The 46713-nt window shown below is 68.9% G+C and carries 44 protein-coding genes and 1 pseudogene; 16 read left to right on the forward strand and 29 right to left on the reverse strand.

The features are described from left to right. From BV908_RS17775 to BV908_RS17810, 8 genes are all read right to left on the reverse strand, one after another. Nucleotides 1-825, reverse strand: an 825-nt coding sequence (locus BV908_RS17775; protein ID WP_103737058.1) for an IS630 family transposase, incomplete at its 3' end; no start/stop codon positions are given. A gap of 129 nt (nucleotides 826-954) precedes the next feature. Next, complete coding sequence (locus BV908_RS17780; protein ID WP_103738787.1) at nucleotides 955-1995, reverse strand: serine/threonine protein kinase; 1041 nt, start codon at nucleotides 1993-1995, stop codon at nucleotides 955-957. Between the two features lie 35 nt (nucleotides 1996-2030). Continuing rightward, nucleotides 2031-3470 (reverse strand): bifunctional serine/threonine-protein kinase/universal stress protein, encoded by a 1440-nt coding sequence (locus BV908_RS17785; RefSeq protein ID WP_103738788.1) that lies wholly within the window; start codon nucleotides 3468-3470, stop codon nucleotides 2031-2033. A 43-nt stretch (nucleotides 3471-3513) separates the two neighbouring features. Next, nucleotides 3514-4272, reverse strand: coding sequence for a metallophosphoesterase family protein (locus BV908_RS17790; protein WP_103738789.1), 759 nt, complete (start codon nucleotides 4270-4272; stop codon nucleotides 3514-3516). A 130-nt stretch (nucleotides 4273-4402) separates the two neighbouring features. After that, nucleotides 4403-4819: an organic hydroperoxide resistance protein gene (locus BV908_RS17795; RefSeq protein ID WP_011803942.1), complete on the reverse strand. Its 417-nt coding sequence runs from the start codon at nucleotides 4817-4819 to the stop codon at nucleotides 4403-4405. Between the two features lie 61 nt (nucleotides 4820-4880). Next, nucleotides 4881-5348, reverse strand: coding sequence for a MarR family transcriptional regulator (locus BV908_RS17800; RefSeq protein WP_103738790.1), 468 nt, complete (start codon nucleotides 5346-5348; stop codon nucleotides 4881-4883). 308 nt (nucleotides 5349-5656) lie between these two features. After that, on the reverse strand, nucleotides 5657-6466 hold the full coding sequence (locus BV908_RS17805; protein WP_103738791.1) for an HpcH/HpaI aldolase/citrate lyase family protein: 810 nt from the start codon (nucleotides 6464-6466) through the stop codon (nucleotides 5657-5659). A 20-nt stretch (nucleotides 6467-6486) separates the two neighbouring features. Beyond that, nucleotides 6487-7335 (reverse strand): 3-hydroxybutyryl-CoA dehydrogenase, encoded by an 849-nt coding sequence (locus BV908_RS17810; RefSeq protein ID WP_103738792.1) that lies wholly within the window; start codon nucleotides 7333-7335, stop codon nucleotides 6487-6489. 112 nt (nucleotides 7336-7447) lie between these two features. On the opposite strand from BV908_RS17810, the gene BV908_RS17815 reads away from it, so the two are divergent. The 3 genes from BV908_RS17815 (at nucleotide 7448) to BV908_RS17825 (ending at nucleotide 10366) form a co-directional block, all read left to right on the forward strand. Continuing rightward, nucleotides 7448-9043, forward strand: coding sequence for a choline dehydrogenase (locus tag BV908_RS17815; protein ID WP_103738793.1), 1596 nt, complete (start codon nucleotides 7448-7450; stop codon nucleotides 9041-9043). Nucleotides 9044-9218: 175 nt separating this feature from the next. Beyond that, entirely contained in the window at nucleotides 9219-9938 is a 720-nt protein-coding gene (locus BV908_RS17820; RefSeq protein ID WP_011806808.1) for a hypothetical protein, read from the forward strand. After that, nucleotides 9935-10366 carry a hypothetical protein gene (locus BV908_RS17825; RefSeq protein WP_011806807.1) on the forward strand — a complete coding sequence of 144 codons (432 nt, stop codon included), beginning with the start codon at nucleotides 9935-9937 and terminating at the stop codon, nucleotides 10364-10366. The genes BV908_RS17820 and BV908_RS17825 overlap by 4 nt, the downstream gene beginning before the upstream one ends. Before the next feature lie 20 nt (nucleotides 10367-10386). On the opposite strand, the gene BV908_RS17830 is transcribed toward BV908_RS17825, so the two are convergent. The 4 genes from BV908_RS17830 to BV908_RS17845 form a co-directional block, all read right to left on the reverse strand. After that, nucleotides 10387-11733 (reverse strand): pyridoxamine 5'-phosphate oxidase family protein, encoded by a 1347-nt coding sequence (locus BV908_RS17830; protein WP_103738794.1) that lies wholly within the window; start codon nucleotides 11731-11733, stop codon nucleotides 10387-10389. Continuing rightward, complete coding sequence (locus BV908_RS22850) at nucleotides 11730-11999, reverse strand: hypothetical protein (RefSeq protein WP_246867541.1); 270 nt, start codon at nucleotides 11997-11999, stop codon at nucleotides 11730-11732. Before BV908_RS22850 ends, BV908_RS17830 begins: the two co-directional genes overlap by 4 nt. A gap of 227 nt (nucleotides 12000-12226) precedes the next feature. Then, on the reverse strand, nucleotides 12227-13036 hold the full coding sequence (locus BV908_RS17840; protein WP_011806805.1) for an ABC transporter permease: 810 nt from the start codon (nucleotides 13034-13036) through the stop codon (nucleotides 12227-12229). A gap of 1 nt (nucleotide 13037) precedes the next feature. After that, nucleotides 13038-13979, reverse strand: a complete 942-nt coding sequence (locus tag BV908_RS17845) for an ATP-binding cassette domain-containing protein (RefSeq protein ID WP_103738795.1) — start codon at nucleotides 13977-13979, stop codon at nucleotides 13038-13040. Nucleotides 13980-14157: 178 nt separating this feature from the next. Here BV908_RS17845 and BV908_RS17850 point away from each other — a divergent pair, with 178 nt between their 5' ends. Then, complete coding sequence (locus BV908_RS17850) at nucleotides 14158-15408, forward strand: DUF4010 domain-containing protein (protein ID WP_228403604.1); 1251 nt, start codon at nucleotides 14158-14160, stop codon at nucleotides 15406-15408. Between the two features lie 72 nt (nucleotides 15409-15480). Here the strand turns inward: BV908_RS17850 and BV908_RS17855 are convergent, their stop codons facing one another. Both BV908_RS17855 and BV908_RS17860 read right to left on the reverse strand, forming a co-directional pair. Beyond that, entirely contained in the window at nucleotides 15481-16962 is a 1482-nt protein-coding gene (locus tag BV908_RS17855; RefSeq protein WP_012655520.1) for an AMP nucleosidase, read from the reverse strand. A 77-nt stretch (nucleotides 16963-17039) separates the two neighbouring features. Continuing rightward, the gene (locus tag BV908_RS17860; RefSeq protein ID WP_103738797.1) at nucleotides 17040-19142 is read right to left on the reverse strand and encodes an EAL domain-containing protein; all 2103 of its coding nucleotides are present in this window, start codon (nucleotides 19140-19142) and stop codon (nucleotides 17040-17042) included. Nucleotides 19143-19273: 131 nt separating this feature from the next. Between BV908_RS17860 and BV908_RS17865 the strand changes: the two genes are divergently transcribed. The 3 genes from BV908_RS17865 to dbpA are packed head-to-tail and all read left to right on the forward strand — an operon-like array spanning nucleotide 19274 to nucleotide 22113. Continuing rightward, a complete protein-coding gene (locus BV908_RS17865; protein ID WP_103738798.1) occupies nucleotides 19274-20233 on the forward strand; it encodes a cation diffusion facilitator family transporter in 960 nt (319 codons plus the stop codon). Beyond that, nucleotides 20230-20694: a D-aminoacyl-tRNA deacylase gene (dtd, locus tag BV908_RS17870; RefSeq protein WP_103738799.1), complete on the forward strand. Its 465-nt coding sequence runs from the start codon at nucleotides 20230-20232 to the stop codon at nucleotides 20692-20694. Before BV908_RS17865 ends, dtd begins: the two co-directional genes overlap by 4 nt. Nucleotides 20695-20703: 9 nt before the next feature. Then, complete coding sequence (dbpA, locus tag BV908_RS17875) at nucleotides 20704-22113, forward strand: ATP-dependent RNA helicase DbpA (protein ID WP_088887732.1); 1410 nt, start codon at nucleotides 20704-20706, stop codon at nucleotides 22111-22113. Between the two features lie 26 nt (nucleotides 22114-22139). Here the strand turns inward: dbpA and BV908_RS17880 are convergent, their stop codons facing one another. From BV908_RS17880 to BV908_RS17890, 3 genes are all read right to left on the reverse strand, one after another. Then, nucleotides 22140-22916: a sulfite exporter TauE/SafE family protein gene (locus BV908_RS17880; protein ID WP_103738800.1), complete on the reverse strand. Its 777-nt coding sequence runs from the start codon at nucleotides 22914-22916 to the stop codon at nucleotides 22140-22142. Between the two features lie 158 nt (nucleotides 22917-23074). Next, nucleotides 23075-23533 (reverse strand): rRNA maturation RNase YbeY, encoded by a 459-nt coding sequence (ybeY, locus tag BV908_RS17885; protein ID WP_011806796.1) that lies wholly within the window; start codon nucleotides 23531-23533, stop codon nucleotides 23075-23077. Nucleotides 23534-23598: 65 nt separating this feature from the next. Further along, a complete protein-coding gene (locus tag BV908_RS17890; RefSeq protein ID WP_041838940.1) occupies nucleotides 23599-24552 on the reverse strand; it encodes a PhoH family protein in 954 nt (317 codons plus the stop codon). A gap of 56 nt (nucleotides 24553-24608) precedes the next feature. On the opposite strand from BV908_RS17890, the gene ruvA reads away from it, so the two are divergent. Both ruvA and BV908_RS17900 read left to right on the forward strand, forming a co-directional pair. Next, complete coding sequence (ruvA, locus tag BV908_RS17895; RefSeq protein WP_011806794.1) at nucleotides 24609-25181, forward strand: Holliday junction branch migration protein RuvA; 573 nt, start codon at nucleotides 24609-24611, stop codon at nucleotides 25179-25181. Between the two features lie 38 nt (nucleotides 25182-25219). Then, entirely contained in the window at nucleotides 25220-26671 is a 1452-nt protein-coding gene (locus tag BV908_RS17900) for an endoproteinase ArgC (protein ID WP_103738801.1), read from the forward strand. Nucleotides 26672-26839: 168 nt separating this feature from the next. Here the strand turns inward: BV908_RS17900 and BV908_RS17905 are convergent, their stop codons facing one another. Genes BV908_RS17905 through BV908_RS17920 form a run of 4 tightly spaced genes read right to left on the reverse strand, consistent with a single transcriptional unit; the run spans nucleotide 26840 to nucleotide 32861 of the window. After that, the gene (locus BV908_RS17905) at nucleotides 26840-29695 is read right to left on the reverse strand and encodes an Hsp70 family protein (RefSeq protein ID WP_103738802.1); all 2856 of its coding nucleotides are present in this window, start codon (nucleotides 29693-29695) and stop codon (nucleotides 26840-26842) included. Between the two features lie 4 nt (nucleotides 29696-29699). After that, the gene (locus tag BV908_RS17910) at nucleotides 29700-30293 is read right to left on the reverse strand and encodes an NAD(P)H-dependent oxidoreductase (RefSeq protein ID WP_103738803.1); all 594 of its coding nucleotides are present in this window, start codon (nucleotides 30291-30293) and stop codon (nucleotides 29700-29702) included. 10 nt (nucleotides 30294-30303) lie between these two features. Then, complete coding sequence (locus tag BV908_RS17915; protein WP_103738804.1) at nucleotides 30304-32214, reverse strand: Hsp70 family protein; 1911 nt, start codon at nucleotides 32212-32214, stop codon at nucleotides 30304-30306. An 8-nt stretch (nucleotides 32215-32222) separates the two neighbouring features. After that, nucleotides 32223-32861, reverse strand: a complete 639-nt coding sequence (locus BV908_RS17920; RefSeq protein ID WP_012655531.1) for a DUF2760 domain-containing protein — start codon at nucleotides 32859-32861, stop codon at nucleotides 32223-32225. Nucleotides 32862-33085: 224 nt separating this feature from the next. Here BV908_RS17920 and ruvB point away from each other — a divergent pair, with 224 nt between their 5' ends. After that, complete coding sequence (ruvB, locus tag BV908_RS17925) at nucleotides 33086-34156, forward strand: Holliday junction branch migration DNA helicase RuvB (protein WP_011806788.1); 1071 nt, start codon at nucleotides 33086-33088, stop codon at nucleotides 34154-34156. A gap of 4 nt (nucleotides 34157-34160) precedes the next feature. On the opposite strand, the gene BV908_RS17930 is transcribed toward ruvB, so the two are convergent. From BV908_RS17930 to BV908_RS17965, 8 genes are all read right to left on the reverse strand, one after another. Then, on the reverse strand, nucleotides 34161-35954 hold the full coding sequence (locus BV908_RS17930; protein ID WP_103738805.1) for a lysoplasmalogenase family protein: 1794 nt from the start codon (nucleotides 35952-35954) through the stop codon (nucleotides 34161-34163). A 180-nt stretch (nucleotides 35955-36134) separates the two neighbouring features. Then, nucleotides 36135-37316 carry a DSD1 family PLP-dependent enzyme gene (locus tag BV908_RS17935; protein ID WP_103738806.1) on the reverse strand — a complete coding sequence of 394 codons (1182 nt, stop codon included), beginning with the start codon at nucleotides 37314-37316 and terminating at the stop codon, nucleotides 36135-36137. Then, entirely contained in the window at nucleotides 37300-37944 is a 645-nt protein-coding gene (locus tag BV908_RS17940; protein WP_011803951.1) for a histidine phosphatase family protein, read from the reverse strand. Before BV908_RS17940 ends, BV908_RS17935 begins: the two co-directional genes overlap by 17 nt. A 22-nt stretch (nucleotides 37945-37966) precedes the next feature. Next, a complete protein-coding gene (locus tag BV908_RS17945) occupies nucleotides 37967-38431 on the reverse strand; it encodes a DUF2501 domain-containing protein (protein ID WP_047350058.1) in 465 nt (154 codons plus the stop codon). A gap of 26 nt (nucleotides 38432-38457) precedes the next feature. Then, nucleotides 38458-39072, reverse strand: coding sequence for a DUF4136 domain-containing protein (locus BV908_RS17950; RefSeq protein WP_103738807.1), 615 nt, complete (start codon nucleotides 39070-39072; stop codon nucleotides 38458-38460). Nucleotides 39073-39137: 65 nt separating this feature from the next. Next, entirely contained in the window at nucleotides 39138-40091 is a 954-nt protein-coding gene (ttcA, locus tag BV908_RS17955; RefSeq protein ID WP_011803954.1) for a tRNA 2-thiocytidine(32) synthetase TtcA, read from the reverse strand. Nucleotides 40092-40095: 4 nt separating this feature from the next. Beyond that, entirely contained in the window at nucleotides 40096-40467 is a 372-nt protein-coding gene (locus BV908_RS17960) for a dihydroneopterin aldolase (protein ID WP_011803955.1), read from the reverse strand. Between the two features lie 16 nt (nucleotides 40468-40483). Next, entirely contained in the window at nucleotides 40484-41269 is a 786-nt protein-coding gene (locus BV908_RS17965; protein WP_011803956.1) for an SDR family oxidoreductase, read from the reverse strand. Nucleotides 41270-41279: 10 nt separating this feature from the next. Between BV908_RS17965 and BV908_RS17970 the strand changes: the two genes are divergently transcribed. The 6 genes and pseudogenes from BV908_RS17970 to BV908_RS17995 all read left to right on the forward strand — a co-directional run. Beyond that, nucleotides 41280-42389 (forward strand): SAM-dependent methyltransferase, encoded by a 1110-nt coding sequence (locus tag BV908_RS17970; RefSeq protein WP_103738811.1) that lies wholly within the window; start codon nucleotides 41280-41282, stop codon nucleotides 42387-42389. A 115-nt stretch (nucleotides 42390-42504) separates the two neighbouring features. Next, nucleotides 42505-43404, forward strand: a complete 900-nt coding sequence (locus BV908_RS17975; RefSeq protein WP_103738808.1) for a TauD/TfdA family dioxygenase — start codon at nucleotides 42505-42507, stop codon at nucleotides 43402-43404. 95 nt (nucleotides 43405-43499) lie between these two features. Beyond that, nucleotides 43500-44600 carry an ABC transporter substrate-binding protein gene (locus BV908_RS17980; protein WP_246867542.1) on the forward strand — a complete coding sequence of 367 codons (1101 nt, stop codon included), beginning with the start codon at nucleotides 43500-43502 and terminating at the stop codon, nucleotides 44598-44600. Then, nucleotides 44600-45541, forward strand: coding sequence for an ABC transporter ATP-binding protein (locus tag BV908_RS17985; protein ID WP_103738809.1), 942 nt, complete (start codon nucleotides 44600-44602; stop codon nucleotides 45539-45541). The genes BV908_RS17980 and BV908_RS17985 overlap by 1 nt, the downstream gene beginning before the upstream one ends. A gap of 9 nt (nucleotides 45542-45550) precedes the next feature. Beyond that, nucleotides 45551-46453: an ABC transporter permease gene (locus tag BV908_RS17990; protein ID WP_103738810.1), complete on the forward strand. Its 903-nt coding sequence runs from the start codon at nucleotides 45551-45553 to the stop codon at nucleotides 46451-46453. Between the two features lie 82 nt (nucleotides 46454-46535). Next, a pseudogene (locus BV908_RS17995) lies at nucleotides 46536-46713 on the forward strand (IS5/IS1182 family transposase); the annotation flags it as partial.

Below are 46713 nucleotides of genomic sequence, written 5' to 3' on the forward strand. Positions count from 1 at the left end.
GGCGAACCATGCCCTGATTGAGGCGGTCTTGTGCGTGCCGTAGTTGTCCATCACCAGATGCACGTCCAGCCCCGCAGGCACGTTGGCTTCGATGGTACGCAGAAATTGCAGGAACTCCGCGCTGCGATGGCGCCGATGCAACTCCCCGATCACTTCGCCCGTGGCAATGTCCAGCGCCGCAAACAGCGTCGTCGTGCCGTGGCGCATGTAATCGTGGGTGCGCCGCTCGGCAATGCCCGGTGCCAGCGGTAGTATCGGCTGTGTGCGGTCCAGCGCCTGGATCTGGCTCTTCTCATCCACGCACAACACCATCGCCTTGAGCGGCGGATCCAGGTACAGGCCGACAATGTCGCGCACCTTCTCGACGAACAGCGGATCACTGGAGAGTTTGAATGTTTCCTGGCGGTGCGGCTGCAAGCCAAAAGCCCGCCAGATTCGGCTCACAGCCGTCTGTGACACATCCATGGCGCGCGCCATGCTGCGCGTGCTCCAGTGCGTGGCACCGGCGGGCACACACTCCAGCGTCTTGGCAATGACGGCATCGACTCGGGCATCGTCAATCGTACGCGGCGCACCCGGGCGCGGCGCATCAAACAGACCGTCCAGGCGCAGCTGGACAAACCGACCGCGCCACTTCGATACCGTTTGCTGAGTGACCCGTTGACGCGCTGCCACCACCTTGTTTTCCAGGCCCTCGGCACAGGCCAGCACAATGCGTGCTCGCAAGGCCAGGGCCTGCGCTGTCTTGCGACGCTTGGTCAGCGCGATCAGTTGTTCGCGCTCCGTCGCGCTCAACACCAATGGAGTCTTTGGTCTTCCGCTCATGGGCACCTCGTCGTGCAACACACTACACGACTGACTGCATTGGCAGAAAATAATTCAATGAATTTTTAACTCACGACACTAGGAGGCCGTTCCTGCGGTCCCGCCCGCAGCGCTGAGGCGGGCGCCGCCTCATGCGGCCAGCGGCTCCTCCTGCATGGCCTCGATCTGCTCATGCAGCATGTCCACCTGGCCGCGCCAGTAGTCGCTGCTGCCGAACCAGGGAAAGTTGATCGGAAAGATCGGATCGCTCCAGCGCCGCGCCAGCCACGCGCTGTAGTGGATCAGGCGCAGTGTGCGCAGCGGCTCGATGAGCGCGAGCTCGCGCCGGTCGAAGGGACGCAGCTGCTCGTAGCCGTCCAGCAGTGCCGATAGCTGTACTGTGCGCTGGCGGCGCTCGCCCGACAACAGCATCCACAGATCCTGCACGGCCGGGCCCATGCGCGCGTCGTCCAGGTCCACGAAATGCGGGCCGCCGTGGCCGGCGTCGTCCACGGGCGTCCACAGCACGTTGCCGGGGTGGCAGTCACCGTGCAGGCGGATGTTGCTCGCGTATTTCAAGCCAAATTGGCCTGTAGCGCCCGATAGACAAGCGCCAGCAGCTATTAATTCGAGAGCTTGTTCGCAGGCATCGCGCCATGCCGTCTGTTGGTCCAGGGGAATGATCTGTGCGCCCAGCAGCCAGTCGTGCGGCTCTTGGCCTAACGTCTGCAGGTCCAGCGCCGGGCGCTGCGCGAAGGGCCGGGCTGCGCCCACGTTGTGGATGCGTGCGAGGTAGCGGCCCAGCCACTCCAGCACCTCGAAGTCGTCGAGCTCGGGCGTGCGCCCGCCGCGCCAGGGACTGACGGCAAAGTCGAAGCCCGCATGCCGGTGCAGGCTGCGGCCGTGCAGCAGCAGGGGCGCGACCACGGGCACCTCGGCATCGGCCAGCTCCTGGGCGAAGGCGTGTTCCTCCAGGATCTGCGCCTCGCTCCAGCGCCCCGGGCGGTAGAACTTGGCCACCACGCGACTGCCGTCTTCCAGCGTGGCCTGGTACACGCGGTTCTCGTAGGAGCCCAGGGCCATCAGCCGGCCGTCGCCATACAAGCCGACGCTGGCCAGCGCGTCCAGCACCAGGTCGGGCGTGAGGCTGGCGTAGGGGTGAAGCGTGTCATCGGTGTGGGGCGCGGTCATGGCGTGATTGTCACGCTTGCGGCAGCCCCGCGGGGTCACTGGCCCAGCGCGTCGAAAGGCAGTTGCTGCTTGACCAGGATGACGGTGCAGGGGGCATCCCGCGCCACGCGGATGGGCACGGTGTCGATGAAGCGCTGCAACTGCAGCCCGTGCGTCGCCGCCCCCAGGATCATCATGCTCACGCGGTTGCCCTCGGCATAGCGGACCAGGGCCTGGGCCACGTCGCTGGCCTCCAGCACGTGGTAGCTGGCGCTGTGGCGCGACAGGTCCAGCCCCGCTGCCCACTGCTTGAGCCGCGCCAGGTGCGTGCGGTGCAGCATGGTCTCGCTGCGCGTGCTGTCGGACGTGCTGCTGGCCGAGGGCGAGATCACCGTCACGCAGGCCAGCCGCGCGCCGGGGCGTATGCCCAGCGAACGGGCAACCGCTTCGCGCAAGGAGTACAGCGTGGCGTCCGTCACGTCGTCGTGCGGCACGGCCACCATGAGGATGGGCACCTCGGCGATCTGGCGCGCGGGCAGCGGGCTGGGCTGGTAGTGCATGCCCGCAGCCTTGATCCAACGCTTGAAGTGCGCGCCCACGCCGGGCCCGCGCAGGCGCCGGCCGCGCTCGGTGATGGGCACCTGATCGGGGTTGGCCAGGTCAAAGGCCAAGTGCGCGGCCGAAGGGTAGCGCTGCGCGGCTTCGGGTTCCAGACAGCGCAGGATCACCTCCTGCAGCCACTCGGGCAGGTCGGGGCGGTACTGGCGCGGCGGCGCAGGTGTCATCCACAGGCGCTGGCGCATGCCGCCCTGTGTGGTGGGCGAGCCGAAAGGTAGTTCGCCCGTGGCCATCTCGTAGAGCATGACGCCGATCGCGAAGATGTCGCTGCGCAGGTCGCCGCGCACGCCCACCACCTGCTCGGGCGCGATCCAGGTGGGCGAACCCACGGCCTGGCGCATTTCCTCGGCCAGCAGGTCGGGGTAGTGCGCGTGGCAGGACAGGCCGAAGTCCAGCAGCACCACGCTGCCGTCGGGGCGCAGCAGCACGTTGGCGGGCTTCAGGTCCAGGTGGCAGACGTTCTGCTGGTGGATGCTGTGCGCGGCCAGCGCCATGGCGCCGCCGATGCGGGCGATGGTCTCCGCACTGCGCGCAGCGGTGTCGCCCGGCGGGCGATCGTCCAGCCAATGCTGCAGCGTATCGCCCTGCACGTATTCCATGACCAGGTAGGGCAGCCGCATCAGGTCACCCGCCGCCACGAAGCGCGGCGCGTGGTGGCCCGACAGCGTGGGCAGGATGGTCAGCTCGACCTCGAAACCCACGATGTTCTCGGCCCCGTCGCCTGCCGTCATGCGCGGGATCTTCATGGCCATGGGAAATCCCGGGTCACGCGACGCATTGGCATAGCCCACGCGGTAGATGTGCGCCATGCCGCCGGCGTGGATGCACTCATGCACCACGAAGCCGTCGATCTTGGTGCCGGGCGTGAGCAGCTTCATGGGGCGGTGGTGCGTCTGGTCCTGAAGGGTGGAAAAGGCGGGCTCAGCGCCCGCGCTCCAGCCGGTCGGCAAAGAACGTGGGCAGACCGCTGGCGCGCACGGCGGCCGCGGCGGCGGCATGGTTGTAGGCCACGCGCTGGAAGGTGATGGTGGCGGCGTCCGGGTCGAACAGGGCATACATGGCGCGCGTGTCGCCATCGCGCGGCTGGCCGCACGAGCCGGCGATGGCCAGCCACTGGCGGTGCGGCGGCACGGGCACGGGCACGCCCGGCTGGGGCGAAAAGCGCATCAGCTTGGCCGTGGGCGTGAGGAAGTACAGCGCCTGCTCATGCACGTGGCCGCAGAAGACGTAGCGGATGGCCGGGTCGATGCGCGTGGCGGCGGTCATGCAGCGCTCGGCGGCGTTGCTGTCGGTGATGTAGTGCCAGCGCTCGGGGCCGTCGGCGCTGGCGTGCACCAGCAGCGCGTCGGGCCCCAGGCGCTCGGTCAGCGGCAGGCCGGCCAGGAAGCCACGCTGGCGCTCGTCCAGGTGCGGATGGGTCCACTGCGCGCTCTGGTCGCCCAGGTTTTGGGCGACGGCGGGCGGGGCGAGGGCGGCCGCGTCATGGTTGCCGCGCACGCACAGTGCGCCCGCGGCGGCCAGCTGCATGGCCCGGTCGAGCACCGGGCCGGGGTCCGCGCCATAGCCCACCAGGTCACCCAGCAGCGCGAACTGCTGTGCACTGTGCGCTCGCGCATGCTCCAGGCAAGCGTCGAAGGCGGGCAGGTTGGCGTGGATGTCGGACAGCAGGGCGATCTTCATGGCGCGGGCAATGCAGGCGAAGCGGGGGACAGACCGCGCATGATGAACCCGGAAGCTGAGCGCTCGCTTGCAATGGGTATCCCGCCAGACTAGGGAAAACGCGGAGAACTGCGCCGCCCGCTACGGTGCCTCAGGCCAGGGTCAGCGTCACGTCGATGTTGCCGCGTGTGGCGTTGGAGTAGGGGCAGACCTGGTGCGCGTCGTTGACCAACTGCTGCGCCTGGGCGCGGTCCATGCCGGGCAGGTGCACCTTCAGGCGTGCGGCGATGCCGTAGGCATTGGGGATCGTGCCCAGGTCCACCTCGGCGTCGATGGCCAAGTCCTGGGGCAGGGTCAGCTTTTGCTTCGCGGCGACGGCCTTGATGGCGCCGATGAAGCAGGCCGAGTAGCCGGCGGCGAAAAGCTGCTCGGGGTTGGTGCCCGTGCCGCTGCCGCCGGGCGAGGACAGCTGGACCTGCAGCCGTCCGTCATCGCTGCGCGATGCGCCGTCGCGCCCGCCGGTGGTGTGGGCGCGGGCGGTGTAGAGAACCTTGTCGAGCGTGGTCATGGGTGCATCCTTTCAGAGTGGAACAAAGGCCCCGCCAACGGGGGCATGAGGGAAAACGGTGTCAGGCCTGCGGCTGCACGAGCCGGTCGCGCAGCGCATGGAGCTGCGCGGTCAGGGCGCCAATGTCGGTGGGTGTGCACTGCGTGCGGGCCAGCACGCAGTGCGGGATGGGCTGGGCGCCATCACGCAGCGCACGCCCCTGGCCGGTGAGCGTGATGCGCACGCGGCGCTCGTCCTGCACGTCGCGCAGCCTCGCCAGCAAACCTGCGGATTCCAGGCGCTTGAGCAGCGGTGTGAGCGTGCCCGAGTCGAGGAACAGGCGCTCGCCCAGCTCGGAGACGGTGAGCCCGTCACGCTCCCACAGCGCCAGCATCACCAGGTACTGCGGATAGGTCAGGCCCAGGGCGTCAAGCAGCGGCTTGTAGAGCTTGGTCATGGCCAACGACGCGGAATACAGCGCGAAGCACAGTTGGTTGTCCAGCAGTAGCTCGGGCGGGCTGGGTGGAGTGACGGTGTTGGGGGAGGGCATGGGCTCTATTATTGCCAGCAATTAAATTGATCGCAATTTAATTGCTGATTCCATGGAAAAGAGAAGGGACATCGCACGTCATACCAGCAGGGATGTGATGGTGAAGGTCAGCCCATGGAATGGTGCTCTACCCACAGGACCATCGTGCGCAGTTCCAGATGAGCTGGGCTTGCAGTCGCTCTATCTTGTGTGGGCTGCTTTCAGGGGATTTCCCAGGGGCCGTGTGGGACGGGGAGGTCTTGCACACATCCAGACCCGGAGGCTTGGACGCGAGGGAGCCCGCTCCGTCTGGAGAGGGGTGGCGGGACTTAGTAGCTTGTGGTCACGGGTCCGCGTTCATCCGGCCGGAAGCGCGCGGCCAGCCCGTCCGCGGCCTGGCGCAGCAGGAGCATGTCCATGCCCACGGCCACGAACTGCGCGCCCAGGGCCAGGCATTCGCGCGCCCGGGCTTCGTCCACCACGAGGATGCCGGGTGCCTTGCCGGCCGCGCGGATGCGGCGGATCGCGTCGTCGATCGCGGCGCGCACCGTGGGGTGGTTGGCATCACCCGGGAAGCCCATGCTGGCGGACAGATCGGCCGGGCCGATGAAGATTCCGTCCACGCCCTCCACCGCGGCGATGGCCTCAATCTGCTCCAGCGCCTCGGCCGTCTCCACCTGCACCAGCAGGCAGAGCTCGTTCTCCGCATCGCGTACATAGGCCGCGTCGCGGCCGAAGTCCGAGGCGCGCATGGAGCCGCCCATGCCGCGGATGCCGCGGATGCCGCGCGGCGCGTAGCGCATGGCGGCCACGGCGGCGCGCGCCTCGTCCGCGTTCTGCACGAAGGGCAGCAGCAGCGTTTGCGCGCCGATGTCCAGGTAGCGCTTGATCAGCACCGGGTCGTTCCAGGCCGGGCGCACCACGCCGTGCGTGTGGCCACGGCAGCCGGCGGCCACGGCCTGCAGCTGCTGCACCATGAGCGGTACGTCGCTGGGCGTGTGTTCCGTGTCCAGCAGCACCCAGTCAAAGCCCGATCCCGCGATCAGCTCGGTGACCAGGGGTGATGGCAGGGTGGACCAGATGCCGATCTGCGCCTGACCGGCGGCCAGTGCGTGCTTGAAGGGGTTGCGAACGGGCATGGCAGGTGGTCTGGGTCAGGTCAGTACTGGTACACGCCGCGGCCGGTCTTGCGGCCCAGGCGGCCGGCGGCCACCATCTCCTTGAGCAGCGGGCAGGGGCGGTACTTGCTGTCGCCGAACTCGGTCAGGTACACGTCCATCACGGCCAGGCACACGTCCAGACCGATCATGTCGGCCAGCGCCAGCGGGCCGATGGGCTGGTTGCAGCCGAGCTTCATGCCGGCGTCGATGTCCTCGGGCGTTGCCAGGCCCTCTGCCAGCACGAAGAAGGCCTCGTTGATCATGGGCACCAGGATGCGGTTGACCACGAAGCCGGGGGCGTTCTTCACGGTGATGGGCGACTTGCCCAGGCGCTCGGAGAGCTGCTTCACCGTGTCGTGCGTGGCGTCGGAAGTCTGCAGGCCGCGAATGATCTCCACCAGCGCCATCATCGGCACGGGGTTGAAGAAATGCATGCCGATGAACCGGTCGGCGCGCGACGTGGCGGCGGCCAGCTTGGTGATGGAGATCGAAGAGGTGTTGGACGCAATGATCACTTCGGGTGCCACCAGCGCGTCCACCTGCTTGAGGATCTTGAGCTTGAGTTCGTAGTTCTCGGTGGCAGCCTCGATCACGATCTGGGTGGCCTTCAGGTCTTCGTAGCTGGTGGAGGTTTTGATGCGCGCGAGGGCGGCGCTCTTGTCGGCTTCGGTGATCTTTTCTTTCTTGATCAGGCGGTCCAGGCTGCCCGCCACGGTGGCCACGCCCTTTTGCACGGCGGCGTCGGAGATGTCCACCATCACCACATTGATGCCCGACACAGCGCATGCCTGGGCAATGCCGTTGCCCATGGTGCCCGCGCCGATGATGCCAACGGTCGAAATCGTCATATAAATGTCCCTTGAAAGTGTAGTAGTGAGAAAAAAACGATGCCGTGATGGTATCGGCAATCGCGCGTCTGCTGCTGCGTTGCAGCATCGCCATACAACGAGGGGACACTGCATGCGTGAGTTCGACTATGTCGTGATCGGGGGCGGCTCGGCGGGCTGCGTGCTGGCGGGGCGGCTGAGCGAGGACCCCACGGTGCGCGTGTGCCTGCTGGAGGCGGGCGGCAGCGATGCCAGTGTGCTCATCCATTGCCCGGCGGGGCTGGCCGCCATGGCGCGCAGCGGCGCCTTCAACTGGGGGCTGCACACCACGCCGCAGGCGGGCCTGGGCGGGCGTCGGGGCTACCAGCCGCGCGGCAAGGTGCTGGGTGGCTCCAGCTCGGTCAACGCCATGATCTACGCGCGCGGCCACGCCAGCGACTACGACCACTGGGCTGCGGCCGGCAATGCAGGCTGGGGCTGGAACGACGTGCTGCCGTACTTCCTTCGGGCCGAGCGCAACGAGCGCGGCGCAAGCGCCTGGCACGGCACGGACGGGCCGCTGAATGTGGCGGACCTGCAGTCGCCGCAGCGTGCCAGCCGCGCCTTCGTCGAAGCCGGCGTGCAGGCTGGTCATCCACGCAATGACGACTTCAACGGCGCGCAACTGGAGGGCGTGGGTCTCTACCAGGTCACGCACCGGGCGGGCGAACGCTTCAGCGTGGCCAAGGCCTACCTCACGCCCCACCTGGGCCGGACCAATCTGCAGGTCGTGACCGGCGCGCAGGCCACGCGCATCCTGTTTGAGGGCCGGCGCGCCACGGGCGTGGAATACCGCCGAGGCGGCCAGACGCAGCAGGTGCGCGCCACGCGTGAGATGCTGCTGTCGGCGGGGGCGCTGCTGTCGCCGCAATTGCTCATGCTCTCGGGTGTGGGGCCGGGCGCGCAGTTGCAGAGCCACGGCATTGGCGTGGTGCACGATCTGCCGGGCGTGGGCGCGCATCTGCACGACCATCCCGACGTGGTGCAGGTGATGGACGCACCGCGGTTGACGGACCTCTTCGGCCTGTCGCTGCCCGGGGCGCTGAACGTGTTGCGCGGCGTGCGGGAGTGGCGTGCGCACCGCAGCGGCATGCTGACCACCAACTTCGCCGAGGCTGGAGGCTTTATCAAGAGTCGCCCCGAGGAGCCATTGCCCGACCTGCAGCTGCACTTTGTGGTCGGCAAGCTGCTGGACCACGGCCGGCAGGCCACATGGGGCCATGGCTATTCCTGCCATGTATGCCTGCTGCAGCCCCGAAGCCGCGGCCGGGTGACGCTGGCCAGCGCCGACCCGGCGGCCGCTCCGCTGGTGGACCCGGCATTCTTCAGTGATCCCGACGACATGCAGCGCCTGGTGCGCGGCGTGCGGCGCATGCGCGAGATCCTGGCGCAGCCCGCCCTGGCCAGCCTGGGCGCGCGTGAGCTGTCCCATTCGTCCCGTGCGCAAAGCGATGCACAGATCGAGCAGTTCATCCGCGACTGGGCCGACACCATCTACCACCCCGTGGGCACGTGCCGCATGGGCTGCGGTCCGCTGGACGTGGTGGATGCCCAACTGCGTGTGCATGGCCTGCAGGCTCTGCGTGTGGTGGACGCATCCATCATGCCGCGCATTGTGAGCGGCAACACGAATGCACCCACAGTGATGATTGCCGAGCGCGCGGTGGACCTGCTGCGCCAGGCTGCATGACGCGCTCCGGTTCGGCAGTGCGCGCTTAAGAAATTTTGAGGGTTCGCATAAGCGTTTTTTAGCAGCACGCGCGCTGCACCGTTCCTAGACTGCACAGCACCTGTGAGACACACGATGTGCCGCATGGGAAGGCGAGGCTCCCAAGCCGCAACACCCACAAGAACCGGAACCGACGATGCAATTCAACCCTCAGGAAATCACCGCGCTCGCGCAGGCCGACGCCGCCGCACCGCGCATGGACCTCTATGCCTTCATCCACAAGGCCTTGCGCGCCTATATGGTCGACACACTCGTGGGCCTGGGTCGTGTGGACGCCGAGGACGACCTCGAACTGTCCCAGGCCGGCGCACGCGTGCTGCAGCTGCTGAGCTTTTGCCGCGCGCACCTGTACCACGAGAACACCTACGTGCATCCCGCCATGGAGCGCCATGCACCTGGCAGCGCCGCCGCGGTTGAGCAGGAACATGATGGTCATGGACAGGCGATTGCGGCGCTGGCGGATGCGGCGCAGCAGCTCATGCAATGCCCGCGCGAGCGGCGAGCGCGCGTGGCTCATGCGCTGTACCAGCAGCTGGCGCTGTTCGTGGCGCACAACTTCGAGTACATGCAGTTGGAGGAGACGGCGCACAACGCGGTGCTCTGGGCGCATTACAGCGACGCGGAACTGGCTGCCATCGAGGGTGCGCTGGTCGCGTCGATACCGCCGGACGAGATGCTCGTCACGCTGCGCTGGATGCTGCCCAGCATGACCCCGAGCGAGCGGGCCATGGTGCTCGGTGACATGCGGCGCAATGCGCCTTCCGGCATCTTTGACACGGCATTGAGTGTCATGCGTCCGCACCTGTCGGATGGCGAGTGGGGCAAACTGGCACATGCTTTGGAGCTGGCGCGATGAGCCATGGGTTGCTGCGCCATACCCTGGCTGCATTCTGGCTTTGCATGGCCAGCGCGAGTGCCCTGGCTGCGGGCCCCCCGCCCCCCGAACGCTTTCGGCTCACGCCCCAATTGCTGGAGCGCATGGAGGCACCGCAGGCTGCGTCGCCAGAAGCCGCACGTCCCTGCGACGACGACGAGCCGGACGCGCAGTCCGTTCAGGAGCTGGCGCGTCAGCTGGATGCGGATCCGCGCATCCGTGCCTTGCTGGCCCGCCACCGGGTTAGCAGCATCGAGTACGCCACGGCGGTGTATGCCGCACTGCACGCGGGCATGTTCCTCGCCATGGAATCGCTGGCTGACAAGGCTTCGCGCACCAGCGCGCTGGCATCCTTCACCCCAGAGCAGCGCGCCAACATCGAGTTGCTGCGCCGGCGCCCAATCAAGTGAGCGCCGCGGCGGCGCGACCTTCAACCGCCGGCCATCTCTTCCAACTGCACAGGTGCGTCCAGCCGCAGCCGCAGTCGCCCACGGCCGGTCTTGTCGATATGGATGCCGGTGTCGCTTTCCTGCAGTCGGCGCTGCAGCAACAGCAGGCGCGCCTCCAGGTTGTCGGCCACGCCTGGCAGGCGCAGGCTGGGGTCCAGGCGCAGTTCGCGGTTGCTGAAGTCCTGCCGTCCGGTGCGCTCATGGTCGCGCAGCAGCTTCCACAGGATCGCGCCCGCCACGCCCTTGATAAGGTAGGTGTCATTGACGAACACGCTGTCGTTCACCGCGAAATGCCGCACCCGCACGGGCGCCCCCCGCGGTGCCGGCGCGGGCGCGGATTCTTGCGATGCCTCCGTGGCTTCGTCGGCCGATTGCAGCAGGTCGATCGCGGTGGCCAGCTGTCCTGCCAGCGCCACCAGCGCGTCTTCCTCAGGGTAGCGGAACTGCAGGTCCAGCGGGCTTTCCACGAACAGCACCCCCAGGGTGCGGTCGCAGCTCACCAGGGGCACGGCCAGCTGGCTGTGCGGTGCGGGCAGGCCCGGGTAGGGAATCTCGTGCGCGGGCGCGCTCTGTCCCAGGCTGCTGCGCATGGCATGGCTGTACAGCGCGGCATGGGTCATGTGGCTGATGCGTACCGGCGTGGCTTCGCGCGCGGCCACGCCTATTACGCCCTGGCCCAGCTTGATCTCCGAGCCCACGCCCGAATGTGTGTAGCCATGGCTTGCCACGGTGTACAGGTGGCCCGCTTGCGCATCCAGCATGAGCACCATCGCATGCTGCACGTGCAGATGCTCTAGCAGGCCCGCCAGCAGTGTCTGTAGCAGCTCGTCGAGCGTGGTGCAGCGCGCCAGGCGCTGGCTGCACAGGCGCACGGCGCCCAGCAGATCGGCGCGTGGCAGTTGCGCGGGGCTGGGTGCCAGTCCTTCTCCGGGCACGGGTTCGATGCGCTCGAAGGCGTAGCCATCCGATCCCTTGAGTTCGAAGACGCCCGCCATGCCGTTGTGCGAGGCGATGCCCGCCAGCTGCGCGCGCATGCGCTCGAACAGTGCGCCTTCCGCCTCCGTGCGCAGGAAGCGCAGGTGCAGGCGAAAGCAGCGTGCTGTCACGGGGTCCAGCACCAGCACGCTGGCATAGGGGTTGGCGAGGATGTTGGCGCGCGTCTTGTTGAAGAACTGGAACGACAGGGCCACATGCTGCTCATCGACGTAGACCACCTGTGAGATGTAGGCCACGTTGGGCGTGCCGTCGGGGGCGCAGGTGGCCATGATGGCAGGAATCGCGCCCTCCAGGCAGGCGCGGATGGAGCGCAGGGTGGGCGGCACGTTCACGGCTGGCGCTCCTTGCGCAACGGTTCGCCGGCATGCGGGCCGGGGGTCTGGTCGAACGCGGCTTCGGGTGAAAACTCCACTGCCACCAGATCGTCCCGTGGTGCATTCAGCATGGCCGCGGTGTACTGCGGGCCATAGCCCACCTGGGCCACGGCATGCTGCATGGCGGACAGGTAGCTTTGCAGCGCGGGCTCGTCGGCCGGCAGCACGGCACGTTGCACGGCGGCGGTGGCCTTGACCTGCACCGTGCGGTGCGAGGGGGGCACTGAAGACCACGGCAATGTGGCCGGTGGTGGCAATGTCGGCCAGAAGCTGTCGTGACTGGCTTCGCCGCAGGAAGACCGTGATGCGCTGGCCGTTGGTGCTGATGCGCGCGTCTACCGCGTCACGCTGGGACGCAACTGCGCGTCGCGCGAGGCCACGATGGTGGAGACGCCCCGGTCCACCAGGGCGATGTATTCGGCGCTCAGAAGCGTAGGCATGCGTGAAAGGCTCAGGCGCGAAAGCGCTTGCGGGTGAGCGCCAGGGCCACCCAGTACGCGGCCACGGTGGTCACGGCGATCACCAGGCCGTGGCGCAGCGGGTGCTGCGGCCACTGGTCCATGAAGAGGGGGCGCACCAGCTCCACGGCATTGGTGAGCGGCAGCCAGTCCGAGGCGAGGCGTATGGCCGTGGGCAGCTGTTCGCGCGGGAAGAAAACACCCGACAGGAACATCATGGGCGTGAGCACCAGCGTGAAGTAATAGGTGAAGAAGTCATAGCCCTTGGCCAGCGCATTGAAGATGAGCGCGATGCTGGAAAACATGATGCCCACGCACAGCAGCACCGGCCAGGCCACGATCAGCTTGGGGCTGTAGCTGATGCCCAGCGCGAGCATCACCCCCAGGATGGCGGTGGTGGTGAACAGCGCCTTGAATGCGGCCCACAGCATCTCGGCCAGCAGCACGCTGTCCAGACTGATGGGGGCGTTCATGATGCCGTCCCAGGTCTTTTGCACATGCATGCGCGAGAAGGCCGAGTACAGCGCTTCGAAGCTGGCCGCATTCATGGCGCTCATGCAGATCGACCCGCTGGCCAGGAACAGGATGTAGGGCACGTTCTGCCCGCCCACCTGCACCTGTCCCACCAGCGCCCCCATGCCGTAGCCGAAGGCCACCAGCCACATCAGCGGCTCGGCGATGTTGCCCAGCAGGCTGGGCACCGCCAGCTTGCGCCACACCAGCAGGTTGCGCAGAAACACGGGCCACCAGCGCATCGACAGGTCGGGCGCGCGCCAGGGGCTGGGCGTGGTGGGCGTGGGCATGTCAGCCTTCCTCGCGGATTTGACGTCCGGTGAGCTTGAGGAACAGGTCCTCCAGGTTCGCGGGCCGGTGCAGGGTGCGCAGGCTGCCATGGGCCGACAGCGCCTGCAGCAGCGGGCGTGCGTCCTGCGTGTAGAAGAACACGGTCTCGCCGCTGACTTCCACACGCCGCGCCAGCGGACGCAACTGCGCATCCTGCGCCAGGGCCAGCGCGCCCGGGCCGTAGGCCTCGACCACGTCGGGTTCCAGGTGCTCGGCGATCAGCGCGCGCGGCGTGCCTTCGGCGATCTTGCGGCCATGGTCCAGCACCAGCAGGCGCGAGCACAGGCGCTCGGCCTCATCCATGAAGTGCGTCGTCAGCAGGATGGCCTTGCCGCCCTGCAGCAGCTGCTGCAGCCGCTCCCACATCAGGTGGCGGGCCTGCGGGTCCAGGCCGGTGGTGGGCTCGTCCAGCAACAGCAGGCGCGGGTCGTTGACCAATGCGCGCGCCAGCGACAGGCGCCGGCGCATGCCCCCCGACAGTTCGCCCGGCCGCGCGTCGGCCTTGGCCGTGAGCGCGGCGAACTCCAGCAGCGGCGCGATGCGCTGTGCCATGGCCGCGCCCTTCAGGCCGAAGTAGCGCCCGAACACGCGCAGGTTTTCGGCGCAGCTGAAGTCCGGGTCCAGGCTGTCGAACTGCGTGACCACGCCCAGTTGGGCCTTGATGGCCAGCGCGTCCTGCGGCATGGCGAGCGGCGCAGCGCCGCCGCCAGGGTGAAAGTGCACGCTGCCCTCGTCGGGCGCCGTGAGGCCCAGGCACATGCGCAGGGTGGTGGTCTTGCCCGCGCCGTTGGGGCCGATCACGCCCAGGCACTCCCCCGGCGCGATGGCGAACGACAGCCCATCCACCACGGTGGCGGTGCCATAGCGCTTGCGCAGGTCGCGGGCTTCCAGAAGCACTTGCATGGCGCGATTGTGGGGGGAAGACCGCGCCATTGCAGAGGTTTATGAGAAAAATGGCGCTGGTGCTTTACTGACAAGCGCTGATAGCTATCAAAACCAGAGTGTTCTGAGAGTGGGGCGCCCTTTGGATGCCCGCTTTCCATGGTCCAATCGTCAAAGCCAACCAACCACGATGAACACCATGGACACAACCGGATTCCAGGACACGCTGGCCGTTCTGGCGGGCGCCCTGGGCAGCGGCCTGCTGATGGGTATCGAGCGCGAACGGCGCAAGGGCCAGGGCCCGTTGCGCGCGCTCGCGGGCGTGCGCTCGTTCACGCTGGCGGCGGTGTCGGGTGCGACGGCGGCGCTGCTGGGCAGCGAGGCGCTGGTGGCGGTGGGCGCGGTGTTCATTGCGCTGCTGGGCGTGGTGGCCTATGCGCGCGACCGCTCCGAAGACCCCGGCGTGACCACCGAGATCGCGCTGCTGCTGGCCTACCTGATCGGCGTGCTGTGCACGCAGAGCCTGCCCGTGGCGGCGGGGCTGGCCGTCGCCGTGACCAGCCTGCTGGCGGCGCGTGAGGCGCTGCATGAGTTTTCACGCGAGTGGCTGCGCCAGGGCGAGGTGCGGGGCGGGCTGATCCTGGCTGCGCTGGCGCTGCTGGTATTGCCGCTTGCGCCCAATCAGCCCCTGTGGGGGGAGGCGCTGAACCCCCAGGTGCTGGTGCGCCTGGTGGTGGTGCTGCTGGTGATCCAGGCGCTGGCGCATCTGGCGCGCCGGCTCATGGACGCGCGCCGCGCGAACGCCCTGTCGGCGCTGGCCTCGGGTTTCATCTCCAGCACCGCCACCATCGCCAGCCTGGGCGTGGCCGTGCGCGAGGGGCGCGAGCCCGTGCGCGCGCAGGGGGGCGCGGCCGTGCTGTCGTGCGTCGCGACCATGGCGCAGATCCTGGTGGTGGCGGCCACCGTGCAGCCCCAGTGGCTGGTGCGGTTGTGGGCGCCGGCCCTGGCGGGCGGGGTGGTGGCGCTGGTCTGGGGGTGGGCGCTGCTGCGAAGCATGCCCGCGGGTGAGGCGCCGGCCCCGGCGGACGTGGACGGCACGGCGCTATTCAAGCTGCGCGACGCGCTGCTGATCGCCGCGCTGCTCACGGCTGTGCAGGTGCTGGTGCAGGCACTGCGCGGCTGGTGGGGCGACGCGGGCCTGCTGGCCGGTGCCCTGGTGGCGGCGCTGGCCGACGTCCATGCGGCCGCCGCGGCCATCATGTCGCAGGGCCGGCCGCTGGACCCCGTGGGGCCCAGCCTGGTGAGCGCGCTGGCGGCGGGGCTGAGCGTGCACGCCGTCAGCAAATGCGTGACGGCCCTGGTCAGCGGGGGCTGGCGTTATGCCGTGGCGGCCGGTGGCGGCGTGGTGCTGCACACGCTGGCTTTCGTCGCGGTGTTGTTGCTACTCTAAATTGATAAAAAGCGGCTCAAACGCTTATGGGATAAGCGCGAGCAGCTATCGATGAAGTAGCAATGGCTGCGGCTACTGGAACGCCACTTCGGCAAAGCTGCGCAGCTTGCGGCTGTGCAGCCGGTGCACACCACCCGCGCGCAGGATGTCGATGGCGCGCATGCCGATGCGCAGATGCTGGTCCACGCGTTCGCGGTAGAAATGGTTGGCCATGCCGGGCAGCTTGATCTCGCCGTGCAGCGGCTTGTCGCTCACGCACAGCAGGGTGCCGTAGGGCACGCGGAAGCGAAAACCGTTGGCGGCGATGGTGGCGCTTTCCATGTCCAGCGCCACTGCGCGGCTTTGGCTGAAGCGGCGCTGGGGCATGTTGTCGGGCAGCAATTCCCAGTTGCGGTTGTCGGTGCTGGCCACGGTGCCGGTGCGCATGATGCGCTTGAGCTGGTCCTGCGGCATCTGCGTCACGTCGGCCACGGCCTGCTGCAGCGCCATCTGGATCTCGGCCAGCGCGGGGATGGGCACCCACAGCGGCAGCTCCTCGTCCAGCACATGGTCCTCGCGCACGTAGGCGTGGGCCAGCACGTAGTCGCCCAGCTGCTGGCTGTTGCGCAGGCCCGCGCAGTGGCCCAGCATCATCCAGGCGTGGGGGCGCAGCACGGCGATGTGGTCGGTGATGGTCTTGGCGTTGCTCGGGCCCACGCCGATGTTGACCATGGTGATGCCGCTGCGGTCCGCGCGCACGAGGTGGTAGGCGGGCATCTGCGGCAGGCGGGCCGGGGCCACGCCCAGGTCGTCGCCGACCTGCGCGGGCAGGCCCGTGCGGCGCGTGACCACGTTGCCCGGCTCAATGAAGGCGATGTACTCGCTGTCGGGCTTGGCCATCTCGGCATGGCCCAGGCGCACGAACTCGTCGATGTAGAACTGGTAATTGGTGAACAGCACGAAGTTCTGGAACCACTCGGGCTGCGTGCCGGTGTAGTGGCGCAGGCGGTGCAGCGAATAGTCCACGCGCGGCGCGGTAAACAGCGACAGCGGCTGCGCCTCGCCAGCGCGCGGCGACCAGGTGCCGTTGGCAATGCCGTCGTCCATGGCCTCCAGGTCGGGCAGGTCGAACACGTCGCGCATCAGCATGCGCCGCTCGGGGCTGAGCGTGCCTTCGATGTGGTCGTGCTCGGCGAACGAGAAGTGGATGGGGATGGGCTGATTGCTCACGCCCACTTCCAGCTCGACGTTGTGGCTGGCGCGCAACAGGCGCAGCTGCTCCGTGTAGTAGTCGGCGAACAGGTCAGGCCGCGTGAGCGTGGTCTCGTAGCGCCCCGGCCCCTCCACGAAGCCATAGGCCAGGTGCGTGGGCGCGCGCGCCACGGTGCTGGTCTGCACACGCACGAAGGGATAGAACGCGCGCACGGGCGCGGCGGGCGTCTCTCCCGCCACGAAGCGCTGCATGGCGCTGCGCAGGTGGTCGATCTGCTGCTGGTAGATGCGCTGCACCTGGGCCAGTGCCTCGGTCTCGGTCGCGTGGAAGGTGGGATCGGGAAGTGCGGGGATCTGAGCCATGGTGCCTATTGTCCACGCCGCCTATTGTCCACGCCACATGTGTCAGCGTGGGCACGGCGCCGGGCCAGGCCGGCCGCTCACTCGGCCTGGGCGCGCAGCCAGTCGCGGGCGCGCTGCGCATCCATGGGCGGTGCGATGCCAAAGCCCTGCGCCAGTTCGCAGCCCAGGCGCCGCAGCAGCGCGAGCTGCTCCGCGGTCTCCACGCCTTCGGCCACGGGCTGCAGCTGCAGGCTGCGCGCGAGCTGGATGATGGCGGTGACGATGGCCACGTCTTCGCTGTCGGCAGGCGTGTCGGTGACGAAGGAGCGGTCCACCTTGATCTTGTCCAGCGGGTAGCGTTTGAGGTAGGCCAGCGACGAGTAGCCCGTGCCGAAGTCGTCCACCGTTACGGCAACGCCCAGGGCCTGCAGGGCCTGCAGGGTGGTGCGCGTGTGGTCGGCCTGCTGCATGAGGGCGGATTCGGTGATCTCCACCTCCAGGTACTGCGGTGCGAGCCCCGCGGACTGCAGCACCTGGGCGATCTCGCCCACCACGTCGCGCTGGCGGAACTCGATGGCCGAGAGGTTCACCGCCACCGGCACCCGGGGCAGCCCTTCGTCGTGCCATGCCTTGAGCTGACGACAGGCTTCGTGCAGCACCCAGCGGCCAATGGGCGTGATGAGCCCGCGCGATTCGGCGAGCGGAATGAACTCATCCGGCCCCACGAGGCCGCGCACCGGGTGTCGCCAACGCACCAGCGCCTCAAAGCCCACCAGCCGGCCGTCGGCCACCCGCACCTGGGGCTGGTAGTGCAGTGCGAAGGCCCCTTGGAACACGGCCTCGCGCAGCAGGTGCTCTTGCTGCAGCAGCTCCGTGGGTTGGCCTTCCATGCCCGGTTCATAGAACATGCGCGTGCCCCGCCCGCTTTCCTTGGTGTGGTGCATGGCCGCGTCGGCGCGCCGCAGCAGCTCGTCGGGGCTGTAGCCGTCGTCCGGAAAGACGCTGATGCCGATGGAAGGCGACAGCGACAGTGGCGTGCCACCGATGGCGAACTCGGCGCGCACGCGCGCCAGCAGCGCATCGGCCACTTCGGCCGCTGCGGCGCGGTTGGCCAGGTCGGGCAGCAGCACGATGAATTGGTCGCCGCCCACACGCGCGACGAAGTCGGTGGCTTTCACCCCGTCCTGCAGGCGCCGCGCAATCTCTATCAGCAGCTGGTCGCCGGCCTGGTTTCCCAGCGACTCGTTGACCGTCTTGAAGTGGTCCAGGTCGATGAACAGCACGGCGGCGCGGGTCTGCCGCTCCTGCGCGGCACTCGCCATGCGTGCCAACTGCATCATGAGGTGGCGCCGGTTGGGCAGTTGGGTCAGCGTGTCATGCAGCACCAGGAAGCGCGCCTGCTCCTGCGCCTGCTCCTGCGCCTGCTTGCGCGCCGTGATGTCGCGCACCACCACCACGCGGTAGTCACCCTCCTGCTGGGGCATGGTCTTGCCCACCACCTCGATCGGGATCACGCGGCCGTCCTTGTGGCGCATGGCGAGCTCGTAGGGCTTCTCGCTGCCGCGGCGCGTGTATTCCACGGCCAGCGCGCGGTACTCGGGCAGCGCGAAATCGAAGATGGATTGGCCTACGAGCTCGGCCAGCGAATAGCCGACCATGCGCTGCAGCGCTTCGTTGGCATCCAGAATGCGCCCGTCGCGGTGAAAGGCAAGTCCCTCCTCGGTAGCGATGGCGAACTTGCGCATGCGCTCCTCGCTCTGGCGCACGGCGCGCTCGGCCTCCCAGTGGTGGGTGATGTCGTTGATGAGCACGAATGCACCCACCATCGCGTTGCGTCCTTCGCGCACCCCGAAGTGCGGCTGCAGGCTGATCTCCAGCATATGCGCGCGCCCCTGCGGGCCGGCGTATTCGCGGGGGTACTGAACGCTCTCCCCAGCCAGCGCGCGCTGCACGTAGGGCAGGATCTCCTGCCAGGCCTTTTCGCCGATCGCCTCGCGCACCGTCTTGCCGATGATGCTCTGCACCGTTTGCCCGCTGAAGGCGGCGTAGCGCTGGTTGGCGAACACGCAGCGCAGGCTGGTCGATTCGTAATAGGCCAGCATGACGGGCACCGAGTCGGCGATGAGCCGCAGCAGCGCATCACTGGCGCGGGGGCCCAGGTCGGGCAGGGAGGGGGAGGCAGGGGGGCGAGGGGAGGGCATATCCAGTGCCAGTGGGCGGTCGGTCCCGGAGCTTATATCCCAACGCCTGGCCTTTGGCGAGCAGGCGTGTCCGGCGGCGCGCCGGGCGCTTGTGTGCCAGCAGGGCGGCACGGCGGCGGGATAATCGCTGCATGCCTTCCGCACCCTCCGGCCCCTTGAGCGTTCCCGCGTGGATGACGCCCCACAACCTGCTGCGCGCCTCGGTGGGCGTGGCCCTGCTCACCATCGTGCTCAAGACGCTGGCCTGGTGGGTCAGCGGCTCGGTGGGCCTGCTGTCGGATGCGCTGGAGTCGTTCGTCAATCTGGCGGGCGCGATGTTCGCGCTGGCCATGGTGACCATTGCGCGCCGCCCGGCGGACGGCGACCACCCCTACGGACACCACAAGGCGGAATATTTCTCGTCCGGCTTCGAGGGCATTCTCATCGTGGGGGCCAGCATCGCCATCCTCTGGGCGGCCGTGCTGCGGCTGATGCACCCGCAGCCGCTGGAGCAACTGGGCTGGGGCATGGGCCTGTCGCTGTTGAGCACGGCCTGCAACGGCCTGCTGGCCTGGGGCATGCTGCGCGCGGCGCAGGTGCACCGGTCGCTGGCGCTGGAAGGCGATGCGCGGCACCTGATGACCGACGTGTGGACCTCCATCGGCGTGGTGGGCGGGCTACTGGCCGCTGGCGCCACCGGTTGGCTGTGGCTGGACCCGCTGGTGGCGATCGCGGTGGCGTTGAACATCCTGCGCGAAGGGGGCGCGCTGATCTGGCGCGCCTCGCAGGGTCTCATGGACGAAGCCATGGAGCCCAGCCTGCTGGCGCGCGTGTTCACGGTGTTGGGCGAGCACAACCACGCCAGCGCAGGGGTGGTGTATTTCGACAGCCTCACCTCGCGCCGCGCCGGCGCGCGCAACTACGTGGATCTGCACATGCATGTGCCCGCGCACTGGACGCTGGGGCATGCCGCCGAGCAGCGCACCGCCGTCGAGCAGGCCCTGATGCAGGCCGTGCCCGGCCTGCGCGCCACCATCGAACTACTGCCCGAGGGGCAGGCTACGGTGTTCGAGACCGCCGAGGCGGCCGCGCCGGGAGGAGCCGGCACATGATCGGCCTGCTGCAGCGCGTGCGCGAGGCGCGCGTGGAAGTGGCCGGCGAGATCGTGGGCCGCATCGGCCCGGGGCTGCTGGCGCTGGTGTGCGCCGAGCAGGGCGACAGCGAGGCGCAGGCCGACAAGCTGCTGGCCAAAATGCTCAAGCTGCGCATCTTCAGCGACGAGGCCGGCAAGATGAACCGCAGCGTGCAGGACCTGGACGGGCAGGGCGCCTGCGGCGGCCTGCTCATCGTCAGCCAGTTCACCCTGGCCGCCGACACGCGCGGCGGCAACCGGCCCAGCTTCACGCAGGCGGCACCGCCGGCGCAGGGGGAGCGGCTGTACGACTACTTCGTCGCCCAGGCGCGCGCCGTGCACCCCATGGTGGCCACGGGCCGCTTTGCCGCCGACATGCAGGTGCACCTGGTCAACGACGGACCGGTGACCCTTCCGCTGCGGATAGCGCCGCCGGGATAATTGGCGACCATGACCATCTCTTCAGGCGCGTCGCCTGCTCCGTCCGCCTCCGCCTTCTCATCGCTGCCTCTGTCCCCTGAAATGCTGGCCAACCTGCAGCAGCTGGGCTATGCGCAGATGACGCCCATCCAGGCCGCCAGCCTGCCTTTCAGCCTGCAGGGCCGTGATCTGATCGCCCAGGCCAGCACCGGCAGCGGCAAGACAGCGGCCTTTGGCTTGGCCATGGTCGATCGGCTGAACCCGCGCTGGTTCGCCGTCCAGGGCCTGGTGCTGTGCCCCACGCGCGAGCTGGCCGATCAGGTGGCCACCGAGATCCGCCGCTTGGCGCGTGCGCAAGACAACATCAAGGTCGTCACTGTGTATGGGGGCGTGCCTTCGCGCGGCCAGATTGCTTCGCTGGAGAACGGTGCCCACATCGTGGTCGGCACGCCGGGCCGCGTGATGGACCTGATGGAGCGCGGCAAGCTCGACATCGCCAACCTCAAGACCTTGGTGCTTGACGAGGCCGACCGCATGCTGGACATGGGCTTCCTGGCCGATATTGAGACCGTGGTGCGCCAGTGTCCGGCCGAGCGCCAGACCCTGCTGTTCTCCGCCACCTATCCCGACGGCATTGCGGGACTGGCACAGCGTTTCATGCGCGCGCCCCAGATGGTGAAGGTGGCCGCCCAGCACGGTGCAGGCAAGATCGCGCAGCGCTGGTATGAGGTGGATGCACGCGAGAAGGTCGACGTGGTGGCGCGCATGCTCGCGCACTTTCGCCCTGCGTCGAGCATTGCCTTCTGCAATACCAAGCAGCAGTGCCGTAACGTGGTGACTGCGCTGCAGAGCCAGGGATTCAGTGCCCTCGCCCTGTTTGGCGAGTTGGAGCAGCGCGAGCGTGACGAGGTGCTGGTGCAGTTTGCCAACAAGAGCTGCAGCGTGCTCGTGGCCACCGACGTGGCGGCGCGCGGCATCGATATTGCCGACCTCTCGGCCGTGATCAACGTCGACGTGACGCCCGATCCCGAGGTACACATCCACCGCATCGGCCGCACGGGCCGCGGCGATGCCGAGGGGCTGGCGCTGAACCTGGTCAGCATGGATGAGATGGGCAGCGTGGGCAAGATCGAATTGCTGCAAGGCCGTGCCTGCGAGTTCTTTCCGGTGGATGAACTCACCCCTACGGCAGGGGGCGAACTGCAGCCACCCATGTGCACCATCCAAATCATCGGCGGGCGCAGGGAGAAGATCCGCGCCGGCGACGTGATGGGCGCCATGTGCGCCGACTTCGGCTATGCGCGCGAGCAGATCGGCAAGATCAGCGTCAACGATTTTTCCACCTACGTGGCCGTGGACCGCGCCATCGCGGCCCAGGCCTGCGCCAAGCTGAATGCGGGCCGCGTCAAAGGCAAGATGGTGAAGGCGCGCTTGCTGTAGCGCGCCTGGGGCCTTGGGGGCGGGGTTCAGCCCTTCAGGAAGAACAGCCCCGCCATCACCAGCCCCGTGGCCACAATGCCCCAGCGCAGCACCGGCGCAGGCAGTTGGCGTGCCACGCGCGCGCCGCCATAGCCGCCCAACGTGGCGGCCACCATCATCACCAGGGCCTGCGGCCACAGCACGATGCCGCCTGCGGCATAGATGGCCACGGCAATCGCCGTGAGCAGGGAAGACACGAGGTTCTTCATGCCGTTCATGGCGTTGAGCTGCGTCTGCCCCAGCAGCCCGAACAGCGCTAGCAGCAGGATGCCCAGGCCGCCGTTGAAATAGCCCCCGTAGGCCGCCACCGCCAGCATGCCCGCGCCGGCTTTCAGGGCCGAGGGCGTGCCATGGCCGGCTTTGCCGGCCCATTGGCGCAGCTGCGGGCCAAAGGCGAAGAGTGCCGTGGCCGCCAGCAGCAGCCAGGGCACGACCTTGCGGAAGGTGGCGTCGGGCGTGAACAGCAGCAGCGCCGCACCGGCCGAGCCGCCGATGAGCGACAGCACGACCACGGCGCGCATCGACAGGCCCGGCGGCGGCTGCATGTCTTCCCGAAAGCCCCAGGCACCGGCCATGTAGCCGGGCAGCAAGGCCACAGTGCCGGTGGCGTTGGCGACCACGGGCGGCACGCCGGTGAACACCAGCGCGGGCAGGGTGAGGAAGCTGCCGCCGCCGGCCACCGCGTTGAGCGCACCGGCGATGAATGCGGCGGTGAGCAGAAGTGCCAAGTGGCCGATGGAGGTCGTCCAGCCCAGGATGTCCATGCGTGGGTTCTTCCCTTAAGAGATGGTCGCCGCGTGAGAGGCGGACCTGCAGGACGCAGGTCGCGCGGCATCCTAGGCCGCACCGGCGGGCGCGTTTGTGACCTGGGCGCAAAACAGCTTTCCGCACCCCGGCGCCCGCGGTGGTGAGCGCCTGCCAGTTATGCCGCGTAGGGGTCCGCGAAGCCCAACTCCTGCAGGATGGCGGTCTCGTACGCTTCCATTTCCTGCGCGTCCTGTTCGCTGGTTTCGTGGTCCCAGCCCTGGGCGTGCAGCGTGCCGTGCACCAGCAGGTGGGCGTAGTGCTCCTCTAGCGTCTTGTTCTGCTCGCGGGCCTCGCGCTCGACCACGGGGGCGCAGAGCACCAGATCGGCCACGGCCACGGGCTCTTGCTGGTAGTCGAAGGTGAGCACGTTGGTGGCGTAGTCCTTGTGGCGGAACTCGCGGTTCAAGCGCTGGCCTTCCTCGGCGCCCACGATGCGCACGGTGATCTCGGCATCCACGGCCAGGGCGTGGCGGATCCAGCGCGCAACCGCGTGGCGGGGCAGGGTGGCGCGGTGCGCGGTGGCCTCCGCGTCGCGTGCAAATTGGAGGGACAAGGACAATTGGTTCAAAGCCATTTTGGCCTCCAGCGCTTATCTATCAAGCGCGAGTAGCTATGAATTTGTGAGCTTTTGGCCGGCGCCTACTCGCCCGCGCCGCGGCGGCTGCGCTGCGCGTCGTAGGCATCCACGATGCGCGCCACCAGCGGGTGGCGCACCACGTCGGCGCTGGTGAAGCGCGTGACGGCGATGCCCTTGACGCGCTTCAAAACCCGCTCGGCGTCGATCAGGCCGCTCATCGCGCCCTTGGGCAAGTCGATCTGGCTCACGTCGCCCGTGACCACCGCGCGCGCGCCGAAGCCGATGCGCGTGAGGAACATCTTCATTTGCTCGGGCGTGGTGTTCTGCGCCTCGTCGAGGATGACGAAGGCATTGTTCAGCGTGCGCCCGCGCATGAAGGCCAGCGGCGCGATCTCGAGCGCATTGCGCTCGAAGGCCTTCTGCACGCGGTCAAAGCCCATCAGGTCGTACAGCGCGTCATACAGCGGGCGCAGGTACGGGTCCACCTTCTGCGTCAGGTCGCCCGGCAGGAAGCCCAGGCGCTCGCCAGCTTCCACGGCCGGGCGGGTGAGCACGATGCGCTGCACGCTGCTGCGCTCCAGCGCATCCACCGCGCAGGCCACGGCCAGGTACGTCTTGCCGGTGCCCGCCGGGCCGATGCCGAAGGTGATGTCGTGCGTGGCGATGTTTTCCAGGTAGGTGGCCTGCGTGGGCGTGCGCGCGCGCAGGTCGGCGCGGCGCGTGGTGAGCTGGATGGCGCTGGCTTCGTCATCGCCCTGCATGCTGGCGTCGCCGGCCAGCATGAGTTGCAGGTGTTCTTCCTTGATGGGGCGATCCGCCATCTCGTACAGCGCCTGCAGCAGTTCCATGGCCTGCGTGGCCTTGGCCTTGGGGCCGTCCACCTTGAACTGCTCGTGCCGGTGGGCGATGGAGACCTGCAGCGCCGCCTCGATGGTGCGCAGGTGCACATCGGCGGGGCCGCACAGATGGGTCAGGCGCGTGTTGTTATGGGGGGTGAAGGTGTGGCGCAGGATCACGCTGATAATTCCGGTCGAAGTTCCGCGGCGGGTGTCCGGCGCGGCAAAGGACATCCATGATAGGCAAATTGACCGGCACGCTGCTGGAAAAGAACCCCCCCGAGGTGCTGGTGGACTGCCACGGCGTGGGCTACGAGGTGCAGGTCAGCATGAGCACCTTCTACAACCTGCCCGCCGTGGGCGAGCGGGTGAGCCTGCTCACGCAGTTCATCGTGCGCGAGGATGCGCAGCTGCTGTACGGCTTTGGCACGGCGCAGGAGCGCCAGGCGTTTCGCGAACTCATCAAGATCAGCGGCGTGGGGCCGCGCACAGCGCTGTCCATCCTCTCGGGCATGGGCGTGGCGGACCTGGCGCAGGCCGTCTCGCTGCAGGAAGCAGGGCGCCTGGTCAAAGTGCCGGGTATCGGCAAGAAAACCGCCGAGCGGCTGCTGCTGGAGCTGAAAGGCAAGCTGGGCGCGGACGTCGGCGTGCGCGCGCATGCGGCCAACGACAACCAGGCCGACATCCTGCAGGCGCTGCTGGCCCTGGGCTATAACGACAAGGAGGCCGCCGCTGCGCTCAAGGCGCTGCCGGCGGATGTGGGAGTGAGCGAGGGGATCAAGCTGGCGCTGAAGTCCCTGTCCAAGTAACCCCGCGGCCCGGTGGTCGCGCTCTGGAGGTCTTCACCATGAATCCATCCCGACTCGGCTGGGCGACGCTGCCCCTCGTATTGGCACTGGCTGCCTGTGGCGGCGGCGGCAACGACACGCCCTCTCCTGCGCCTCCGGTGGCGGGCGACCGTATCGAGCCCTATGACCCCAGCGGCACGGCCAAGGTGGCTACCTCGCAGCAGGCGGTGAGCCCGGTCGCCAATGCGCAAGCAACCCGTACCATCGCCCTCGGCGCGTTCACGGCCGTGAAGGACGTGGTCTCCTCCACTCCCGGAACGCCCTTGCAGATCGGCGAGGCGCGCAGCGTAGCGGACACCGCCACCGTCGTCGCCACCTCGGCTCTGCTGCGCTGGCAACCGACGGCACGGGGCACGCAGGCCGCCGCGCTGCGCTTCACGGCCGACGGAGCGCATGGCGTGCGTCTGGGCGTGCTCGTGCAGTCGCTGCCCGAGGGCGCGGTGCTGCGCTTCTACGGCGAGCAGGGAGCGGGGGCCATGGAGGTGCGCGCGTCCGAGCTGCAGGACATGGCCGCGCGCAATGCGCGTGGCGGTGCGGATGACACCACCGCGCGCACCTATTGGAGCCCGGACTTCAGCGGCCCGCAGACCACACTGGAAGTGGAGATTCCCGCTGCGGCCTCGCCAGCGGCCGTCCGACTGTCCGTGCCGCGGCTGTCGCATTTCACGCTGGCGCCCGCACAGGCCGAGCAGGCCCTTGCCCAGAAGGTGGGCGAGTCGGGCAGCTGCAACGTGGACGCGACCTGCCGGCCGGAGTTCAACGACCAGAGCCGCTCGGTGGCGCGCATGATCTTTGTTCGCGACGATGGCAATGGCTACCTGTGCACCGGCACGCTGCTCAACGATGCGGCGTCCAGCGGTACGCCCTACTTCCTGAGCGCCAACCATTGCATTTCCACGCAGGCCGTGGCGTCCACGCTCACCACGGACTGGTTCTACCGTTCCGGCAGCTGCGGCACCGCCACCGTGAACCCCGCCGCCGCGCGCGTCACCGGCGGTGCGGCGCTGCTGTACGCGTCCGCCACCACGGACACGGCCTTCATGCAGCTCAACAGCCAGGCGCCTGCCGGCATCGTCTATGCAGGCTCGTACTTTGGCGGGGTGGGCGTTGGCACGGCGCTGGCGGGTGTGCACCATCCCCAGGGCGATCTGCAGAAGGTCAGCCTGGGCTCCGTGCAGCGCTACAGCACGTGCGTGGACAACAGTTGCCGTTCCAGTAATGCGGACGACGGCACCTTCCTTACGCTGGGCTGGCAGGAGGGGACGACCGAAGGCTGCAGCAGCGGCTCGGCCGCGTTCGTGACGTTTGGCGAGCGCCGCTATGTGGTGGGCCAGCTTCTGGGCGGAACCGCCAGCTGCGCTGCGCGCGACGGCGTGGACTATTACGGTCGTTTCGACACCAGCTACCGCACGGCGCTGCGGCGCTGGCTGAATCCGACGGCGGCCAACTAGGGCCTGTTCACACTATTTTTGCCAGTGCGAATGGCGTGAAAACCGCGCCAATCTAGGCGCGTGACGACGCCAAGGCCGGGGCCTTGGCTAGGAGGGCAACGACGAATNCGCCTTGCGCCTGGCCCTTTTTGATCGCAACGCATCTGGCAAAAATAGTGTGAACAGGCCCTAACCCACCAGCACCAGCCCGGGCGGCAGGCTGTCGCCCAGGCTGCGCTGCTGGTCCTCGGCCTCCATGGCCGTGGGCTGTTCCACCAGCGCGATCCAGCGTGCGGGCGCGTGGGTGGCGCGCATCTTTTCCAGCACTTCGGTGCGCAGAGCGTCGGGCAGGTCGCGGGCGCGGTCGCCGGTCATGCGGGCGATCTGCACGGCGGCGAACAGGGCATGCTCGTTGTGGCGCCAGTCCTCGCGCAGCGTGGCATGCAGAAACTCGGCCGCGGCCTCGGGCGGCATCACGCGGTGGGCGTTGGCTGCCAGCGGCTGGCGCGCGGCCAGGCGGCCGATGGCCCACCAGGTCTGTGCGGACTCATCGGGCCGCAGCAGGCGCTGCAGCATCCACTGGCCCATTTCCTGGCGGTACTGCCAGGGCACGGCCTCCATGGCGGCGAACAGGCGCAGCATGTCGTCGTAGCTGCCCCACGCGGCCTTGCCCTGGCTGCGTTGCACGGTCTTTTGCATGCAGCCGGCCACCGCTTCCAGCACCTGCATCTGCTGCGCCTCGTCCAGACCCGCGGCCACACGGCGCCAGAACACCCACCATTCGGTCCAGTTGGCGGCGTCCTGGCCGTGGCCCAGGCCCTGGGGGTAGAGCTGCCAGACCTGCGCGATGCGCCACGCGTCCAGCTCGGCGCCCACCCCGGGGCGCAAGCACCAGCCTGCCAGGTTGAGCCACGTGCGTTCGTGCTCGGGCGTGCGCCGGCGGCGGCGCGCACGCGCCAGCAATGCATCGAACAGCGCGCGCAGCAAGGCCACGTCCCAGCCGGCGCGCGGGCCCAGGATTTTTTCCAGCGACTGGCGCAGCTGGCGCACCTCCCTGGGCGCCACGTCCTGTGCCTGGGTGCCGAAGATGCGGTCGATCAGCGCCAGCGCCTGGGGCAGGCGTGAGGCTTTACCCTCCGAGCCTTTTTGGCCGCTGACGCTTTCCGATTCTGCGCTGGCAGCTATCGATTTGGAAGCGCCATCGGTGCCCGCCGCGCCGCGCACGGCGAAGGGCAGCAGCCAGGATTGGTCCGCCTCCTGCGTTGCCACGCAGCGCACCTCCAGCGTGCCCACCTCGGTCATGCAGGCCTGCAGCTGCACCTCCACCTGGGCGGTGGCGCGGCCTTCGGGTGCGGGCAGCACCGTGGCCAGCGGCGGCAATTCCGCCCAGCCGTCGCCCTCCAGCGGTGCGATCTGCCCGGCCTGCGCCTGGCCCTGGCTGCGCGCCACCAGCGCGAAGCGCACGGCCTGGCCCAGCCGCAGCGCGAAGCGCCGGCTCGTCAGGACCAGGCGCACGCCTTCTTCGGTGCCGCGGGGCAGCAGGCAGACGCCCTGCGGCGCAGTGCCCGCCTTGCCCGGCAGCACCAGCCAGTAGCTGCGCGCCGAGCCGCCGCCGATGCGTGGGACTATGGTTTTAGGAGCTGCTGGCGCTTGTCCTGATTGGGTTGTGTGCGTATTTGCTGATGAATGCTGCGCCAGGCCGTACGCCGCGGCACCGCGTGCTACGGCCCAGTCGGGGTGCGGGTTGTGCAGCACGCGGGGCGGTGCGCCGCGCCAGTGCGCAAGCACCTCCGTGAGCCGCTGCACCAGCGCCGGCGCATGGAATACCCCGCCGTTGAGCAGCAGGGTGTCGGGCAAGTCGCCCCCGGCGTGCTGCGCCAGGAACTGCGCCAGATGGCGCGTGATGGCCGCGTCGGCGGGGTAGGGCAGGCCCAGCCCGCGCAGCGCACCCTGGCGGCGCGCCGGGCGATCGCCAATCGGCACCTGCGGCAGAAAGCCTTCCACCACGCATTGCAGCACCTGCGCGCGCGTGAGCGTGGCCGTGTGTGTCTGCGCCAGCATGCGGCTGCCCGTGCCCAGCAGCGTGACTGCGGCGCTGTCGGGGGCGCCGTCGGCCAGCAGCAACTCCTTGGCCTGCCGGCAGCGCTGCACCAGTTGGGCAAAGCGCGCGGCGGGCAAGCGCGCGGCGGGCAAACGCGCGGCGGGCAGGTGGCCACCGTCGCCGGCGAACTGCGGCTCCAGCAGGTGCGCCAGCGCCAGGTCCATGTTGTCGCCGCCCAGCATCAGGTGCTCTCCCACGGCGATGCGCGTCAGCCGGGGCGTGCCATCGGCCTGCGTGTCCACGCGGATCAGCGTGAGGTCCGTGGTGCCGCCGCCCACGTCCACCACCAGCACCAGGCGGCAGCCCGCCAATTGCGCGGCCAGTTGTTCGCCTTGCAGCGCCAGCCAGTCGTGGAATGCGGCCTTGGGCTCTTCCAAGAGCTGCAGCGCTGGCAAGCCGGCCAGGCGTGCGGCTTCCAGCGTGAGCGCGCGCGCGCCCTCGTCGAACGAAGCCGGCACGGTGAGCACCAGGTCTTGCGCATGCAGCGGCGCATCGGGGTGGGCGGCGTCCCATGCCGCGCGCACATGTGCCAGGTACGACGCGCTGGCCTGCACCGGCGAGACCCGGGCCACGTCCTGCGGCGCGCCCCAGGGCAGGATGGGCGCCGTGCGGTCCACGCTTGGGTGGGACAACCAGCTTTTGGCGCTTTCCACCAGCCGCCCTGGCACGGCTGCACCCAGGTCGCGTGCCCAGCGGCCGAGGGTGGCGGGGGTGTCGTCCGTGGCCTCCAGGGGCGGCCAGGGCTGTCGCCACGCCTCGCCCAACTCGCCGGGTGCCGCCTGGTAGCGCGCCGAGGGCAGCAGCGGCTGCGCCTGCAGCTCGCCCGCCGAGAGGCGCTGCGGGATGGGCAGCAGTGCGATGTCCGCCGCGCGGCCTTCCAGCGGCGCATAGGCGCAGGCGGTGTGGCTGGTGCCCAGGTCGATGCCGACGGTGTAGCGTTTCACCCGGCTAAGCCCATGAAGACAGCGCGCGTGCGATGCGCGCGTTGAACCGCTGCACCTGGGCGGCGGACAGGCGCTCGGCGCCGTAGAGCGAGAGCATGTCGAAGGCACTGCGTGGCGCGCAGGTGCCCAGCAGCGCGGTCTTGAGCACGCGCCGCACAGGCCGGCGCAGCACCAGCCGGTCCACCCACCAGGGCGAGCCCAGCGTGGTGATGGCCAGTGTCCTGCGCAGCCGGTGCAGGCGGGGGCGGATGGGCCCCAGGTCGCGCGCATGGTCGTAAGCCACGCCGGGCGCCCATACGCGGTCGAACCAGCCCTTGAGCACCGCCGGAAAGCCGAACCACCAGGTCGGAAAGACCAGCACCAGCGCCTCGGCCTGCAGCAGCCGGTCGATCTGCGCTTGCACGGCGCCGCCGTCGAAGGCCGTGCCGTAGTAGCTGCGGCGCTCCGCCGCCGTGAGCGCGGGCGCGAAGCCCGTGCGGCACAGGTCCTCCACCTGCACCGTGTGCCCTGCGGCGGTGAGGGTGCGGATGGCTTCCTGCGCCAGCGACTGGCACAGGCTGTCCTCCAGCGGATGCGCGATGACGACCAGGCAGTGCATGGCGCTGGCGTCAGGCCTGTGTCTGGGCGCGCACGTCGAATTCCACCTTCCAGCGCTCATGGCCTCCCACGGGCACGGCGCTCAGCTCCAGCGTGCCGATGTCGGTCACGCGGGCGTGCAGGGTGACGGGTACGACCTCGCCGGGCGTGCGGCCCTCGGGGGGCAGGTGGGCCTCGATCTCCTGCAGTTCCACCAGCTCTTCGGGTCCCCAGAAGTCCAGCAGCGTGCCCACGGTGTCGCCGCGGCGCACGCTGGAGCCGAAGAAGCGCAGCCGCACCGGCTCGCCCACCACCAGGCCGAATTCCTGGGCATGCAGCGCGACCTCGGTGCCTTCCTCCATGCCGAACGGCGCCAGGCACAGTGCGCTCAGGGGCGGCTCCATGCCGGGAATGGCGGGCATGTTGCTCTCCACGCCCACGTAGTAGCTTTGCGCCGTGCCGCCGCGGATGCGCACGCCGCGCCCCGCCGCAGTGACATGGCCGAAGTACGCCGCGCCGCGTGCCACGGCCAGGTCCAGATGGGCGCCTTCCAGCAGCCGGGCCGGGGCGGCGCCCTCGGCAGCCAGCCAGCCGTTGATGACACCGACGATGCGCTCAGCGATCTGGGGGGCCTTCAGCACGCCGCCGTTGAACAGAAGGGCCGTGGGGTGCAGGAAGCTGGCGCCCCCCGCTTGCCTGCCGGCCAGGCCAGGGATCTGTGCCGTGGCATCCAGCTGGCGCGACAGGAAGGCCGCCAGGTGGCGCGTGACGGCCGCGTCCTGCGCGTAGGGCAGGCCCAGTTGCGTGAGCGCGCCGCGCGCGCGGGTCAGCGGCTTGTCGCCCACGGCCACCTGCGGGAAGAACCCATCGACCAGCAGCGCCTGCACTTCGGCGCGCGTCACCTCGGTGCGGATGCTGCCGCCGATCAGCTTGCTGCCGCGGCTGGGGACGACCACGGGCACGGATGGCAGCGCCTCGTCGGCCAGCAGCAGCTCCTTGGCTGCGCGGCAGCCATGGGCCAGGGCGCGGGTCTGCCAGGCGTCCAGCGGCTTGCCCTCCTGGGCCAGCTTGCGCGCCACGCCATAGGCCAGGGCCAGGTCCATGTTGTCGCCGCCCAGCAGGATGTGCTCTCCCACCGCCACGCGCTGCAGTTCCAGGGCGCCGTCCTTCTCCAGCACCGCGATCAGCGACAGGTCCGTGGTGCCGCCGCCCACGTCCACCACCAGGATGATGTCGCCACTGGCGACCTGCTTGCGCCACCCGCCGCCGCTGGCCTGGATCCAGCTGTACAGCGCGGCCTGGGGCTCTTCCAGCAGCGTCAGGCGCTCCAGGCCGGCGGCGCGGCAGGCCTCGGCGGTCAACTCGCGCGCGGCCGGGTCGAACGATGCGGGAATGGTGACGGTGATGTCCTGCTGCTCCAGCGGCGCATCGGGGTGGGCCTGGTTCCAGGCCCAGCGCAGGTGCGACAGGTAGCGCGCCGATGCGGCCAGGGGCGACACGCGTGGCACCTCTGGCGGCGCATCGGGCGGCAGGATGGGCGCACGCCGGTCCACGCCCGGGTGGCACAGCCAGCTCTTGGCGCTGGACACCAGACGGATCGGCGTGGCCGCGCCGCGCGTGCGCGCCAGCTCGCCCACCACGCAGTCCTGGCCTGCGCCGCCACCGGGCAGCGCCGTGTCGGCGGCGCTCAACTCGCTCTCATGCGGCAGGTATAGGAAGGAGGGCAGCAGCGGCCGCGCCTCCACGCTGGCCGGTCCGGTGAGCTGCGGAATAGCCAGCACCTGCTGCACGACGGCGTCGCCGTCGCTGGCGTGCCGGTCCACGTACGACAGCGCGCAGTGCGTGGTGCCCAGATCGATGCCGATGCTGTACTGGGCGTTGTTTTTGCCTGTAGCGCTTGCGGGGTAAGCGCTGGCAGCTATGGTTTCAGGAGCGTTGGGCATATCCGCGTTCACAGCTCCACCTCGGCCTGGGCCAGCACGGCGGCGGCCCGCGGGTCGGTGAGCTGCGGCAGGCGCACGGCGGTCGCCTTCCAGCCGCGGTGGGTCAGTTGGCCCGTGAACGGCGCCTGGCCGAGCACATTGCCCGTGAGGCGCACGGCCGTGGCGTCAAAGCCGACCGGCAGGGTGACGTGGCTGCCCTCGCCCTCGGGGCGCACGGCCTCGATGGTGAAGTGCTCGCGCAGCACCTTGCGGCAGCCCTCGTGGACCACGCGCGCGGCGGCGCCGATCTCGGCGTCGGAGTAGGGCGCCACGTCTTCCTGCAGAAAGTCCACCAGGCGCGCCTCGCGCTGCAGCAGGCCCAGCAGCTGCAGCGCGGCGGTGTCGGTGGCGACGTCGACGCGCTTTTCCACCACTTTCTCGACGGGCACCTCCACGCGGACCTCGACGATCTTCTCCACGATTGTTTCCACGGGCACTTCCACCCGCACTGCCTGGGGAGCCGGTGGCGCCACGTCGGCGGCCAGCGCTTCACCCGCGCGCAGGCGCTGGATGTCGGCGGCCAGGCGGCCGTTGCCCAGGATGGCGAAAAAGCTGCCGATGGCGATGGCCATGCGGCTCAGGAAGGAGGGGTGTGCTGGAGTGTTCATGGGCTGTCGCTGCAAGGGGGCGCCGGGCCGAGGCGGCGCGGCGCACAGGGGCGGGTGCGGCGTTCGAGTGGTCCGGGAGGGGGACGGGGCTCGCCCGCGCGCGGCGCGCGAAGGCGGCGATGTTACCGAAAGGCGGCTATCCCTGGCCCGCGCGGGGTGGCGGCGCGGCCCGGCTGCGCGGGGGAATGGGGGACAATGCACGCGCCCTTCCTGGTCCGCTTCGCATGACGATCCATACCGACGACTTTGCCCCCTCTCCCCCTCCGGCGCGCGAGCGCGTGGTGTCGGCCGCACCGGCCTCCTCACAGGAGGAAGCGCTGGAGCGTGCGCTGCGCCCCAAGCTGCTGCAGGAGTACGTGGGCCAGGCCAAGGCGCGCGAACAGCTCGAGATCTTCATCGGCGCGGCCAAGAAGCGCGGCGAGGCGCTGGACCATGTGCTGCTGTTCGGCCCGCCGGGCTTGGGAAAAACCACGCTCAGCCACATCATCGCCACCGAACTGGGCGTGAACCTGCGCCAGACCAGCGGCCCCGTGCTGGAAAAGCCCAAGGATCTGGCAGCGCTGCTCACCAACCTGGAACGCAACGACGTTCTCTTCATCGACGAGATCCACCGCCTTTCGCCCGTGGTCGAGGAAATCCTCTACCCCGCGCTGGAGGACTACCAGATCGACATCATGATCGGCGAGGGGCCGGCCGCGCGCAGCATCAAGCTGGACCTGCAGCCCTTCACGCTGGTGGGCGCCACCACGCGCGCGGGCATGCTCACCAACCCGCTGCGCGACCGCTTCGGCATCGTCGCGCGGCTGGAGTTCTACACGCCCGATGAATTGGCGCGCATCGTCATGCGCTCGGCCGGCTTGCTGGGCGCGCCCATCGACGCCGAGGGCGGCATGGAAATCGCGCGCCGCTCGCGCGGCACGCCGCGCATCGCCAACCGCCTGCTGCGCCGGGTGCGCGACTATGCCGAGGTGAAGGGTTCGGGCCACATCACTCTGGACATTGCCAACCGCGCGCTGACCATGCTGGACGTGGATCCGCAGGGCTTCGACGTGATGGACCGCAAGCTGCTGGAGGCCGTGGTGCACCGCTTTGACGGCGGCCCCGTGGGACTGGACAACATTGCTGCCAGCATCGGCGAGGAGAGCGGCACCATCGAGGACGTCATCGAGCCCTACCTGATTCAGCAGGGCTATCTGCAGCGCACCCCACGCGGGCGCGTGGCCACGCTGGCCGCCTACCGCCACCTGGGCGTGGCGCCGCCGCGCGCCGCGGGCGGGCTGTTCGAGTCCGCCTGATCGCTCAAGCCGCGTGGGGGGTGAGCGGCTGCGTCCGCGCGTCGGCTTGGTGCGCCGCGCCGCGGGTCAGCGCTGTGACCATCCCGCTCACGATGAGCACCTGGGCCGCATAGTAGGTGGCCAGCACCCACAGCTGCGACAAGGGCAGCGGCTGCACGAAGCGGTTGGTGGCCAGCAGCGAATCGCTGAGCATGAAGCAGCACGCGCCCAGCGCCACCGCAAGCGACGAGCGCTCGCGCAGCGCCGCGTGGCGCCCCCAGGCCTGCGCCGCCATCAGCGCGATCACCACCACATACACGGCCACGGGCACCCGCAGCGCGGCCGGCAATCCGCCCTGCCACAGGAAGGCGTACATGCCGATGCCCAGCGCCAGCGTACCCCCGAGTGCCCCGCGGTGGCCGAACCAACCCGCGCCCTGCTTGAACAGCGCGACGTAGCACAGGTGCGCCAGCAGGAAGCTCACCAGGCCGGGAATGAACAGGTGCTCTGACAGCATCAGGAACACGTCGCCCGCCAGCGAACCCAGTAGCGCGCCCAGCAGCAGCCAGCATGACCGGTTCAAGCCAAAACGGCCTGTAGCGCTCATTGGATAAGCGTGATTAGCTACATAAACAATAGCAATCGCCATGGTCAGCGGCTTGAACAGCAGGTGCCACGCCGTGAACCCCAGCGCGCTGGTCGCCGTGGCCAGCGCCCCGGCTTCGATCATCAGCGCCAACCCCATGCCAATGCGCCCCTGCATGGCCGCGCCCAACGCCCACTGGCAGGCCAGCAGCGTAGCGAACCACACGGCGTTGGTCGCCAGCGGTGCGCTGTCGGCCTGCCACAGGAATGCCGCCACGCCCGCCAGCAGCAGCACGAACTGCACGCCGGCAAACCAGCGCAGCGGCGCGGACAGGGGTGGGTCGAACAGGGGCATGTCGTGGAGGTTGAAGGCCGGCTTGGGAAAGCGCTGCGCCACGTCGGCGGGGCGCCAACCGGGGGCTTTCAGCCACACGCGCAGCTTGTCCGCCCAGCGGCGGGCGTGCCAGCTGTCGTGCAGCAGGCCCGCATACACCTGGGCGTTGGCCCAGAGCGGGTCCCAGCTGTTGAGCAGGCCGCGCGTGCCGTACACGCATTTCTCCCGCGGGTCCTCGTCCTTGAAGGTACCGAACAGCCGGTCCCACACGATCAGGATGCCGCCGTAGTTTTTGTCCAGGTAGCTGTCGTTCACGGCGTGGTGTACGCGGTGGTTGCTGGGGCTGCAGAACCAGCGGTCGAACCAGCCCAGCCGCCCCACCTGCTCGGTATGCACCCAGAACTGGTACAGCAGGTCGACCAGCCCCACCACCACGAACACCAGCGGCGGCACGCCCGCCAGCGCCATCGGCAGGTAGAACAGCCAGCCCAGGACCGCGCCGGAACTGGTCTGGCGCAGCGCGGTGGACAGGTTGTAGTCCTGGCTCTGGTGGTGCACCGCATGCGCGGCCCACAGCACGGCCACTTCGTGCCCCATGCGGTGCAGCCAGTAGTAGCAGAAGTCGTAGAACACCAGCGCGATGAGCCAGCCGTACCAGGTGGTCCAGAACGCCTCGCTGCGCCACAGCGCCAGGTGCTCATAGGCCAGCGTGTACAGTCCCACGCGCAGCAGCACGGTGAACACCGCGCTGGTCTGGCTGAGCATGCCCAGGCTGACGCTGCTCACCGCATCGGCCAGCCGCAGCGCGGGCCGCCCGCGCCAACGGCCGATGGCCCATTCCAGCGCCATGAGGGCGAGGAACACCGGGGTGACGAGGACGATGATCTGGCTGCCGGACATGCGGCAATTGTTGGGGGTAACCTCTCGGCTCGGAAGTGGGCAATCCCCTAAAGCATGAGATTCTTATTAGCACTTCCAGGCTGCTATGCGGCACTCACGCGCCCGTGTGCTTGACCTAATCATTTGTTGTTTCACACCGCCTACGCGGCAGTGAATAGGCGTGGGTATCGCAGGTGGCGCTTACGTCACCGTGCCCCGTGCATCCACGCGGATGACGCGCTCCACCACGCCGTGCGCCAGGCCGCCGCGCACGCCAATCAGGTAGTCGTGCAGGTTCACCGTGGGGTCACAGTGGCCGGGTACCAGCCACAGCATGCGGCCCAGGGCCGGCAGGCGCGCCTTGGGGCCAGCTGCGTGCAGGACGCCGTGTTCGTCGCCGCCGTTGGCGTAGCGCAGGGCGCGCTCTGGCGGCAGGCCCCAGACCAGGGGCAGGCCGGAATCGATGGCGTGGCTCTTGTGTCCCGCGTCGCACACCACGTGCGTGTGCTGCGCAGAGATCACCTGCGTCTTCACGAACAGCGCATGCTCGAAGGCGGGCTGGGCGCTTTCGCGTTCATTGGCGGCGTAGTCCGCGTCCATGAAGAGGAACGAGCCGGCCTGCAGTTCTCCATACACCCCGCTGGCGGCCTCGTGCACCAGCGTGCCGGTGCCGGAGCCCGTGACCAGCGGCACGGGCAGGCCCGCGGCCTCGATCAGCGCGCGGGTATCGGCGGCGGCCTGCACTGCGTGGGCGATGGCCGCGCGCCGCTCGGCCGCGCTGCGCAGGTGCTGTGCGCTGCCGTGGTAAGCCTGCAGGCCCGCGAAATGCAGGCGCGGCTGGGCTGCCACGGCCTGGGCCAGGGCGAGCGCCGCCGGGCCGGGCGGCACGCCGCAGCGGCCCTGGCCGACGTCGATCTCCACGAACACGTCGATGCCGGCGTCGCTGCCCGCCACGCGCATGGCCTCGGACAGGCGGGTGATGCCTTCCGCGCTGTCCACCGCGATGCCCAGCCGCCCGCCGCGGGCGGCCAGTTGCGCGGCCAGGCGTGCCGCGCGCAATAGTTTGGCTCCCCCCAGTACCTCGTTGCTGATGTACAGGTCGGCCACGCCGCCGGCGGCGAGCGCCTCGGCCTCGGACACCTTCTGCACGCAATGGCCGCGCGCGCCGGCCTTTTCCAGTTGCAGGGCGATCTCTACGCTCTTGTGCATCTTGGCGTGGGGTCGCCAGCGCACCTGGTGCTTGTGCGCGAATTCGGCCATGCGCTGGATGTTGCGCTCCATGGCATCCAGGTCGACGACGAGTGCTGGCGTGTCGATCAGGTCCACGCGCAGCCCGACGGTGGCGCGCAGGTGTTCGGGCGGATGCTCAGGAGTGGATCTCATCGCGGCTCGCGTTCTCCAGGTGTTGCGTGTCGGCCCAGCCCACCAGGGTGAGGCCGTTGCCCTCGGTCCACAGCAGCCGGTTGATGGCGGCGTTGGTCAGCTGCCAGGTGCGTGGGGCCTGCAGGTCCAACCGCGTGGCCAGGCGGTAGAGCACGTCCATCACCCCGCCATGGGCCACCAGCACGATCTGCTCGCCGGCATGGCGCGCGGCAATGCCGTCCACCGTGACAGCAATGCGCTCGCGCAGCATGTCCAGCGACTCGCCGCCGCCGTCGGGCACGAAGTGGGGATCGCGCTTGCGCCAGCGCAGGGCCTGCTCGGGGGATTCGGTCTCGATCTGCTGGAAGGTGCGCCCCTGGAAGCTGCCAAAGCTGCGCTCGCGCAGGCCGGGCACGGGCGTGAGGGGCGCTCCCGTGGTGCGGGCCACGGCTTCGGCCGTGGCGTAGGCGCGCTGCAGGTCGCTGCTGTAGATGGCGGCCACCGCTTCGTCGGCCAGCGCCTGCCCTACCTGCCGGGCCTGCCACAGGCCGGTGTCGTTGAGCGGTATGTCCAGATGGCCCTGGATGCGGGTGTCCACATTCCAGGCGGTTTCGCCGTGGCGGATGGCGATGATGCGGGTGGCGTGCATGGAAAAGAGCGCAGGCGTGGGGTCAGAGCAGGGAACTGGCGTTGTCGAGCACGAAGTCGCAGGCCTTTTCCTTCAGGTCGCCCTTGAGGCGGTTCAGGTTGAACTGCTTGCCGTTGGAACCGCTGACCATGCCCGACAGGCCGCTCAGGTAGCCCTCGTCGCGGGGCTCGGGCTGGGCCGCGCCCAGGCCCATCTTGCCCAGCAGCTGCTGTTTGACCAGTGCGGCCTTGTCGGCATTCAGATAGTTGTTCTTCATGCAGTAGGTGATCACGCCGGCAGCGTTGCTGGGGGTGGCCGATCCACTCAAACCCATGGCGGACAGGGCCGACGGCGCAGCGCCCCCACCCAACATTCCGCCGAGCGTGGAGGGGCTGGCACCCCCGCCGGTCGCGCCGCGCAGGGTGTCGCCCAGGCCGGATGCCTGGGCGACCATGCTCGCGGTGCCCAGGCAGGCGCACAGAACAAGGTGTCGGATGGAGCTTCGCATGGCGGGTCCTTTCAGGTCGGGGGGAGTCAGCGTTGTGGCGTGATTTCTGTGCGGACCTTGCGCTGGCCCGCTGGGGGGCGCGGGAAGCCGGTGAGCGCCTGGTCGAACAGCACGCCGTAGATGGCGGGATCATCCGTCCACACGTCCTCGTACACGGCCGAGGTTTCGTACACCACCTGCTGCGAAGCGGCGTCGCGCAGCATCAGACTGACCTTGCGGTGGTAGAGGGTGGGCGGGCCGTCCATCATCCAGCCCATGCCGCCAAAACCCCAGCCACCGCCGTAGCCCAGGCCCCAGCCGAAGCGGCCGTAGAACGGATCGGGCGCATAGGGCCAGTAGCGCGGTGTGGCGTAGCCGCCCTCGGCACCGATCTGTGCAACCAGCCGTGGCTGGGTGTCGTCGCGGCGCAGGCCCACGCGCGCAAGCGCCTGTTCGGCCAGGGCCTCGATGGGTGCAAACGCTGCGGCCTGCGCCTGCTGCGAGGGCAGCCGCTCGAAGCGGTAGGTGGGTGGGCTGGGCAGAGCGCTGAGGGTGGAGAAGCTGCTGACGTCGCTCTCCACCAGGCGCGGACCGGCGCAGCCGGCCAGCAGTGCGGCCGCGGCGCTCAGCGCGAGGGCAGGAATGTGGCGCAGGAAGGCCATGGCGGTATCTCCCCGGGGCATCAGGCCCCGCGCCTGTGATGGTACGGCGTTGCGCGGCGCTGCGTTCAGCCCAGTTGCACCACCTGCAGGCCAGGCAGCGCGGGTGCGACCGGAAATTCCTCGTGATCGAACGCCATGTCGCCATTCGGGTCGGCAATACCGGTGGCCTTGGCGTTCTTGAAGTCGTGCAGGTGGGGGTCCATCAGGTGCGTGGTCACCACGTGGCCCATGGCGCGCAGCATGCTCTCGATGCGGCCCGGGAACTTCTTGTCCCATTCGCGCAGCATTTCGTTGACGGCCACGCGCTGAAGGCCGTCCTGGCTGCCGCACAGGTTGCAGGGAATGATGGGGAACTGCTGGTACTGCGCCCAGCGCGCCGTGTCTTTCTCGGGCACGTAGCACAGCGGGCGAATCACCACATGCTTGCCGTCGTCGCTGACCAGCTTCGGCGGCATGCCCTTCATGCGGCCGCCGTAGAACATGTTGAGCATCAGCGTGGCGACGATGTCGTCGCGGTGGTGGCCCAGCGCCAGCTTGGTGCAGCCCAGGTCGTCCGCCACCTTGTAGAGGATGGCGCGGCGCAGGCGCGAGCACAGGCTGCAGGTGGTCTTGCCCTCGGGCACCACGCGCTTGACGACGCTGTAGGTGTCCTGGTTCTCGATGTGGTACTGCACGCCGATGCTCTTGAAATAGTCCGGCAGCACATGCTCGGGGAAGCCGGGCTGCTTCTGGTCCAGGTTCACGGCCACGATGTCGAACTTCACCGGCGCGCGCTTTTGCAGCTTGCGCAGGATGTCCAGCAGCGTGTAGCTGTCCTTGCCGCCGGACATGCACACCATGATCTTGTCGCCTTCCTCGATCATGTTGAAGTCGGTGATGGCACGGCCCACCTCGCGGCACAGGCGCTTTTCCAGCTTGTGGGACTCGCGCTCGATCTTGCGTGTGTCGGCCGCATCGGGCGCGGCATCTTCGCCGGCCCAGTCGGCGGCGGTGGGAAGGGTGTTGTTGGCGGTGTTCATGGGTTTACCACTGTCCTGTCTCGACGCGAATGGCGACTTCGCAGTCATCAAAAATTTCCAGTTTGGCGATCTTCACGCGCACGCCCAGCACGCCGGGCAGCTGCATCAGCCGGTTGGCCAGCTTGCCGATCAGGCTCTCCAGCAGGTTCACATGCTCGGCCGTGCACTCGTCGATGATGATCTGGCGCACCTTGCGGTAGTCCAGCACGTGCTGGATGTCGTCGTCGCGCGGCGCCAGGGGCTGGGTGCCCAGGTTCAGCTCGGCGTCCACCTGGATGGGCTGGGGCGCGTTTTTTTCGTGCGCGAGGATGCCCAGGTTCGCGTCGAAGCGCAAACCGGTGAGCGTGAGGATCTGGGTGCCGGCGGCGGTGTGCATGGCGGGGCGTGCGGGTTCACATCAGGGAGAAGTCGCGCTCGAAGCGCATCAGGTGCTGGCCGCCGTCCACCAGCAGCGTGGTGCCGGTGAGCGAGCGATTGTCCAGCGCGAAACGCACGGCGGCGGCCACGTCTTCTGGCGTGGACGAGCGGCCCAGCGGGCTCAGTGCGTGCATGCGCTCAAAGCGCTCGCCCGTCAGCAGATGGCTGGTGAGGGTGAGCCCCGGCGCCACGCCCACCACGCGCACGCGCGGCGCGAGCGCCATGGCCAGCATGGTGCCGGCCGCTTCCAGCGCGGCCTTGGAGAGCGTGTAGCTCAGGAAGTCCGGGTTCAGGTTCCACAGCTTCTGGTCCAGCAGGTTCACCACCGCGCCTTGCACGTCGGCTTCGCCCGCGGCGGCGCGCTGCTCCAGATGGGCATGCAGCGCCTGCGCCAGCAGCACGGGTGCGCCGGTGTTGCTGCGCAGGTGCTGCTCCAGCAGCGCGTAGCTGAAGCTGGAGGCCGTGTCGTGTTCGAACAGCGAGGCGCTGTTGACCACCGCATCCACCGCACCGAAGTGCGCCACCACGCGCGGCAACAGGGCGCGTGCGGCCGCTTCATCGGCAAAATCAGCATCAAAATGCGCGCTAGCACCCGCCAGTTCTGCGCAAGCAGCTACGGTTTCAAGAGCGTCCTGTTGCGAAGACCGGTAATGCACGGCCACCTGCCAGCCCCCGGCCGCCAGCGCCAGCGCAATGCTGCGGCCCAGGCGCCGGGCGGCGCCTGTCACCAGCACGGTGCGGGGGCGGGCAGGAGAGGTCATTGGGGGGACAATCGGGCGCGTGACGAGCAAACCCACAATTTTACCGAGCGCCCTGCAGACCCATGTCGCCAAGGCCATTGCCGAGGCGGGAGGCTGGATCGGCTTCGACCGGTTCATGGCGCTGGCGTTGTACACGCCGGGCCTGGGCTATTACGCGGGCGACCTGCCGAAGTTCGGTGCCATGCCCGCCAGCGGCAGCGACTTTGTCACTGCGCCCGAGCTGTCGCCCGTCTTCGGCCGCGTTCTGGCACGCCAGGTGGGCGAGGCGCTGGACGCCACCGCCACCGACGAGCTCTGGGAGTTTGGTGCCGGCAGCGGCGCGCTGGCCGCGCAGCTGCTGGGCGCGTTGGGCGACCGCGTGCGGCGCTACACCATCGTGGACCTGTCGGGCAGCCTGCGCGCGCGCCAGCAGGCCACGCTGGCGGCCTGGAGCGACCGCGTGCACTGGGTCGACCGCCTGCCCGATCAGATGCAGGGCGTGGTGGTGGGCAATGAGGTGCTGGACGCCATGCCCGTGCAACTGCTGCAGCGCCGCGCGGGCCTGTGGCACGAACGCGGCGTCGCCCTGGACGAGTCGGGCAACGGCTTTGTGTGGCAAGACCGTCCCACCCCGCTGCGCCCGCCGGTGGAGATCGACGGCCCGCACGACTACCTCACCGAGATCCACCCCCAGGGCGAGGCCTTCATGCGCACGCTGGCCCAGCACCTCGTGCGCGGCGCGGCCTTCCTGATCGACTACGGCTTTGGCGAGGACGAGTACTACCACCCCCAGCGGCACATGGGCACGCTGGTGTGCCACCGCGGGCACCAGGTGGATTCCGACCCGCTGGCGGACGTAGGCCTCAAGGACATCACCGCGCACGTCAACTTCACCGCGATGGCCCTGGCCGCGCAGGACGCGGGGCTGCAGGTGCTGGGCTACACGACGCAGGCGCACTTTCTCATCAACTGCGGTCTGCTATCCGAACTGGAGCGGCTGACGCAGGCCCAGCGGGCCCAAGCGGCCAAGTTGATGATGGAGCACGAGATGGGCGAGCTGTTCAAGGTGCTGGCCGTGGGCGCAGGCGCGCCGTGGCGGCCCCTGGGCTTTGCGCAGGGTGACCGGAGCCACCGGCTCTGAGGGTTCTATAGATGGTTTGGTATTAAACAACCAAAAAAACAGTATTTTTAGAAATAAAAAGCGACGCCTACAGTGACTGCACGTCTTCACCCACCGCTGCACAGGAGCTGTCACGATGTCCGCTTTACCCCACGATCCGGGCCTTGCCTCACAGGCATCGCAAGAGTTTGAGATCCGCCGCCTGCCGGCCCCGTTGGGCGCCGAGGTGCTCGGGCTGAACCTGGCCCAGCCGCTGAGCGATGCGGACTTCGACCGCATCCTGCGCGCGCACTGGGAGCATGTGGTGCTGGTCTTTCGCAACCAGCGCATCACGCCCGCGCAGCAGGTAGCCTTCAGCCGCCGCTTCGGGCCGCTGCAGATCCATGTGCAGCGCAAATTCGCGCTGCAGGGCCACCCCGAAGTGCTGGTGGTCTCCAACATCCGCGACGAGAACGGCGAACCCACCGGGCTGGGCGACGCGGGTTCGCTATGGCATTCGGACCTGTCGTACAAGGACAAGCCCAGCCTGGGCTCGCTGCTGCATGCGCAGGAGCTGCCCAATGTGGGCGGCGACACGCTGTTTGCCGACCAGTACGCCGCCTACGACGCGCTGCCCGAGGCCACCCAGCAGCGCATCGCTCATCTGCGGGCGGAGCACAGCTATCTGGCACGCTATGAGGAACTGCGCCAGCGCAACCCCTGGCGCCCCCGGCTGACGCCCGCGCAGATCGCCGAGGTGGCGCCGGCCGTGCACCCCGTGGTGCGCACCCACCCGGCGACGGGGCGCAAGGCGCTGTTCGTGAGTGAGCACTTCACCACGCGCATCCTGGACCTGCCGGAGGAGGAGAGCCGCGCGCTGCTGCAGGAGCTGTTCGCTGCCAGCGTGCGGCCCGAATTCGTCTACCGCCACCAGTGGCAGCCGCACGACCTCGTGTTCTGGGACAACCGCGCGGTGCTGCACCTGGCCGCCGGCACCCCCGACACCGAGCGCCGCAAGCTCTACCGCACCACGGTGGAGGGCGACGCGCCCCGCTGATCCCGCCGCCCCTTCGCATACTCACTAATTGATAGCTGTTGGCGCTTGATGGGTAAGCGCCAGGGCCACTTTTTGCCTGAAACAGGACAGAACCTATGACGACCCTCCCTTCCGCGACGCCCACACCGCAATCGCACCGCCCGGTGCACGGGCCCCTGCGCCATTTTTTTCTTCGTTTCCTGCGTCGCGCCACCCGCCGCGCTGCGGTGCTCTGCTCGGTTGCCGGCCTGCTGCTGGGCGCGCACGGTGTGGCCCAGGCGGCCGAGGGGCAATTGCGCATCGCCCAGCAGTTCGGCATCGTCTACCTGCTGCTGAACGTGGCGCAGGACCAGAAGCTCATCGAGAAGCACGGCAAGGTTGCGGGTGTGGACATCCGGGTCGAGTTCGTCAAGCTCTCGGGCGGCGCCGTGATCAACGATGCGCTGCTGGCCGGCTCCATCGACATCGCCGGCGCGGGCGTAGGCCCGCTGTTCACGCTGTGGGACCGCACGCGCGGCCGCCAGAATGTGAAAGGCGTGGCGTCGCTGGGCAACTTCCCGTACTACCTGGTGAGCAACAACCCAGCGGTCAAGACCATTGCCGACTTCACCGACAAGGACCGCATTGCGCTGCCGGCCGTGGGTGTGTCGGTGCAGTCGCGCATCCTGCAGCTGGCCTCCGCCCAGCGCTGGGGCGACCCGGCATTCAACCGCCTGGACAAGCTGCAGGTGGCCCTGCCGCACCCCGACGCGGCCGCGGCGATCATCAAGGGCGGCACCGAGATCACCGCGCACTTCGGCAACCCTCCCTTCCAGGAGCAGGAACTGGCGGCCAACCCAGCCGCGCACATCGTGCTCAAGTCCTATGACGTGCTGGGCGGGCCGGCGTCGGCCACGGTACTCTACGCCACGGAGAAATTCCGCAACGACAGCCCCAAGACCTACCGCGCGCTGCTGGACGCGCTGGACGAGGCGGCGCGCTTCATTGCCGCGCAGCCCGAGCAGGCGGCCGACATCTACCTGCGCACCCACGGCGGCAACACCGACCGGCAGCTGCTGCTGCAGGTGCTGAAGAACCCCGAGGTGCAGTTCCAGATCCGCCCGCAGAACACGCTGGGGCTGGGGCAGTTCCTGCACCGCGTGGGCGCGCTCAAGCACCAGCCCGTGGCGCTGCAGGACTACTTCTTCGACGACCCACGCATTGCAGGAGGCAACTGATGCGCACCGCATTCCAGGGCGAAGCGAGCGGCGCGACCGCCTGGGCAGGCACGCCCGGCGCCATTGCAGGCCATCAGCCAGCAGCCCATCTGGCCAGCCACCCAGTCAGTGCGGCCCCAGCAGTACCTGCACCGCTGTTGCAGGTGCAGGGCGTGAGCATCGACTACCGCACACACGAGCGCGTGGTGCGTGCCACGCACCAAGTCTCCTTCGACGTGCATGCGGGCGAGCGCTATGTGCTGCTGGGCGCGTCGGGCTGCGGCAAGTCCACGCTGCTCAAGTCCATTGCCGGGTTCATCGCGCCCGCCGAGGGTGTCGTGCGCCTGCAGGGTCAGGCGGTCGCCGCGCCGGGGCCCGACCGCGTGGTGGTGTTCCAGGAGTTTGACCAGCTGCCGCCCTGGAAGACCGTGCGCGAGAACGTGATGTTTCCGCTGCTGGCCTCGCGCCGCGCCACGCGCGCCGAGGCGGCCGAGCGCGCCGCGCTGTACCTGGACAAGGTGGGCCTGGCCCGGTTTGCCGACGTGCGCCCGCACCAGCTGTCGGGCGGCATGAAGCAGCGCGTGGCCATTGCCCGCGCGCTGGCCATGCAGCCCCAGGTGCTGCTGATGGACGAACCCTTTGCGGCGCTGGACGCGCTCACGCGCCGGCGCATGCAGGAGGAGCTGCTGGCGCTGTGGGACGAGTTGCGCTTCACGCTGGTGTTCGTCACCCATTCCATCGAGGAAGCGCTGGTGGTGGGCAGCCGCATCGCCATTCTCTCGCCGCACCCCGGGCGCCTGCGCGCCGAGATCAACTGCCACCAGTTCGGGCTGCACAGCGTGGGCGGCGCCGATTTCCAGGCCACCGCGCAGCGGGTGCATGGGCTGCTGTTCGACGAGCCTGTGCACGGCGCCGCAGCCTTCGATGCCCCGCACGCGCCTGTTCCGCCCACCTTCGCCTGACCTCTGCCCATGAGCCTTCCAACCTCTTCCGTCTCCGCGGCGCCCTTCGCGCTGCACCCGCCCGTGCGCCCCGAAGTGCTGCACACCCTGCCCCCGCTCGGACGCGTGGCGCCCGCGCAGCCGCTGCCGCTGGGCCGCCGCCTCTGGCAGCAGGGCGCGCTGCGCAAGGCGCTGATCCTCGCCGTGCTGGCGCTGCTGTGGGAAGGCGTTGCGCGCTGGCAGGACAACGACCTGCTGCTGCCCACCTTCCTGCAGACCGCGCAGGCCTTCGCACAGGGCGTGGCTTCGGGCGAGCTGCTGCACAAGACGGCACTGTCGCTGGCCGTGCTGCTCAAGGGCTACCTCGCGGGCATCGCCTGTGCCTTCGTGCTCACCACGCTGGCCGTGTCCACGCAGTTGGGACGCGACCTGCTGTCCACGCTGACGGCCATGTTCAACCCGCTGCCGGCGATCGCGCTGCTGCCGCTGGCGCTGCTGTGGTTCGGCCTGGGGCAGGGCAGCCTGGTCTTCGTGCTGGTGCATTCCGTGCTGTGGCCGCTGGCGCTCAACACCTACGCGGGCTTTCAGGGCGTGGCCGAAACGCTGCGCATGGCCGGTCGCAACTACGGCCTGAAGGGGCTGCGCTACGTGCTGCAACTGCTGGTGCCCGCGGCGCTGCCGTCCATCCTGTCGGGGTTGAAGATCGGCTGGGCCTTCGCCTGGCGCACGCTGGTCGCGGCGGAACTGGTGTTCGGCGCGTCTTCGGGGCAGGGCGGCCTGGGCTGGTACATCTTCCAGAACCGCAATGAGCTCTACACAGACAAGGTCTTCGCGGGCCTCGCCATGGTGATCGCCATCGGCCTGGCGGTGGAGAACCTGGGCTTTCACACGCTGGAGCGCCTGACGGTGCGGCGCTGGGGCGTGCAGCGCTAGCAGGCCGTTGAAAAATCCCCCGCCGACGCCCGCGTTGGCCGCTACGATCTGAAGCCATCGGTGAACGACCCAGACGAGGACGATGAGAGGCAGTCAAGATTTCCAGGGGGCGATGTTCAGCTACATCAGCCTTGAAGAGCGCGTGCCGCAGGCACACCCGCTGCGCAAGTTGCGCGCGGTGGTTGATGCGCTGCTGGCAACCATGAACCGCGAGTTCGAAGCGGTGTACGCCCGCCGTGGCCGCCCATCGGTGCCACCGG

The organism is Diaphorobacter sp. LR2014-1 (assembly GCF_002916785.1).
Lineage (GTDB): Bacteria > Pseudomonadota > Gammaproteobacteria > Burkholderiales > Burkholderiaceae_C > Diaphorobacter > Diaphorobacter nitroreducens.

Bases quoted from the DNA above. Each gene is read 5' to 3' on its own strand.
- BV908_RS17780 (WP_103738787.1), bottom strand. From the start codon at position 1,995: ATGACCGCGCCCCACACCGATGACACGCTTCACCCCTACGCCAGCCTC.
- BV908_RS17785 (WP_103738788.1), bottom strand. From the start codon at position 3,470: ATGAAGCTGCTCACGCCCGGCACCAAGATCGACGGCTTCGTGGTGCAT.
- BV908_RS17790 (WP_103738789.1), bottom strand. From the start codon at position 4,272: ATGAAGATCGCCCTGCTGTCCGACATCCACGCCAACCTGCCCGCCTTC.
- BV908_RS17795 (WP_011803942.1), bottom strand. From the start codon at position 4,819: ATGACCACGCTCGACAAGGTTCTCTACACCGCCCGCGCCCACACCACC.
- BV908_RS17800 (WP_103738790.1), bottom strand. From the start codon at position 5,348: ATGCCCTCCCCCAACACCGTCACTCCACCCAGCCCGCCCGAGCTACTG.
- BV908_RS17805 (WP_103738791.1), bottom strand. From the start codon at position 6,466: ATGCCCGTTCGCAACCCCTTCAAGCACGCACTGGCCGCCGGTCAGGCG.
- BV908_RS17810 (WP_103738792.1), bottom strand. From the start codon at position 7,335: ATGACGATTTCGACCGTTGGCATCATCGGCGCGGGCACCATGGGCAAC.
- BV908_RS17815 (WP_103738793.1), top strand. From the start codon at position 7,448: ATGCGTGAGTTCGACTATGTCGTGATCGGGGGCGGCTCGGCGGGCTGC.
- BV908_RS17820 (WP_011806808.1), top strand. From the start codon at position 9,219: ATGCAATTCAACCCTCAGGAAATCACCGCGCTCGCGCAGGCCGACGCC.
- BV908_RS17825 (WP_011806807.1), top strand. From the start codon at position 9,935: ATGAGCCATGGGTTGCTGCGCCATACCCTGGCTGCATTCTGGCTTTGC.
- BV908_RS17840 (WP_011806805.1), bottom strand. From the start codon at position 13,036: ATGCCCACGCCCACCACGCCCAGCCCCTGGCGCGCGCCCGACCTGTCG.
- BV908_RS17845 (WP_103738795.1), bottom strand. From the start codon at position 13,979: ATGCAAGTGCTTCTGGAAGCCCGCGACCTGCGCAAGCGCTATGGCACC.
- BV908_RS17850 (WP_228403604.1), top strand. From the start codon at position 14,158: ATGGACACAACCGGATTCCAGGACACGCTGGCCGTTCTGGCGGGCGCC.
- BV908_RS17855 (WP_012655520.1), bottom strand. From the start codon at position 16,962: ATGGCTCAGATCCCCGCACTTCCCGATCCCACCTTCCACGCGACCGAG.
- BV908_RS17860 (WP_103738797.1), bottom strand. From the start codon at position 19,142: ATGCCCTCCCCTCGCCCCCCTGCCTCCCCCTCCCTGCCCGACCTGGGC.
- BV908_RS17865 (WP_103738798.1), top strand. From the start codon at position 19,274: ATGCCTTCCGCACCCTCCGGCCCCTTGAGCGTTCCCGCGTGGATGACG.
- dtd (WP_103738799.1), top strand. From the start codon at position 20,230: ATGATCGGCCTGCTGCAGCGCGTGCGCGAGGCGCGCGTGGAAGTGGCC.
- dbpA (WP_088887732.1), top strand. From the start codon at position 20,704: ATGACCATCTCTTCAGGCGCGTCGCCTGCTCCGTCCGCCTCCGCCTTC.
- BV908_RS17880 (WP_103738800.1), bottom strand. From the start codon at position 22,916: ATGGACATCCTGGGCTGGACGACCTCCATCGGCCACTTGGCACTTCTG.
- ybeY (WP_011806796.1), bottom strand. From the start codon at position 23,533: ATGGCTTTGAACCAATTGTCCTTGTCCCTCCAATTTGCACGCGACGCG.
- ruvA (WP_011806794.1), top strand. From the start codon at position 24,609: ATGATAGGCAAATTGACCGGCACGCTGCTGGAAAAGAACCCCCCCGAG.
- BV908_RS17900 (WP_103738801.1), top strand. From the start codon at position 25,220: ATGAATCCATCCCGACTCGGCTGGGCGACGCTGCCCCTCGTATTGGCA.
- BV908_RS17910 (WP_103738803.1), bottom strand. From the start codon at position 30,293: ATGCACTGCCTGGTCGTCATCGCGCATCCGCTGGAGGACAGCCTGTGC.
- BV908_RS17915 (WP_103738804.1), bottom strand. From the start codon at position 32,214: ATGCCCAACGCTCCTGAAACCATAGCTGCCAGCGCTTACCCCGCAAGC.
- BV908_RS17920 (WP_012655531.1), bottom strand. From the start codon at position 32,861: ATGAACACTCCAGCACACCCCTCCTTCCTGAGCCGCATGGCCATCGCC.
- ruvB (WP_011806788.1), top strand. From the start codon at position 33,086: ATGACGATCCATACCGACGACTTTGCCCCCTCTCCCCCTCCGGCGCGC.
- BV908_RS17930 (WP_103738805.1), bottom strand. From the start codon at position 35,954: ATGTCCGGCAGCCAGATCATCGTCCTCGTCACCCCGGTGTTCCTCGCC.
- BV908_RS17935 (WP_103738806.1), bottom strand. From the start codon at position 37,316: ATGAGATCCACTCCTGAGCATCCGCCCGAACACCTGCGCGCCACCGTC.
- BV908_RS17940 (WP_011803951.1), bottom strand. From the start codon at position 37,944: ATGCACGCCACCCGCATCATCGCCATCCGCCACGGCGAAACCGCCTGG.
- BV908_RS17945 (WP_047350058.1), bottom strand. From the start codon at position 38,431: ATGCGAAGCTCCATCCGACACCTTGTTCTGTGCGCCTGCCTGGGCACC.
- BV908_RS17950 (WP_103738807.1), bottom strand. From the start codon at position 39,072: ATGGCCTTCCTGCGCCACATTCCTGCCCTCGCGCTGAGCGCCGCGGCC.
- ttcA (WP_011803954.1), bottom strand. From the start codon at position 40,091: ATGAACACCGCCAACAACACCCTTCCCACCGCCGCCGACTGGGCCGGC.
- BV908_RS17960 (WP_011803955.1), bottom strand. From the start codon at position 40,467: ATGCACACCGCCGCCGGCACCCAGATCCTCACGCTCACCGGTTTGCGC.
- BV908_RS17965 (WP_011803956.1), bottom strand. From the start codon at position 41,269: ATGACCTCTCCTGCCCGCCCCCGCACCGTGCTGGTGACAGGCGCCGCC.
- BV908_RS17975 (WP_103738808.1), top strand. From the start codon at position 42,505: ATGTCCGCTTTACCCCACGATCCGGGCCTTGCCTCACAGGCATCGCAA.
- BV908_RS17980 (WP_246867542.1), top strand. From the start codon at position 43,500: ATGACGACCCTCCCTTCCGCGACGCCCACACCGCAATCGCACCGCCCG.
- BV908_RS17985 (WP_103738809.1), top strand. From the start codon at position 44,600: ATGCGCACCGCATTCCAGGGCGAAGCGAGCGGCGCGACCGCCTGGGCA.
- BV908_RS17990 (WP_103738810.1), top strand. From the start codon at position 45,551: ATGAGCCTTCCAACCTCTTCCGTCTCCGCGGCGCCCTTCGCGCTGCAC.